The sequence below is a fragment of the Prevotella sp. 20925_1_30 genome, assembly GCF_041433025.1.
Taxonomy (GTDB): domain Bacteria; phylum Bacteroidota; class Bacteroidia; order Bacteroidales; family Bacteroidaceae; genus Prevotella; species Prevotella vespertina.
The window spans coordinates 57,672-114,956 of the sequence record NZ_JAPWAR010000009.1 but is presented as its reverse complement, the minus strand read 5'-3'; the positions used below and the strand labels follow the sequence as shown (position 1 = coordinate 114,956).

The following is a 57,285-nucleotide window of genomic DNA, read 5'->3' as shown; positions in this document are numbered from 1 at the left end:
TAATGAGAAAAAAGCAAGTAAAGAAGAGTTACTCTGCACCAGCGTGCATGATAATTCAAGTCAACGAAGCCACTTATTTGATGGATACGTCTTTCCCTGGTCAACATAAGCCAGCAAATCATGCAACAGGTCCAACAGCTGCAGGAGGTGCAAAACCTGCTCCAGCATGGCAAGGAGAAGAAGCTGGCAGTGATGAAGAGAATACTTCTTGGGAAGACTAAGTAAAGAGAGTTATAAACAAGAATCAGAAAAAACAAAGTAATGATGAGAACAAAACAATTATTTAAGTCACATTTATTCTCCCTTGCGGCACTTTTCAGTATAGCACTGACAGCTGTCTCTTGTGCCAACGAAGACATTGCGCAGAATGGCAAAACTGGAGATAGCGGCAAAGGCTTTGCAACCTTTGTAGCAGGCGAACCAGCACAGACCCGTACCTCAATCGATTACGCAACAGGCGATTTCTATTGGGAAGAGGGCGACAAGATATACGTGAAGGACGACGACGGCACGATGCAAGTTAGTAACGCTGTAGATGCAGCTCACGCACACTCTGCTTCGTTCAAGTTCAAAGTTCCTGGGAAATTCGGAGGAAGCGCAAATTATAAGGTTTACTATCTCGGCAAGAATGGTGGCGGTAATCAAGTAACGATTCCAACAGCCCAGACTCAAACAAAGCCGAATGCAACCGATCATCTTGGCAATTCAGGCGACTACGGTACAGCCACGGCAACAGGTACTTTAGGTGGCAGCGTCTTTAGTTTCCAATTAGAGCATCAAGCAACTTATCTCGTTTTCCAGCCTTACACAAGCAATGCTGTATTGAAGAACTGCTACTTAACAAAAATCGAAGTAAATTCCGACGACGATATTGCGGAAACCTACACTATTAATTCTAGCACAGGAAACTTGAATGGTTCAGCAGGTAGCAAACAAATTTTCTTAACAACAAAAGACCCAGTTGCAGGCAGCACAAACGAGAAAGGTTTCTCTTTCACCAATGCAGCCTCTATCTCTACAGCTGATAAGATCTATATGCTTATCAAGCCAGGTACACATACACTTAAGGTTCGTTATTGGATAAAAGATTATGTAACCAACGTAGAGGGAGCGATTACTAAAACTTTGCCTTCATACAATTATGCAAAGAACACCTACTACGATATGACTGCTAATCTTAATGTACGTGACTACGATGGCGACCATTATTACATGTGGGATGCTCAGGAACAATACTGGTACGGTTACGAATGGACAAAGAACTTGGCATCAGGTGTAGGCCAACCAACACTTCAAGGTCAGCCAGCAGGCAACTACGCCCAGAACAACGCTGACCCTAACCATCGTTATTACCACGAGGGTGGCGGTTCAGTTCGCTTCGATGCCACTCACACATCATGTAAAGATCTTCCAAACGTGAACGAGATGACGTGGTACGCTGCCAAGGGCGATCCCCGTTGGGACAAAGACGAGTTATGGACCACTATGGGTCATTTATATAAAGGTGGTATGTGGTTTAAGAAGAAGCCAGTATTGCAAGGCGAAGGTAATTACAATAGCAACACTGCTGTTGACGGCAGTGATTGGCGAACAGACGAAAAAAGCCAGACCTGGTCTGTATCACATACTCTTCCTTCCGTAGCCGATGCAGGCAACTATTTCTACCTGCCCGCCTTGGGTTTCTACGACGCTGGTCAGCTGTACGTCGTTGGCATCATCGGCCGCTATTGGTCGTCTAGTCTTGGCACGTTTAGCAGCGGCATGGGGTACAACTTGTACTTCAGCAGTAGTAGCGTCTACGTGGGCACTAACCCCCGCTACCTCGGGTACAGAGTCGAGCCGTCGTTTAAGTAGTTCTTGCGATTGTTCGTAGACTGTTTTGTACCCAACGAATGGGTAGAGTTATACCCAGCGAATAAGTACGATCGTACCCAGCGAATGGGTAGAGGTCTACCCAACGGGCAGGGTACGACGCTACCCAGCAGCTGGGTACAAGACGACCCAACCGTTGGGTATAAAAACACATGAAAAAGACATCAAAATGATGTTGATATATTAATCTAATGTTTAATTAAAAACCAAATCAAAATGATTGAATTCAAAGTTGCGCCTCGTAAGGCGACAATGGGAAAAATGAAGGGTAAGACGGTGTATATCGCCGTACCGAAAGGTCAACAGAAGATTTCACCTGAAATGGTGTTGGAACGCATTGTTCGTGAAACTTCATTGACGGAGGGAGATGCACGGAACGTGATTATTACGCTGCGTAACATTATCTCGGACTGTGCACGCATGGGAACAGGCTTAGACCTCGGTGACATCTTCTCTTTGCGTGTGAACGTTCCCTCGAAGATGGAAGAAAACGAGAAAGACGTATGCGCAAAGAGCCTCAAAGCTCCGAAGCTAACATTGACATGGAAAGAGTCGGTGCGCAAGGCGTTAAAGGAGTTACAGGTGGATGTGGATAATCCTGCGAGGAAGAAGAAAAGCCTTACCCCCGCCCCCTCTCCGAATGGAGAGGGGAGTGAAGACCACACTGGACCACAGGTAGGGTAATACCCCCACCCCCAAAAAGAAGCCTCCCCAAGCCCCTCCAAAGGAGGGGATGTCCCTACGGGGGCTAGTTAGGATATGTGCCACGGGAGCATTTAAGATTGATTCAGGGTCTCAAACGTTCTGTAATAAGACAATCGATTATATTAATTGTGAAATTAATGTCTTTCAAAACTAGTGTATTAATTTGGTTCTCTCGCTGCCGTGGTACGGCCTCACCCCAACCTAACGGGGTGGGGCTTTTGTGTAAGACAGAAGAACATGGGAGTTAGAGACACAATGCCATAAAGACATATTTTTTCAATGACATAAGTTTTGAAGACAGAGTAACAGAGGAACATAGGGGGATAGTGACATAGGGTTTAGACAGGAGGACATAAAGACATATTTTTCAATGACATAGGTTTTGAAGATATGGTAACTCTTGTGATACTTTCATTCGAAGTAAGGGAGGGTTATTCTTATTCATAATGCATTGACTTGGCAGGATGTATATGACTGATGAGATAACTTGGAGCTATCAGAACAATAATACAAATTAATAAGGTCGCAAGGTTGAGGGCTATGATAAGTGGAATGTTAATCTCTACAGGAACAACACTCACATAATAAGTTTGTGGGTCAAGTGTTATTAATCCTAACCATTTTTGTAATAAGATGCAACCTAAGCCAATGATGTTTCCAAAGAGTAATCCTCTACCAATGATAAAGGTTGAGAACCATAAGAAGATGTGGCGTATCTGACGATTGCGTGAGCCAAGCGCTTTGAGAATACCAATCATTTGGGTATGCTCAAGAATAATAATCAGCAAGCCAGAAATCATTGTTACACCTGCGACAGCGGTCATAAGCGCTAGGATAATCCAAACGTTCATATCCATTAGATCGAGCCATGAGAAAATCTGTGGGTTCATCTCGGTTATATTCTCGGCAGAATAGGTCTCACCATAATGATCCACAGTGTTTTTCACCTTATTTAATATCCGCATTGTGATGAGATTGAGCTGTGAGAAGTCATTGACTTGCAATTCAGCTCCGCTATATTGATCTGGCTCCCATCCATTGAGCTTGTTGATGGTGTGTAAATCCGTGAAGCAAATCTGTGAATCGAATTGCTTCATGTTAGTAGCATAAATACCTGTAATGGTGAACTTACGGGTTCGAACTCCTTGCTTGTTAATAAAGTAAGCGAAGAGGCGTTGCCCCACTTTAAGATTTAGTTTATCTGCGATGGTCTTTGAGATAACAATCTTTTGGTGGCTTTCAGAATCAGAAAACTTTGGAAGAGTCCCTTCTATCATATTTGAATGAATGAAGGTTGAATCGAACTCAGGACCAACACCTTTTAATAATACGCCCAGGAAATCATCGTTTGTCTTTAAGATTCCCTGTGTGTAGGCATAACGTTGTACATGCTTTATACCAGGTGTACTCTTTAGAGCTCTGATTAAAGAATCATTGATTTGGATGGGGTATTGCTCGGAACCTTGTAAGGTAAGGAAGTCTGCTACAGTTATATCACTTCCGAAGCCGATAACCTTATCACGGATAGAGTGCTTAAAGCCGAGAACGACACTCACAGAGATGATCATCACAGCTAAGCCTATTGCCACTCCAATGGTGGCAATACGGATAGCAGGCTTAGAAACCTTTCTGGTCTTGTCGCCTCCATTATAAATCTTTCGAGCAATAAAAAGTGGATAGTTCATAAGTTCTGTCCATGGTGTTCATGGACTATAATTTTAGAATTATAAACTTGAGTTTTGATTTTATTCTTCCTTTACGCGTCCTGGGTATGCCTCTAATGCCTTTTGTAGGATAAACAAAGCTCGCTGTAAGTCTTCTCGTTTAAGTACGTATGCAATGCGAACTTGATTACGACCAGCACCAGGGGTTGTATAGAAACCACTAGCAGGAGCCATCATGACTGTTTCGCCCTCATAGCTGAACTCTTCCAAGCACCAACGGCAAAATTTATCAGAATCATCAACAGGCAACTTTGCTACAGTATAGAAAGCTCCCATAGGGATAGGGGAGTAAACTCCAGGTATACGATTTAAACCATCAATAAGACATTTACGCCGTTCGACATACTCATCATATACATCACGATAATATGATTGTGGAGCATCAAGACTTGCCTCTGCTACGATCTGACCAATAAGTGGTGGAGACAAACGTGCTTGGCAGAACTTCATAACGGCTTTGCGTATCTCTTCATTTTTTGTTATCAGAGCACCGATACGTATTCCGCATTCGCTGTAACGCTTAGAAACAGAATCTATAAGTATCGTGTTATTCTCTATCCCCTGCAAGTGCATTGCCGAGATATAGGGTGAGCCTGTATAGATGTATTCACGATAGACTTCATCAGAGAAGAGATATAAATCATATTTCTTAACGAGGTCACGTATTTGATTCATCTCTCTGCGTGTGTACAAGTAACCCGTAGGATTATTAGGGTTACAAATCATAATAGCACGTGTACGCTCATTAATCAATTTCTCGAATTGTTCAACCTTGGGAAGGGCAAAACCTTCCTCAATAGATGTCGCAATAGTCTTTATCTTTGCACCTGCAGAAATGGCAAATGCCATATAATTAGCGTATGCAGGTTCTGGGATAATGATTTCATCTCCAGGATTAAGGCAGGACATGAATGAGAATAGAACAGCCTCAGAACCTCCTGATGTGATAATAATATCATCAGGCGTAACATTTATGTTGAACTTCTTGTAAAAGTCACATAGTTTCTTTCGGTAAGACAGATTACCTTGTGATGGAGAATATTCTAGAATCTTTCGATCAATATTCTTTAATGCATCCAGCCCACATTGAGGTGTGGGTAAATCTGGTTGTCCTATATTTAAATGATAAACTCTAGTGCCACGTTCTTTTGCCGCAGCAGCAAGTGGCGCCAATTTTCTAATAGGCGACTCTGGCATTTCAAGCCCACGAACTGATATTTCTGGCATAATTGTTTTGTTTATCCTCCTTTACTGATTACAAATAGGAGGAAGGGCATCCACCCATAGTTCTTTTACTATGCTTGCAAAGTTATATATTTTTTTTTATTTAATGGCACATTTAGGTGATTAACGCAGATTTTTTACTACTTTTGCGCTACATTAAATATGTAGTATCTCATCTTCTCTTTGAGGATGAGAACTTTTCAACTAAATTATTAAAAGATATGAGAAGTAGAACTAGCACATGGTTTGAAACAAGAGTGAGATATGATAAAACCATGGAAGATGGTCAGAATAAAAAGGTGATAGAACAATATGTCGTTGATGCTTTCAGTTTTTCAGAAGCAGAAGAGTTTATTACCGAAGAGATGTCACATTATGTAAGCGGTGAATTTGATGTAAAAGCAATTGCACCAGCAGCATACGGCGAGATATTCTTTAGTGATATTGATACAGATGATAAGTGGTTTAAAGCTCGTCTAGCTTTTATTACTATTGATGAAAAGACAGAGAAAGAGAAACGCTCTTCTGTTACTTATCTTGTTCAAGCACATTCTGTCAATGGAGCTGTTAAGCATGTAGACGAAGTGATGGGAGCTACACTGATTGATTATGAAATTGCAGCTATCACCGAAACAAAGATTATGGATGTCTTTGAACATCGTGCAGGGAAAAAGGAAGAAAAAGAGAGTAAGCCAGAATTTGAACAATAATCAAACGATAAAAACTTATAACTTATGTTTGATGTCGCAAAGAATTTACACGAAGTACTTGATACGCTTCCTGATGGAGTGAAATTGGTTGCTATCAGTAAGTTTCATCCTAAAGAATATATAGAAGCAGCTTATCGTGAAGGACAACGTATATTTGGTGAAAGTCACGAACAAGAGTTGGCTGGTAAGGTTGAGAGTCTTCCCAAAGATATCGAATGGCACTTCATTGGGCATTTACAAACAAATAAGGTGAAGTACATTGCTCCTTATATATCAATGATAGAAGCAGTAGATACTGTCAAGCTTTTGAAGGAGATAAACAAGCAAGCTGCAAAGCATAATAGAGTCATCAATGTTCTCTTAGAGTTGCATATTGCGGAGGAGGAGAGTAAATATGGTTTTACTCCTGATGCTTGTCGCGAGTTCTTGAAGAGTGGTGAATGGAGAGAACTAAAGAATGTGCATATATCTGGATTGATGATGATGGCTTCTAATGTTGAAGATCGAGAGCAAATACGTAAAGAGATGACATTTGCTTCCAATTTATTTGATGAACTAAAAGCAACGTATTTCCCTGATGATCCAGAATTTAAAGAGCGTTCATGGGGTATGAGCCATGATTATCCAATAGCCGTTGAATGCCATTCAACCATGGTGCGTGTCGGTACAGCTATCTTTGGTCCTAGAGTTTATTAATGAGGAATAAGATTACTTTCATGAATGTGTAGTTTACATGATGAAAGTAATCTTATAGTTTTATCTTCTTCTAAATTCAGCACAGACTATAGATGTTGCAATTGCAACATTCAATGACTCAGCGGTGTTACCATCTGAGGAATAGCTTGGGATATATAATTTGCGATTAATCTTTGTACGAAGTATAGGTGAGATACCTTTGCCTTCATTACCCATCACAATCATACCATGGTGTGATAGTTCTTGCTTATAGATATTCTCACCATCTAGTAGAGTGGCATATATAGGATAATTTGCAGGTAAAGATTCAACCATCTTATTTAAATCCACGTAATGTAACTGCACTCTTGCTATACTCCCCATTGTTGCCTGAACTACTTTTGGATTCCAGCAATCAGCAGTATCTAATGAACAAAAGATATCTTTAATACCAAACCAGTCTGCTACACGAATTATCGTACCGAGGTTTCCTGGATCCTGTACACCATCGAGAGCTAAGACCAGTTGCGTAATTGAGAATTCTGTATAATGCTCATTTCTTGGTAACTTGAATACGCCGAGCATTGATTGAGGATGTTGTAGAAAAGAAATCTTCTTAATATCCTCAATATCCTCAAATATGTTTTCAGCAGTGAAACCAGCATATAGTAGGTCATTTACAACCTTCGGTCCTTCAGCCACAAATAACCCTGCTTTTTCTCTTCCTTTCTTTGTCTCGAGAGAGTGGATAAGTTTTATTTTATTCTTAGAAATCACGTTGCAAAAGTACAAAAAAAACAGCACGCGGTGTCTATTACTCTCAACTTTTTATTATCTTTGCCGAAATTTCTAATATTGCTTTCAGTTGTGTTTAGTAGAGTTTTCTATTAATGGTGCAATCAATAAGGAATATTTTCAATAAAAAAGTATCAGGTATTGATACAGAACGAAAGAGAAGAAAATATCTCACATATAAAGATATTTATGGTATAAGATAATAAGTAAAATAGATAGCAATGTTACTTAGAAGATTACATAATTATATCTCTCCACTCATTGTTGTAGTCATCATTATATTAATAATGATTGCCTGCTCTACGGATAAATTTATACCTGATGGAGAGTATTTATTAGATAAGGTTGAACTACATTCTGACAATAAGGATGTAAATCAATCTCTTTTGATGCAATACGTTCGCCAGAAAGGAAACTCTCGTTGGTTCTCTTTATTTAAGATACCGCTTGGAACTTATACTTTGTCTGGTAAAGATTCTACAAGATGGATTAATCGAACTTTACGAAAAATGGGGGAGAAACCTGTTGTCTATGATACATTACAAGCACGATTGTCATGTGAAGACCTAACTTCGGCAATGAAGAATATGGGTTATATGAATGCATCTGTGAAAATAGACAAGAAGGTAAGAGGAAAAAGACTTACTGCTATTTATAATTTACATTTTGGAGAACCTTATGTAATTGATAATTTCAAATATGATATTGAGGATTCTGTCATAGCAAAAGTACTTACTAATCATCTGAAATTAGGCACACAGCATCCTAAACAATTTACTGTTACATCCTTGGATGATGAACGTAAACGTCTTACACATATATTGAATGATTCTGGTTTTTATCGTTTTCATAAGGATTTTATATACTATTCCGCAGATTCTATAAGGGGAAAGCAGCATGTCAGTGTTACACTGCACTTGATGAAATACATAGAAAATAGTAATTCAACACCCACATTACATCCACGTTATATAATCAATAATGTAAACTTCATACCAAAGGATTCCACTGGATTTCATCTCCGCAAAAGTGTATTAGAAGATAACACCGCTATAGAAAAAGGTAAATATTTTTCTACTACAGATTTGCAAAACACTTATAATAATTTCTCTCGTTTAGGAGCAGTACATTACACAAATATAAATTTTCGAGAAGTTCCTCGTTATGATAGTCTAGTTATAGGACATTCTATAACAAAGTCTTCTACACACTATTTGGATGCTGATATTATGGTATCTAATAATAAACCTAATACAATTTCGTTTCAACCAGAAGGTACGAATACAGCGGGAGATTTAGGTGCAGCTGTTGTTTTATCTTATCAGAATCGAAATCTTTTTCGTGGAAGTGAACATTTGAGCTTAGAGTTTCGTTCAGCATTTGAAGCAATCAAAGGATTGGAAGGTTATAAGAATAGCAACTATGAAGAGTATAGTGTACAAGCACGTCTTCAGTTCCCACGTCTTTTATCTCCTTTCCTATCAAAGGAATTTAGGCGTCGTAGTAGTGCCACCACAGAAGTTGCTGTTAGTTGGAATCTACAAAATCGCCCAGAGTTTCATCGTCGAGTTTTCAATGGAGCATGGAAATATCATTGGATGAATGTGCCACATCATCTTACATATGATTTTGATCTTCTAAATCTCAGTTATGTGTATATGCCGTGGATTAGTGAAACATTTAAACATAATTATCTTGATAATGCCACGACTCGCAATGCTATTCTTAGATATAATTATCAAGATTTGTTCATTGTCCGTACAGGTTTTGGTTTTAATTATAGTAGTCGTAGTCATGCTTTTAGAGGAAAAATAGAACTTGCTGGTAATGTTCTCAACGGACTAGGTGGTATCTTTAAATTTAAAGAGAATAGCATGGGCAAACGTACATTATTTAATATAGCTTATGCCCAATATGCAAAGTTTGATTTTGATTATACTCAGATTTTACGATTTGATGATCGTAACACATTAGCATTACATGGAGGAATTGGTATTGCTTATCCATATGGTAATAGTACGATATTACCCTTTGAAAAGCGTTATTTCTCTGGTGGAGCTAACTCTGTTAGAGGTTGGAGTGTTCGAGAGTTAGGACCAGGTAAGTTCAGAGGTGTAGATGGTAGGATAGATTTTATCAATCAAACAGGTGATATGAAACTAGATCTCAATGCTGAATATCGTACACACTTATTTTGGAAGTTTGATGGTGCAGCTTTTATTGATGCAGGTAACATTTGGACGTTGCGTGATTATGCTAACCAACCTGGTGGTCAATTCCACTTCACTGACTTCTATAAGCAGATAGCTGTTGCTTACGGATTAGGATTAAGATTGAATTTTGATTATTTTGTACTACGCCTTGATGGTGGTATGAAAGCTATTAATCCTGCATATACGACCACTGCTGAGCATTATGCCTTATGGCATCCAAATTTCAAGCGTGATTTTACATTCCATTTTGCAGTTGGACTTCCATTCTAATGATAAAGGGAATTACATGGGATAATTAATTAATCATAAATTCAAGGTTAAATAATGGTCAATGGGAATAAAGAATTTTGTACATTTAAATTCTTTTATTACATTTGCGTAAAATAAAAGAAATAATGCTTAGGTTTCTATCTTTTGGTAGTGGTAGTAGTGGTAATTGCTATTTGCTTTATACAGATACAGATTGTCTTATGATTGATTGTGGTGTGGGTATTCGTTCTTTGAAGAAGTCATTCCATAACTACGGACTACAAATGAAAATGGTTCATAACATTCTTATCACGCATGACCATGCTGATCATGTGAAGTCTGTTGGATCTATTAGTGGTGACTTACAATTACCTGTATATACTACCAGTGATGTGCATTTAGGGATTAGTAAGAACTGGTGTGTACGACGTAAGATTGATCATGAGCTTACTCGTGAAGTAATAAAAAATAAAGAAGTACAAATAGGAGAGTTTTATGTAACTCCATTCTCTGTTCCACATGATAGTACTGATTGTGTGGGATATTCCATTAGACATGATGACCTATACTTTACATTGGTGACTGATTGTGGGCACATTACAGATGACATAGCTCACTACATATCTATTTCAAATTACTTAGTAATAGAAGCTAATCACGAACCTGAAAAGTTGGCGAATGGACCATATCCTCGTCACCTGAAAGAGCGTATAAGCGGTTCCAATGGTCACCTGAGTAATGAAGCATGTGCAAATGCTTTAGTTAACAATGCAACTCCTAACTTACATCATGTATGGCTTTGTCATTTAAGTGATGAAAATAATCATCCAGAGCTAGCGAAGAAGACGATTGAATCAATGCTACGTAATAGAGGTATTATTGCTGGTAAGGATTTCTTGCTTGATGTTTTAAAGCGCAAAACTCCTAGTGAAGTATTCAATTTGGTCTAACTTTATGCTTATAAATAGCATATCATAAGATTTTATTCTAAGTAAATATCAGATAATGAGATATATAAGTAGTGTAATATGGATATTTTTTCTGTTACAAACAACTATACTTACTGCACAGATTAACATTCAGACTATCCATGTAGAGAATGGGATAATTAAAGGTTATTACGAATTAGATTCTAACGGATTATGCTATGTGCGTAAGGGGCATACAATAACAATTAAAGGAAAGACTTATCCTTTCTATATGAGGATAGAAGATAACTATACAATTCGTAAATGGGTTAATCCTTTAGATACTTTAAGTCGGAAAGAATTTATTAATATGGATTTTGCTTTAGATGCAGAAAAGGGCAACTATAAGAAAGATTTATTTTTATCCCAATTTGAATATGGATACGATAGAACTATTGTTAATTCTGCTGGTGCTCTATATTATCCATCAAATAGAACTCGGTCGATAATAGCCTGTTACTATTTTTCTGGTGATGTCTTTCTATATAAATTACCACATAGTATAGTTAACAATAAATCTTCCAATATGTCTTTTGTATTAAAAAAGATGATAGAAGAAAAAGAGTTTGTAATCCTTAAAGAAGCTGATACGTTAAAGCATTTATCGAAAAGAGATATTACAAAAATGAATCTCCAACGTACAGGTATTTTCTCTTTCTTCTATTGTTTAGATGAATAACTTAAACCTTTCGGTATTAAATGATTAATTTGGATTTTGCTTTATGTCATTATTTCATTAAATTTAGTTTGGAGCAGTATACATTTAGTAATCAAAGTTCTGAAAGGTTAGCATTAGCATATTCTAAGATTAGTGTTGATAGGTTCAAAGATAAGCGTTAGTGGGGAAAAACATCAAAGATCATAGTTCAAAGATTAAAGCTAGAAATATATTAAATTCATATTGAAGGATAGAAGTGAGACTTTTTCTTTTTCTGCTGCAAAGATAAGTAGATTTTTTCATAATACATACGTTTTTCGTGTTACTGAGGTAACAAGTATTGCAATTACCTTCATAAGTTTCTGTTTTTCAGAAAGATAAGGATAATTAAAAGTATAAAGTTTAAACAATCTCTTTTTAAGTCCAAATCACAAAATCATAAATCACAAAATCACAAAAAGAAATTTTCAATATGTAAAGGAGGATTCTCATATAATATATTACCTTATTAATAAATAATAATATATAATGTTTATTTTACTTATGAGAAAAGCATGATATAAGCTTAATATGATTTTGTGATTTGTGATTTTGTGATTGATGTGATTTTAATTCTTCATTTTATGACTTAATTTATTGTCCTCAAGCAAAATTTGAATTGCAAATACCTCTATCAAAATAACTTTTATATGAGTAACTTCACCTATTTTTTAAACACAAGTTATCTAAATCAATAAACACTTTACGAATAAAAACTATTTGTTAAACAGATGTATTAGATAATTTCAATGGTATCTCTAAAAGAGAAATCCATAGATTTTCTTTAATCTATGGATTTCCTTGTAAATGTGAGTAAGAGAATTAAGCCTCAGCAGGAGTTTCCTCTGTTGTAGTTTCCTCTGCAGCATTTGCTGCTTCAGCCTCAGCTTGTGCTGCAACGGCAGCAGCCTTCTTGTCTGCAACCTTCTTAGCAATAGCCTCATTAACTTTCTTCTCAGCCTCAAGGTTCTGAGCAACAGCAGCCTTCTTCTCGTCAGTAACCTTCTTTGCTACAGCATCAAAAGCTGCAACTTTAGTTTGCTTCCAAGCCTCGAACTTCTGTTGACAAGTTGCCTCGTCAAATGCGCCTTTCTTAACACCACCACGAAGATGCTTCATCATATAAACACCTTCACCTTTAAGGATGTTACGTGCAGTGTCAGTTGGCTGAGCACCTGTCTCAACCCAATAAAGAGCGCGCTCAAAATTCAAATCTACTGTGGCTGGATTGGTGTTAGGGTTATAAGTACCAATCTTTTCAGTAAACTTACCATCACGTGGTGCACGAGCGTCAGCGATTACAATGCTATAAAAAGCATAGTTCTTACGACCACCGCGCTGCAATCTGATTTTTGTTGCCATAATTTAAATAAATAATTTATAAGGTTTGAATTTATTGCTGTCATCTCGTGACAGCGGTGCAAAATTACTTCTTTTTTCTCTAACTACCAAATATTGTGGACATTTATAATCTACAAGTATAGGTAAACATATTTGGGAAGAGCTGTTCTATGTTTGTAGGTTTCCCTCCAAATATACCGAAGATTGTACTTCCACTTCCTGACATTTGCGCATAGAGTGCTCCATTGTCATATAATGTTTGCTTGATAGTTGCAAGCTCTGTGTGATTCGCAAAGATAGGAGCTTCAAAGTCGTTGATAAGTTCGTCACGCCATGTATCAATAGGTTGCTTGACAATATCCCGACAACACTTTGCAGGTTTCTTAGGAGTAATTGAAGAATATGCTTCAGCCGTAGAGACAGCTATATCTGGTTTCACGAGAACGAGATAATAGCCAATAAGATTTCCACTTTCAGAATCAGCAGGAGTTAGAATATTGCCAATACCTGTTGCATAAGCTATCTCGGAAGTTATGAAGAAAGCACAGTCAGCTCCTAGCTTAGAAGCGTAACGTTCCATCTCATTGATTCCCATATTTAAGCGAAAACGTTCGTCTAACAACCTTATCATATAGGCTGCATCAGATGAGCCTCCCCCTAAACCAGCTTGCATAGGTATGCGTTTACACAAGTGTATATGTACACGTGGTAGTTGATAATCCTTTGCAATAAGGTTATAAGCCTTAACAACAAGGTTCTTTGATTCATCACATTCAACAATACTACCAGTAACCTTTAGGTCACAAGCTGTATCTGAAGGGAACTCCTCGTCCATCTTCTTTATTTCAAGTACATCACAGAGAGGGACAGGATAAAAAACGGTTTCTAAGTTGTGGTAACCATCTTCACGTTTACTCACAACATTCAAACCAAGATTGATTTTACAACAGGGGAAACAAATCATAGCTTTTCTTTTATAAACTGCTTACAAAGATAATAAAACGTTGTTATAATGATGTAGGGAACGGAATATTTTTTGTAATTTTGCCGCTGTATGCCAGAAAGAAAAGTTAGCAAAACTAGTAGAAAGGGGCAACAAGCTCCTATTGATACTTCCTTTGGTCATTTACAGCCACAGGCGATTGATATTGAGAAAGTAGTGTTAGGTGCCCTTATGATTGATAAGGATGCCTTCACTGTTGTGTCTGAAATAATTAAGCCAGAGACTTTCTATGAAGCTAGACATCAGAAGATCTATGAGGCGGTACAGTCGTTAAATCTTCAAGAGAAGCCTGTAGATATTATGACGGTTACGGAAGAGTTACGTCATAAAGGAACACTTGAGGACGTAGGTGGTCCTGCTTATGTTGTAGAATTGAGTTCTCAAGTTGCCTCGTCTGCTCATATTGAGTATCATGCACATATTCTAGCGCAGAAGTTTCTCGCACGACAGCTCATCCAATTTGCCTCAATGATAGAGACCGATGCCTTTGATGAGACGGTAGATGTAGACGATTTGATGCAGAAAGCAGAAGGAGCATTATTTGAGATTTCTCAAAAGAATATGCTTCAAGATTATGTACAGATTGATACCATCGTAGATCAAGCTCACCAACTTTTGCTTCAAGCCTCTAATCGTGAAGGTGGTTTAACTGGTGTTCCTAGTGGTTTCCGTAAGTTGGATGATATTACAGCAGGTTGGCAACCTTCCGATCTTGTTATCATAGCTGGTCGTCCAGCCATGGGTAAAACATCATTCGCCTTGAGTATTGCAAAGAATGTTGCTATTGATTATCGTAAGCCGATAGCCTTCTTTTCTCTTGAGATGAATAATGTTCAGTTGGTCAATCGATTGATTTCAAACGTTTGTTCTATACCTGGTAACAAGATTCTTAATGGTCAGTTAACACCAGATGAATGGGAACGTTTCGACTCTAATATTCGTAAGATGCAAGGCGCACCTATTTATGTTGATGATACTCCAGGCTTATCTATATTTGAATTACGAACTAAAGCTCGTCGATTGGTGAGAGAACATGGTATTGAGCTCTTAATGATTGACTATTTGCAGTTGATGAATGCGAATGGAATGCGCTTCAATAGCCGACAAGAAGAGGTCTCAACGATAAGTCGTTCGTTGAAAGGTCTTGCAAAAGAGTTAAACATTCCCGTGTTAGCATTGTCACAATTAAGTCGTGCCGTAGAACAACGTGATGGACCTGAAGGCAAGCGTCCACAGTTAAGTGACTTGCGTGAATCAGGTGCTATTGAGCAGGATGCGGATATGGTACTATTCGTGCATCGTCCAGAGTATTATCATATTCTACAAGATGAAAAGGGAAACGACTTACATGGTATGGCGCAAATCATTATTGCCAAGCACCGTAAGGGTGCAACGGGTGATGTTCTCTTGAATTTCCGTGGTGAATATACTCGTTTCTCCAATCCTGAAGATATCGACTTCAATGCTCCTTTGCCTGATGATTCTATAGGAGGAGAGATTATGGGAAGTAAGATGAACGATGGTCCATTGCCTCCACCACCCGATGACATGATGAAGCCTCCATTCTAATCATTTACTGAAACTAACTTTTCGATTAGAGGGAACGCTTTAAACAACATATCGAAAGAGGAAATTAATGCAAACGTCCTCACCTAGTTCAGCAATAAAGTTAATTTATTTCAGACGGGTGAGGACGTTTTTCTTACCGAAGATTTCCACTTCTATATCTTTGTTTTAAAGGAGATAGATTGTAGAAAGATGTTGATATATTCTTTACATTTGATTTTCTCATTCTAGGAAGTATCTGAACGTAATAATTAGGTTTTTTACTAGGAATAACTGATTTCTGGAAGTCTGCCCTATGTTTTTTATAAAACGTACCTACGTTTTGAGTGAAACGTACCTCCGTTTTGAGTAAAATGTACTATCGTTTTTGGTGAAAGATAGCTCAATTTTAGCGAAAAACAAGCTGTTTTTTACCCAAATAAATGAGAGTAATTAGTTGAAAATAATACTTTAATTTATAAGTCTTTATATATCAGAACTTTATAAGCAAGCTAGTGATTACTTCAAAACTATCGTATTTAAGGTAGAATGAAGGTTCGCTGGATAAAAACGCAAATACAGCTATCTAAATTAGCAATATTATATTACAAAACTTTGCTGTCTATCTTTTGAAAAATTATAGATTGATTTGCTTTAAATATTCCTCTGCATTGACTAAATCTTGGGGTGTGTCAATACTAATTGTTTCAATGTCTGTGATACAAACCTTTATGCGATAACCATTTTGTAACCATCGGAGCTGCTCTAATCTTTCTGCAAATTCTAAGGAAGATAAGGGTAATTTACTAATTTCGCGTAACGTTTCTGTTCGATAAGCATAAAGTCCAACGTGCTTTAAGAAAGGATAATGACGCAACCAGTCCGCTTGATTTATCCCTCGCACAAATGGAATTACAGAGCGAGAGAAGTAGAGAGCATTGTTATGATTATCAATAACGATCTTCGGTGTATTGCTTTTACTTACATCGTCCATCGACTTCAAAGGAACTCCTAAGGTTGCAATCTGAGTTTGTTCGTCAGCAAAACTAGACATCAGCATTTTGATTTGCTCACTTTGAATAAAAGGCTCGTCACCTTGTATATTGATAACGACATCAAACTTACCTTCAATCTTATCTAAGGCTTCGCTTGCACGCTCTGTTCCACTCTCATGTTCCTCACGAGTCATAATAGCTTTCCCCCCAAAGTCAGTTACCACCTTATATATATGTGCATTATCAGTAGCCACATATACATCCGTAAGAACACTCTTTACTCTTTCATAAACATGCTGTATCACTGGCTTTCCGCCCAACATAGCCAATGGCTTTCCAGGGAAACGGGAAGAAGAATAACGTGCGGGTATGATTCCTAAGAACTTCATTTGCTCTATAACTCCTTGTTTTATTACTGCGAAAATAGCAATTCTTTTTTAAAAAGACTATCTCTCACAACAACATTTTCCTAGAAAATGATTAATTTTGTTGTCATGAAGCATATTACATTGATAGGTGCAGGCAATCTTGCAACACAATTAGGGCAGGCTCTTGTTAAAGCTGGCTTTAAGATTGATCAGGTCTTTAGTAGGACAGAGAAGTCTGCCTGTGAATTGGCAAAGAAGCTAGGTGCAGAACCATTGACTTGTCTTAATAGCTTGCGTGATGATGCTGATGTATATATTTTTTCAGTAAAGGATAGTGTGCTTTGTCAGTTAATTATGCAGGTATGCAAGGGTAGGGAAGACAAACTCTTCCTTCATACTGCTGGTTCCATGTCGATTGATTGCTTTAAGGATTCAGCTCAACGTTATGGTGTGTTCTATCCGATGCAAACTTTTTCAAAGACTAAAAACGTGAGTTTCGAGAATATTCCAATCTTTATTGAGGGAAACTCTGAAGCTGTGGAAGAAGACATTAGAACTTTAGCCGAGAGCATTGCGAAACGTGTCATATCATTAAGCAGTGAGAAGCGCAAATATTTACATCTAGCTGCTGTATGGGCTTGTAACTTTACGAACCATTGTTATAGTATAGCCTCAGACATCCTAAGTGAACAAGGTATTCCATTCGATGTCATGTTACCACTGATAGATGAAACGACCAATAAGATTCACACGATGTCACCACTACAAGCACAAACAGGACCAGCTGTTAGATGGGATCAGAATGTTATTGACAAGCAAATGGCATTGATGGAATCACATCCTAGTTTGCAAGCTATCTATGAGAGGCTTTCTAATGATATACATTCACACAATAAATAAGAATGATAAACTACGATTTAAAGAAAATAAAAGCAGTTGTCTTTGACGTGGATGGCGTCCTTTCTGCTAGTACTGTTCTCATGGACGAGAAGGGTGATCCTATTCGCACAATCAATATCAAGGATGGTTATGCCATACAATTAGCTGTCAAGCATGGACTACAATTAGCAATTATGACGGGCGGACATAACGAGAATGTTCGTTCACGTTACGAGTACCTTGGTGTTAAGGATGTTTACATTAACTGCTCTATGAAGATCAAGACTTGGAATGATTTTTTAAGGAAGTATGATCTGAAAGAAGAGGAGATTATCTACGTAGGGGATGATATTCCCGATTATGAAGTCATGACGTTGGCAGGCTGTCCATGTTGCCCTAAAGATGCTTGCACGGAAATCAAGCAAATAGCTACTTACATCAGTGACTACAAAGGGGGCTATGGAGTTGCACGTGACATCTTAGAGCAGGTGATGAAAGCACAAGGAAAGTGGGTGATGAACGCAAAAGCATTTGGTTGGTAATGAAGAAACATATTATATTAGCTAGTAATTCTCCACGTAGAAGGGAACTACTAGCAGGATTAGATCTTGATTTTGAGGTAAAGGTGTTACCTGATGTTGCTGAAGACTATCCTCACGACCTACCAGCTGTTGATGTGGCAGGATATATAGCGCGTGAGAAGGCTGAGGTTTATAAATCAATGATAACAGAAGAGGACTTGGTTATTACTGCTGATACTGTTGTTGTGGTGGATAATGAAGTTCTTGGAAAGCCTGTAGATGCTAATGATGCTCGTAGAATGCTTCATCTTATCAGTGGACGTAAACATCAGGTTGTTACAGGTGTATGTCTACTTACCTCTACTGATTACCATTCCTTTTCAGTCACAACAGATGTAACCTTCAAGCAACTGAGTGATGAAGAAATCAATTATTACATAGAACACTTCAAACCCTTTGATAAGGCTGGTGCCTATGGAATACAAGAATGGATAGGCTATGTTGGTGTAACTTCTATCAATGGCAGTTACTTTAATGTCATGGGCTTACCAGTACAGCGTATTTGGGAGGAAGTGCATAAACTATAATCATTCGCAAAGAAGTATGAAGACAATATTACTCTTAGTTGGTAAGACACAAAGTAAGATATTTAGAGAGGGAATAGATGATTATACAAGTCGGATAAAGCATTATATGCCTTTCTCAATCACAACTATACCTGAGCTAAAGAATACAAAGAATCTATCGGAGGAGCAACAGAAACAAAAGGAAGGAGAACTCATTATGAAGGAGATTCAGCCAACTGATACTGTAGTCCTCTTGGACGAACATGGCTCAGAACTTACTTCTCTTCAGTATGCCGATTGGTTAACACGAAAGCAAAACACAGCCCGCCGTTTAGTTTTCGTTATTGGCGGGCCTTATGGTTTCTCACAAGAGGTATACACTAGAGCGAATGATAAGATTTCACTTTCACGTATGACCTTCTCTCATCAAATGGTTCGTCTCATTTTTACCGAGCAACTCTATCGAGCTTGCACTATAATAAAAGGTGAGCCTTACCACCATGAATAAGTCTTAATGATTATCTTTTTCTTTGCAGACAGGGCATAGACTCTCATCTTTCTTAATATGCTCGTAATGCTCCTTGCGCTTGGGATTCATAGGGAACCAACCCTTTGCCACTCGTTTCTCTTGTGCTAGTAATTCACCAATACCCCAAAGTAATGATGCTCCTAAGACTCCTAAGAGAGCCGACCAAAAGATACTTTCAACAAACAAAGCACCTACACAACAAGCAATACCCGATACTAACCATATCCACCATGGCTTTGTACCAAAATAATACTCTGTCTTTATAACTAAAGGATGGCACAGACCTATAATTAAAAACGTGCATATTGCAAGAAGGATTCCTTCAAAATTCAAATTCATGTAAGGATGTCTAATTAAATGAATACTTCGTTATCTCTAAACGATCAAAAGGGCATGAATGCAACTAATATGAATCGTTAAGTTTAACTGGTGCAAAAATACAAAAAATAATTAACCCCCAAACGTTTTCTCGGAATAAATGCTTATATTTGCAAATAATAAATTGTAAATACGAAAGACTTAAATTATGGAAAATAACCAGACACTCATCGCTGAATGCGAGAGTAAAGCCAAGCAGTGGTTGTCTCCTGCTTTTGACTTAGAGACAAGAACAGCCGTTGAGTCAATGATTAAGAACGAGGATAAGACTGATCTTATCGAGAGCTTCTACAAAGACTTAGAATTTGGTACAGGTGGACTTCGAGGCATTATGGGAGCTGGTTCTAACCGAATGAACATCTATACAGTGGGTATGGCAACACAGGGCTTTGCTAACTACTTGAAACGTAATTTCAAGAACAAAGAGAAAATCAGTGTAGTTGTTTGTCACGACTGCCGTAACAATTCCCGTCTCTTTGCTGAAACTGTAGCTAACATCTTCTCTGCAAATGGTATTAAGGCATATCTATTTGATGACTTGAGACCAACTCCTGAATGTTCGTTTGCTATTCGTTACCTGAAAGCACAAGCTGGTGTAAACATCACAGCGAGCCACAACCCACGTGAGTATAATGGCTACAAGGCTTATTGGGAGGACGGTGCACAAGTGCTTGCTCCTCATGACAAGGGCATTATCGATGAAGTAAACAATGTTAAGGTTGAAGATATTAAGTTTGATGGAAACAAAGAGTTGATTCAAATTATCGGCGAAGACATTGACAAACCTTACTTGGATCAGGTTAAGACTATCTGCATTGACCCAGAGGTTATCAAACATCAGCACGACTTAAAGATTGTGTACACTCCATTACATGGTGCTGGTCGTGTCATGATTCCACGTTCCCTAGCTTTATGGGGCTTTGATAACGTTCATTGTGTGAAAGAGCAGATGATCAAAGATGGTAACTTCCCAACTGTTGATCGTCCTAACCCAGAGTTCGCTGAGGCTTTAACCTTAGGTTTGCGTGACGCTAAGGAACTAGATGCCGACATCCTCATGGCTTCCGACCCTGATGCTGACCGTGTAGGTATGGCTTGTAAGGATTCTAATGGTGAGTGGGTACTTATTAATGGAAACCAAACCTGCCTTCTCTTCTTGTGGTATATTATCACAAATAGACAAGCTGTAGGCAAGATGAAACCAACTGACTTCATCGTTAAGACTATCGTTACAACAGAGGTAATTCACAAGATTGCCGAGAAGCAACATGTAGAGATGCGTGATTGTTATACTGGTTTCAAGTGGATTGCACGTGAGATTGCATTGTCTGAAGGTAAGCAGCAGTATATTGGTGGTGGTGAAGAGAGCTACGGCTTCCTAGCTGAAGACTTTGTTCGCGATAAGGATGCTGTCAGCGCATGCTCACTTTTAGCTGAGATTTGTGCTTACGCTAAGGATCATGGTAAGACACTTTATGATATTCTCATGGATATTTATCTTGAATATGGATATAGTAAAGAGTTTACCATCAATGTTGAACGTCCGGGCAAGAGTGGTGCTGATGAGATTCAACAGATGATGAAAGACTTCCGTTCTAATCCTCCTAAGGATCTCGGTGGTAGTGTTATTGAGATAACAAAGGACTATCAGAGCCTTGAACTAACAAAGGCTGATGGTTCTAAGGAGAAACTTGATATGCCTGAAACGAGCAACGTTCTGCAATGGTTCTGCACAGATGGCACAAAGGTTAGTGTGCGTCCTTCAGGAACTGAACCTAAGATTAAGTTCTATCTTGAGGTGAAGGATGTTATGAATACAGCTGCCGAGTACAAGTTATGTGAAGAGCGTGCAGAGAAGAAGATTGAGGCTATCAAAAAGAGCCTTAGATTATAATTCTCGCTGAAATAGAACAACGCTTTTTATAAAGTTATATCACTATAGAAGTCCTCATTAATTACTATGAGGACTTCTATTTTTTTTACGATAAGATTTTGAGTTAACCTATACTCGTACTTTAAGTTAACCTACACTCGCACTTTAAGTTAACCTACAATCGTACTATAAGTTAACCTATACTTGTACTTTAAGTTAACCTATACTCATACTTTCAATTAAACGAAAATCCTCCTTTATGTTCCGATTATTTCCTTCTATAATAACAGACGGAATATAGTTCCTTACATATTAGTCATCGTTCCCAACGTTAAATATAAATCAACGAAAAACCTCAAAAGCTAGATGTCTAACTTTTGAGGTTCATTGTTATCTAAAGTCTAAAAACTTCTATTCCATTTAATCTTCTGCTTCCTTGTCCGTGTTAGGCGTGGATGGTTTTGTAACAAAGTTGAGCTTGTCACTTTCTTTCTCCTTAGAAACGCAGATAACATCACCAGACTTTATCTCATTAGAAAGGATTAACTCGCTTAATCCATCTTCAATGTAATTCTGGATAGCACGTTTCAATGGTCGAGCACCGAATTGAACATCATAGCCCTTTGTTGCTACAAACGTCTTGGCTTCATCACTTATCTCCATGTCATAGCCTAACGCCTTAACACGCTTGAACAGACCTTTAAGTTCTATGTCGATAATCTTGAGAATAGCATTCAAATCAAGTTGATCGAATGTGATTATCTCATCTAAACGATTTAAGAACTCTGGGGCAAACTGCTTACTCAAGCTCTTTTGGATAATGCTTCTAGCTCTTTCCTTATCGCTCTCGCTATGTGAAAGCCCATTAAGATTGACAGCCCTAAAGCCTACGCCTTGACCAAATTCCTTTAGTTGGCGTGTACCTGCATTTGAAGTCATAATGATGACAGTATTACGGAAGTCTATTAGTCTACCATTACCATCGGTCAATCTTCCTTCATCAAGAACTTGCAGGAGCATGTTATATACATTTCCATGTGCTTTCTCAATCTCGTCCAACAAGACAATAGAGTAGGGATGACGGCGAACCTTTTCGGTTAGTTGTCCTCCTTCTTCATACCCAACGTATCCTGGAGGTGCACCAACAAGGCGTGAGGTGTTGAAGCTCTCTGTATATTCACTCATATCAATGCGAATAAGTGCATCAGAAGAACCAAACATCAATTCGGCTAAGCGTTTAGCAAGATAAGTTTTACCAACACCAGTCGGACCTAAGAACATGAAAGCACCAATAGGGTGGTTAGGGTCTTTCAGTCCAACACGATTACGTTGAATCGCCTTAACCATCTTGTCAATAGCTGTATCTTGAGCAATGACCAATTTCTTTAAATCACTACCCATGTTCCGTAATCGTATGCCTTCTGCTTCTTGCATTCGCTGTACGGGTACACCTGTCATTAGGGAGACGACATCAGCTATAGTATCCTCTGATATCTCGACCTTATCAGTGGTGTCTCCTTTCTGCCATTTCTCTTGCTCGTCCTTTAACCTTTGTTCTAGTTCGGTCTGCTTATCTCGGAACCCTGCAGCTAATTCAAAGTTCTGGTTCTTCACTGCATCTTGCTTCTTTTGCAGTGCTTCCTCTATCTGTCCTTGTATGTCAAGGATAACTTGCGGAACCTTCACATGCTGAAGATGAGTGCGCGAACCGGCTTCGTCAATAATATCAATAGCCTTATCGGGAAAGAAGCGGTCACTTATATAACGATCGGCATACTTTACACACGCCTTTAAAGCCTCTGTTGTATATTTCACGTGATGGTGAGCTTCATAACGATCCTTTATATTCTCAAGGATTTGTAAGGTCTCTTCTATAGTTGTTGGTTCAACTTGAACTTTCTGGAAACGACGCTCTAAGGCTCCGTCCTTTTCTATAGAATTGCGATACTCGTCCATGGTTGTAGCACCAATACATTGGATGGTACCCCTAGCCAAGGCTGGCTTTAATATGTTGGCGGCATCCATTGAACCGGGTGAGGAACCAGCTCCGATTAGGGTATGGATCTCATCAATGAAGACTATAATGTCTGGGTTCTGCTCAATCTCTTTAATCAAAGCGCGTATACGTTCCTCAAATTGTCCTCTATACTTAGTACCAGCGACAACTGCGGTTAGATCGAGTGTCATCACACGTTTATCAAAGAGGATAGGAGAGGTGAGACGCTTAACGATGAGTTGGGCTAAGCCTTCAACAATGGCACTCTTACCAACTCCTGGTTCGCCAATAAGAATTGGATTGTTCTTCTTCCTGCGACCAAGTATCTCACTAACACGCATAATTTCACGCTCACGACCAACGACCGGATCAAGTTTACCTTCTAAGGCAGCTTGAGTTAAGTCTGTACCGAAACTATCAAGTACAGGAGTTTTCGACTTCGTGCGAGTTGTTTGCGTTGTTTTAGTATTCTTTGCACTCGATGAAGGTGACATTTCCTCATCATCCAACTCTTCTTCTTCTGCCATACCAATGCCATTCCTTGTTGGGTTTGCATGTGGTTTTAACATTGCGGTTACATTGTTATAACTAAGTCCTCTCTCTTCCAATAATGTCTTTGCAGCATTGTTAGACGAGTCGTGAAGAATCGCTAGAAAGAGATGAATTATGTCCACAGTCTGTGCGTGCTGTAAACGTGCTTCTAGAACTGACAGCTTCAATACATTATTAGCTTGTTCATTCAATAGTAAGTCAGAGACAGCTTCACCCGCTCCAACGTTCTCCTCCTTTATCTTATTTTCTATTTCTTTCTTTAGGTAGTCGGTATCAACCTCCCAGCGGTTGAATAGATCCCAAACAGGCCCTGACTTCTCTCGCAGGATAGCTAACATGATATGTTCTGGAGCAACTGACTTACTTGTCAATCGCTTAGCTTCCTCTCTACTGAATGAAAGAATTTCCGAGACTTTCGGGGAAAATTGATTCATCATATCCTTAAACCTTTCTTATTAATTAACTCACTTATTTAAGGACAATAAAGCCCTATAATAGTGATGTATCATAAACAAATGCTATGCCAAAACAAACAATAATCGGATATACCTGTAAATGATATATCCGATACTATTAATATTTAACGTTTATCTTGCGTCATCGTTGGCTTTTCTGAACTTTTCTTATGTATTAATCCCAATTTCTTTTTCTTAAGCCAAGCAGCCTTACGACGTTCGTAATCCTCTCGATGACGTTCTAAGAAGTTATCTGCCATTGAACTTGCTATATATAACTGAAATCTTTATGTTATTTGCTCCTGTGGTGTTACCTAGCAACTTTGTACTTGACAACCCCATGTCATGAGAGACCTTTATAATTTTAGTTACTGCACTTTCACCCGTACCTTGCTGTACAGTCTGAACTTCAACCGGAACCAAGGTTACTTTACCCCAATTAGCACTTCCATTCTGATGGTGTGCAAACAAGTTTACTATCCCTGCTATATTATTAAAGGTATAAGCATTTTCCTTTGAATTGTATGTTGCCAAGAACGACGTCTTACTATCAGGAAGGCGATTGTTAGCAAAGAACGATTGAACACTATCTGAAGGAACCATCACAATGTTCTTTGGTATGCCAAATTGATAATTACTTTTTGACGTATTATTTTGGCGTAGCAGAACAATCTTCGCTGAATTTATAGAGTCATTGCTGTGAGCCGACAAAATGTCAGACATTGGTAGTGAAAGTTCCGTGAACAATCCAGCAGGAGACTTTAGGTATGTATAACCTGTCTCTGCAGCCAACTGCTGTAAGCGGGTGTTATCATTAGCAAAGTTAGTCATCTGTAGCACTTCTTCCGTACCTATAAGATTCGTTGAAGTTTCATTTACCTTTCCTTTCTCTTTATGCTTGAAATAGATATTAAGTTGGGCTGTGAGAATATGTGCCATAGAACCAGAGCCGCCATCTATTTTAAAGTAGAATCCAGGACAAATATCATGTAAGAACTTATATGGATTACGGAAAGCAGCAGGGTCTTGTTGATACTTGCGCATCAAGTAAGTTCCATAGTTATTGTATGTCTGCCCATTCTTATCCGTATAAGGTTTATTGAGTCTGATGATAATATTACGTTTATACCCCTTTGTATTACGAATACTATCCTCTTCTGTATAATCTAATAAGGTGTAAGAACGTCGTACTGCAATTCCATTTGTACGTATATAACCTTGTGCCTCTGGATCAAAGTCAGAGTAATATACCTGTCCTTCCTCTATTGGCTTTTGTAGTTCATACGCAGTGAGCTTCATCTGACTAAGAGAATCACCATAGTAAGAAGAATAGTACAAACGTATATCACATGAGTCAGCTATGATTCCATTAGCATCACGACTCATGATAGAGTCTGCCTTTGGTAATTGGTAATCATTTAATACATGAAATTGTGCCATGAAGTTACCTGTAACCATTGTTCTAGTTTCAGGATCTTCCATTCGCCCCAAGTATCCAGTTGATGTACGCCCAATAACTCTATCAGCCAATACCGTTTTCGATGTTACATTGAAAGTATCAGCTTTCACGGAGAGTTTATCAATGTTGTCTATTAATGAACCTCCAATTGTATTAGTCGTATCGTCACATGATACCATGCCGAAACAGGCTGCCAGTAAACATGCTACAATAAAGTTTCTTTTCATTAAATCAAGTTGTTATAAAAGTCTGAATACTTACCCTTTAGTTCCGTATCATTAGCTATATGCTCAAGAAGTTGTTTTTCGTTATTCTTTGCATAATCAATTAGTGCTGCATTAACGCCCTCACTAGTGCTAATAACACCATCAGAGTAGTCGATTGCCAACTTACCAAGTTCCATAAAGTCAAAGTTATCCCCATACTTCTTTAGGCTCTCAGCCTTTGCTTCACGGAACTCTAAACTCTTCTTGAAATTGACCCCAAGACTATCCTGTGGTTGTTCCGAGAAAAGAGATGTGACTACTTTTGAGTTAGCAAATTGAGGCTCATCACGGTAAGCCGTCTTAACATAGAATGGTATAACAGATGCCATCCAACCTTGACAATGAATAATGTCTGGTGCCCAACGGAGCTTCTTTACTGTTTCTAGAACTCCTCTTGCAAAGAAGATTGCACGTTCACCATTATCTGGATAATCATTGCCTAATTCATCCTTTGTCATCGCAGAACGCTTCTGAAAATAGTCTTCATTATCTATAAAGTAGACTTGAATGCGAGTCTGCGGGATACTTGCCACCTTGATAATCAATGGATGGTCTGTATCGTCTATAATCAAGTTCATCCCCGAGAGACGTATCACTTCATGTAACTGTCCCCGACGCTCATTAACACTTCCCCACTTAGGCATGAAAGTACGAATTTCATATCCTGCTTCTTGCATAAGGTGTGGCATCTCAGAACCATAATGAGACATTTCAGTCTCAGGTACGTATGGTATGATTTCTTGATTAACAAATAATACTTTCTTTCCCATTCTTTATGTTAGAAATTTAATATTGCTTACAAAGGTACGAATAAAAACTGAGATTCAGCTTGTTTTCAATTAGAAAGGGTGGAAATGTATTACTTATTCTCATTATTTCATGTTATTTCTCGTCTTTTTAATAATTTTGTTGTTACTTTGCAGCGTTTAAATTATAGTGACTAATGAAAGTTTTTAAAAAGATTGTTGATGTCCAAAATGAGCTTTTCTCTTTGCGAAAAGATAACAAGACTATCGGATTAGTTCCGACAATGGGGGCTTTACACGAAGGACATGCTTCACTCGTTAAGCGTAGTGTGGAAGAGAATGATGTAACGATTGTCTCTGTCTTCTTAAATCCAACACAATTCAACGATAAGGGAGACTTGGAGCGTTATCCACGTACACTGGAGGCTGATTGTAAACTTCTCGAACAATGTGGTGCCAACTATGTCTTTGCTCCATCTGCTGATGAAATATATCCACAACCTGATACTCGACAGTTCAACTTCCCACCACAATCAACTGTTATGGAGGGAGCTAAGCGACCAGGACATTTTAATGGTGTTTGTCAGGTGGTTAGTAGATTGTTTTATATCACACGCCCTAACCGTGCGTACTTTGGTGAGAAAGATTGGCAGCAGATTGCTGTTATTAAACGTCTCGTAGAATATCTTGGTTTACAGAAGGATATAGAAATAGTTGAATGTCCTATCATTCGTGACAAAGACGGATTAGCAAAGAGTTCTCGTAACACATTGCTTACGAATGACGAGCGTGCTATTGCTCCTAACATTTACAGAGCCTTGAAGGAAAGTATAGAGTTCTCTCAAAGGCATAGTGTAAAGGAAACTCATGATAAGGTTATAGCTGACATCAATGCTATATCTGGACTAGAAGTTGAGTACTTCGCAATCGTAGATGGTAACACACTTCTAGATGTTACTGACTGGAACGAATCAACAAATATCGTTGGATGTATAACCGTCTATTGCGGTAAAACTCCAATAAGATTGATTGACCATATTAAATATAGAGGATAGAAAAGAAATGCAAATAGAAGTATTAAAGAGTAAGATACATTGTGCAACAATCACAGAGGCAAACCTTCACTATATGGGAAGTATAACCATTGATGAAGACCTCATGGATGCAGCTAATATGATAGCTGGCGAGAAAGTGCAAATTGTCAACAATAACAATGGTGAACGTCTTGAGACTTATATTATAAAGGGGGAGCGTGGAAGCGGTTGCGTTTGTCTCAATGGTGCTGCCGCCCGTAAAGCCGTTGTAGGTGATACCGTAATTATCATCTCTTATGCAATGATGGATTTTGAGGAGGCTAAGAAGTTTAAGCCTTCTGTTATATTCCCAAAAGAGGGGAACACTCTTTAATAGTAAGCAAAAGACTTAAGATTAAAGTCCAATAATTCTTATTAGTAGGGCTTGATACACTACTAATAATGAACTTAATTCTTCACCCGTTAACTTATTCGAACACATTGACTTAAACAGCTTTCTATGTTTAAGTCAATGTTTTGTTAACATCCTACTTGAGGTAAGATTAATCTCTCACTTAGAGTACGAAAGCATTTTAAGTTAGAGTACGATATTATACACGTTTGTATAACTGATTATACACGTTTGTATAATTCACTATACAAACGAGTAGAAAGTAGTTCGCTAAGTATAAATCAGAAAAGATGTTTAAGTTAAAGTACGATTGGACTCTAACTTAAAGTACAATCAACCGCTAACTTAAAGTACATTTGTCGTTTAACTTAAAGGTTCTCATCATACAAGAGCGTGTGTCTGATGGAGTTGTTCCTAATGTGGAATCCGTATTTTTCTATACATTAGATGGGGCTAAACATTAAAGTGCCACCTTATTATATAGTAATCCCCGAAAGTGATGTAAATCGACTTCCGGGGCTTACCTTATTTATATACACTAATTACATGTATATAGAGAACAATATTGTCTTACTCAATAACAACCAATGGGTCATCCTCAAGTACAGCTTGACCAACTTTAACAGCAATAGCGGTTACCTTACCATCCTTTTCAGCCTCAATGCTATTTTGCATCTTCATAGCCTCAAGAACAACAACGGTGTCGCCAGCCTTTACTTCCTGTCCTACAGTTACTTCAACAGAAGTGATCGTACCAGGTAGTGGAGCCTTGATAGCAGCAGATGCGTTGATTGCAGCTGCTGGTGCAGCGTCTTCGTTAGCTTCAGTTGCAGCAGGTTTGCCGAGCTCAACCTTCTTCTTCTCTGGCTCAGTTGGCTTATCCATCTGAACACTGTATTTGTCACCATTTACAGTAACTTCAGCAACATTCTCTGCGCTAATCTCACCAATCTCGACTTTATACTCTTTGCCGTCGATTGTATATTTAAATTCTTTCATTTGACTTTCTATTATGGTTTCTTTGTCATTATTTCGAACTTAGCATCCCACATTGTTTGCTTTGGCTTAATGGTTATAATGCTTGGTTCGATGTCGTGAACATTGTTTCCGGCAAACTCGTAGAGTGCCATCGCTATTACAGCATATACGTTCTTATCCATATTCTAGCCTCCTGCAATTACATTGGCATACAACCATGCTTCTTAGCTGGGAGATCCTGCTTCTTGTGAGCAAGTTGTGCTAAGCCGCGGCAGATGCGGAAACGAGTGTTGCGTGGTTCGATAACATCATCGATATAACCAAATTGAGCTGCTTGATATGGATTAGCAAACTTCTCTGAGTATTCCTCTTCTTTCTCTGCGAGGAACTGCTTTACATCACCACCTTGCTCTTTAACTTGCTTAGCCTCTTTGCCACAGAGTACTGCAACTGCACCAGAAGCACCCATTACAGCAATCTCTGAGCTTGGCCATGCGAAGTTAAGATCTGAACGAAGCTGCTTGCAACCCATTACGATGTGAGAACCACCATAGCTCTTACGCAATGTGATTGTAATCTTTGGTACTGTAGCTTCGCCGTAAGCGTAGAGCAACTGAGCACCATGAAGAATAACGGCATTGTACTCCTGACCTGTACCTGGGAGGAAGCCCGGTACATCAACGAGTGAAACGATTGGAATATTGAAAGCGTCACAGAAACGAACGAAACGAGCACCCTTACGGCTAGCGTTCGTATCCAATACACCTGCGTATGCTGATGGCTGGTTAGCAACGATACCAACACTCTGACCATTGAAACGAGCGAAACCTGTAATGATATTCTTAGCAAACTTAGGTTGTACCTCGAAGAACTCTCCGTTATCGGTTACAGCCTGGATTACCTTATACATATCGTATGCTTGGTTTGGATCGTCTGGGATAATCTCATTCAAGAGGTCTTCCTTACGATCAATAGGGTCGGTACACTCTACGCGTGGAGCTTCCTCACGATTGTTAGAAGGAATATAAGAAAGCAACTTCTTAATCAAGTCCATTGCCTCTTCTTCTGTCTTAGCCGTGAAACTAGTTACACCACTCTTAGACGCATGAACGCTGGCACCTCCAAGATGTTCTGCATCAATGTCCTCACCTGTAACAGTCTTAACAACCTTAGGACCAGTAAGGAACATATAACTTGTTTGTTCCTTCATGATGATGAAGTCAGTTAAGGCTGGAGAGTAAACAGCACCACCTGCACAAGGACCAAGAATGCTAGAGATCTGTGGAATCACACCTGAAGCAAGAATGTTGCGCTCAAATATCTCGCCATAACCTGCCAATGCAGAGATACCCTCTTGGATACGTGCACCACCAGAGTCGTTCATACAGATAACAGGTGCGCCGTTAGTCATAGCCATGTCCATTACCTTACAGATCTTCTGTGCCATGGTTTCTGAAAGAGAACCACCATTTACAGTAAAGTCTTGGGCATAGAGATAAACGAGGCGACCATCAATTGTTGCTGAACCAGCAACAACACCATCACCTAGATATTGTTTCTTCTCCATACCGAAGTTGTGGCAACGATGGAGTTTGAACATATCATACTCCTCAAAACTACCTTTATCAACCAGCATTTCAATGCGCTCACGTGCTGTGTACTTGCCGCGCTCATGCTGCTTATCAATGGCTTTCTGACCACCGCCTAAGCGAGCCAACTCACGCTTCTCTACGAGAGCCTTGATCTTTTCTGTTTGCTTACTCATAATTTGTTTTTATTTTCTTATTTATAGCTTCACTATATGTTCGATGTTACTTTCCCTTAGAAAAGGATCTTACGTCTATTTATTGTAAACGTCATTTCCTTTTTATAAAATTATATGCAAAAGTAATAAAAAAGGTGGAGATACTAATCTTCACCTCTTTAAATATTGTTAAGTCTTACCTTTGCTTATGTCGTCTATTGCTTCTAAAGTTTGGATTATAACTCTTGGGTTTATTGCTACTTTGTGTAGAAGAACTATTACGACTTGTAAACTGTTGCCCTCGTTTTTGTTTTCGTGGGCGACTACTACTTTGATGTTGATCCACTTCTGGGGAACTTCCAATTGCCTTTGGATCATAAACCGTGCGAGGATGTCGCTTAGGCATATTGTCGTAAAGTTTCCCTATAAGATCACTACGTCCAATTCGTTGTAATTCCCTTTCTATATCACGACGTGCCTCTGGCTTGTACCAAAAGAAGAACTGTCGTTGGGCTAGTTTCTCCTTTGGGGTCTTTGCAGAGAAGATTGGCTCTAAAGTATATGGATCATAGCCTGTGTACCATGCCTCTGTTGATACTGTCATTGGAGTTGGAGTGAAGTCCTGTATTTGCTCCAAATGAAAGTCTAAGTCCTTTGTAAGTACTGCTAATTCTGCCATATCTTCTTCCTGACATCCAGGATGTGAAGAGATGAAATAAGGAATAATCTGTTGTCGTAAACCTTCTTCACGATTAATTCTATCGAATATTCTCTTAAAGATATAGAACTGTTGGAAGGAAGGCTTTCGCATTAACTTTAGAACACGATCAGAAGTGTGTTCCGGAGCAACCTTTAATCGTCCACTGACATGACGTGTAATCAGTTCATGTGTGTATTGTCTTGCTGCTTCATTACTCTTCTCATCTTTACTCTTGTGCAATAGTAAATCGTATCGAACACCGGAGCCAATGAAACTCTTCTTTATTCCAGAAAGTTCATCAACAGAATGATAAATATCGAGCAGTCTTGAATGATCAGTATTGAGGTTAGGACAAATCTCTGGATTTACACAGCTTGGACGTTTACAATGTTCACATGCCTTTTGATTCTTACCAGCCATACCATACATATTAGCCGAAGGACCACCAAGATCGGATAGGTAGCCTTTGAAATCAGGCATCTCTATAACTTGTTTTACCTCTTTCAGAATACTTTCCTTGGAACGACAACTAACAAACTTACCTTGGTGAGCGGAGATTGTACAGAAAGCACAACCACCGAAGCAACCACGATGAATGTTAACACTATGTTTAATCATTTCGTAGGCAGGGATTGTTTTACCACGATACTTGGGATGAGGTTCTCGAGTGTATGGCAAATCGTATGCAGCATCAACCTCTGCTGTTGTCATAGTAGGGTAGGGAGGGTTTACAACAGCATAAAGATTATCTACTGCTTGTAGGATACGTTGAGCATGCTTCTTGTTGGACTCCTCTTCTATGTACTTAAAGTTCTCTGCTTGAAACTTTTTATTATGAAGACACGCTTCATGTGAATGGAGAACTATATCATCCTCATTAATTCCACCAGGTATTTCTTCTTCTTTACATAGATAGACTGTTTGAGGGATATTCTTAAGATCCTTTATGCTAATCCCTGTTTCTAGTTCCTTTGCAATCTCAACGACTTGCTTTTCCCCCATTCCATAGATAATCATGTCAGCATGTGCATCACAAAGAATACACTTGCGCAAGCAATCTTTCCAATAGTCATAATGAGTCAAGCGGCGTAAAGAGGCTTCGATACCTCCCAACACTACAGGAACATCAGGATAAAGTTGTTTTAGAATATTAGCATAAACAATACTAGGATACTCTGGACGTAAGTCGTGACGACCATCAGGAGAATAAGCATCTTCCGAACGTAAGCGACGATTGGCAGTGTACTTATTTACCATTGAGTCCATGGCTCCTGGTGCAATACCAAAGTAGAGACGAGGACGACCGAGTTTCTTAAAGTCTCTAAGGTCACCATGCCAATCAGGTTGTGGTACAATTGCGACTTTATAACCAGCAGCTTCTAATGTACGACCTATAACAGCAACCCCGAAAGCAGGATGATCAATATAGGCATCACCTGAAAATAGGATGATATCCAACTGATCCCATCCTCTCAATTCAACTTCTTTCTTTGTTGTCGGCAAAAAGTCGGTTAGTTGAAACCGACTATAACTTTTTGTTTGCTCTTTGGAAGCAGTTACTTTTTGCTCTCTTCTTTGTGGAGTAGAAGTTGTGTTCTTTCTATTCTGCTTAGCAGATTCTTGTTTTTTCTTTTGTGAACTCAAACGATTACTTCTTTAGTTTATTCTTCTATTGTCTCTTCTCCAAGATTCACCTCAACCTGATGTTCTGCTACCCAGGTCTTGTAAAGCTTAATGAGATTGTTAAGTCCAATAGCTTTCATATTTTGGTTGTAAATAACATCTAAACATAAATCCAAAAGTTCTTTATCCTTTCCAGGTTCAGACTCTAATAGACCACGTATATTAAACTTTAACTTATCAAGAATGTTTTCATCAACAATTCCATTAGAATCTACAAGACCAGTGAGAAGGGCATACTTCTGAATAGTCTTTAGATGTTTATCACTAATTTCGATACTTCTCGTGCCTGTGGCATTTGCTTGAATTTTGTACATAGCTTTAACTTTTAAGATTATTATTTACTCATCAAGTAAGTGATGATTCCTTTCATTATGTTGTTACGTATAGATGAACTCTTTATACATTCAAGAGGGAAAGATGTGGTAAACACGCTATAATCATTACCTTTGTATGCTACAGCTGCACCATGCCCATCTGCATAAGTAAGAGCACAGAAAGCATTATCTGTTGGTGAAATATTATCAGGTGTATAAGCACCATAATGCTGCTCATTTATTGTGCGATAGATATCAAATGACGTTCCCATTCCACTAACTGTAGAATTGTAATTATCGGCATTAGAACCATCATAAGTAACTTTAAGATAGTTCTTCAACCAAAGTTGTTCTTCTGCACCTTGCATATCTGAAGCAAGATAGGAACCACTAACAAGCAACTTACCATGCTTCTGGAGATACGTCGAAAGTTTTTGACGAAGAGATGGTTTAAAACTCTTATAATAAATGAGACTATGCCCATCATCCTTCTCATTTCCAAGTACTAAATCAACAAGGGTATATTTGGAAAGATCAATCTCGCCATTTTCTACGGCTTTACTACTACAACTAACAATATTATAATTACCAGCATGTGATAAAGCTTCCGCATGTTCACGTGTATAACTAAAATTATTACCTGCTATAACTTTACCAACAAGTTCTTCGCCACCATAACCAAGAGCATTTACACCTTCTTTTCCCATCATAGAAACATCGAAGTTGCTCTGCCTACCACTCCAGCCTGCATTATTAATGTAGCTCAACCCAGGGTCGGCTTCTATATCAAATCCTTGCTCTAAGTTGTTATTGATAACAGCTGGAGAAGAAAGACGATGAAAACCATTGATAATTAAAATGGTCTGTTTAGCACCGTTACGTTGGAAAGCAGATAATGTCTCTGTTGGGAAACTTTCTCCACCACGATTACAAGCTGTAATCTTAAAATTATAGACCATCCCTGGTTCTAATTCTATGTCGTAATAAGAATCACGCACATTCACACCATTATCAAATCCACTGTTTCCGATAGATGTATAGACATTATATGAAGTAGGTATAGCTGTTGGCTCACTTACATCCGATGTAGCTTTCCACTGCAAACGTATCTTCTTGGCAGAAATATATTCTATTTTAAAGCTATTAGGAGCAAGTGGTTGAACCACATATCTTGTATGATGCATATCTGCTTCATACTTCAGAATAGTCTTATATATAGAACGTGCTAGTGTAAACTTAAAATTAGGATCTTGTCCCAACTTGATATCAGGGAAGTTTTGATGTGATAAAGTCTCTAATATTGCAGAAGGAACAGCTGGTAATCTAGTTTCACTATAATTACGATCCCATACAGAACGTGTTTGCCAAGAGATATTAAGGCTCTTTTCTATATCTTTCTTTGCATTTACAACAAGCTGTTGAGCCAATGTCTTAGATGCTTGACGAGAAAGACCATCGCCCAATGTACTATTACCTTGTTGTGTAGTACATATTCCTAATGTTCCAACAAGACTGCCATCTGACTTTATCCCCGCATCACTATGTACAGCTAAAGAAAGTTCTATAGGAACCATCTTACCATCTTTCACATGAGGAAGATAAGAAGATCCACCAGCTAGCCAATTTGTCATTAGTGAACGAGAATTAATGTCGTCATTATAATCATTAGAACCATTACTTGTACTTACAACATTCCTTGGAGCACCAGCCCATTGAGTATAATATCGAGCACCTTCTAGGAAACGTGGTAATCCACTAACAGAAGTTCCACGAACAATATTGCCCATACCACCACCAAAGCGAACAGCATCAGCAGTGACAATCCCCTTGTGAGCACTACGATTGGTGAGTACTACAGAGTTATTTATACTATTTCCTTTATCAAATTCGAAAGTACCAAGATATACCCATGTTCCTCCGCCCATTCTTTGATTAACATGGAAATGTGTTTCCTGCCCTTTATGAAATACAATATATTCTGCATCATCGACACTCTTCTTCTGTGTTTGATAGCTTACATATACAGCATAACGTCCAGACTCAGGAATTGTCGGTTGATAAACGACTGAACTTAATTTACTTTTACGCTTACGGGATTTTACTTGGCGGGCAGTACCTGCTATGAAGGGATTCTCACCATCGCTATAACTACCATAATGCTGTGCAAAGCCTGGTACAGATGTATTCTCCCACTTCTTTTTCAGACTTTCTTCTTTATAGCCGTTATACTTACTATCATTATCAACAATTACTTCATTCTTTTGCCAATCTCTTTCACGAGGAGTAAAGACTATTGCACCAGCATTCTCTAGTATTGGAATGAGATAGGGGAGTACTATTGTTTGAGTATATAGATCTTCCGTTGTACCAAACAGAATTGGACGTTGCCATTTCCATGTACCTTTCTTTGAATCGTAATATCTCCCGTGAGATGCCCATATGGAAAGGTGTCTATTCTGCAATCCTTCAGAAATCTCATTTGGACGAGACACATTCTTTACCCATGGCTTCCCCTGATAATCGGTCTTATCCCATGTTATTTTGCCCGTTTGTGCATGTAAATTTAGAGTAGATACAGCAATAAACGCTGTACACAACCATTTAATCTTCATTATTTATCTCTCCAATTGTGAATAGCTCTGGATGTCTACCTTTAAAATCTTTGAAATATAATTTTATCTCTCTCAATTCTTTCTCTATATCTCCTGTCGGAGTTATCACTTTAGAGCATACTATCATTTTCTGTTCAAAATCGACACCATAGAGGAAGATTGGCAATTTTGCTTTCATTGCTATATAATAAAAGCCTTTCTTCCATTCTGCATTTAAACTTCTAGTTCCCTCTGGAGTAACACAAAGTTGGAAAGAGTCAGCCCTCATAGCATATTCTGCTAATCGATCTGTCATACTCGTGTGCTTATCACGCCAAACAGGTATTCCTCCAAGTTTACGAAACATCCAACCTAAAGGCCAAATAAACCATTCCTTTTTCATCAAGAAATTGCTATGAAGCCCTTCTGCTCGTGCATACAACTGCCCTATAATAAAATCCCAATTACTTGTATGAGGCGCAAGACAGATAATAGCTTTATTGGGTAAAGTGAAACGAACATCTTTCTTCCACCCCATACGTTTATATAAAAGCCACTTTGAAAGAGATTGCAACATTACTACGCAAGGTTATTAAGTTGGTCAATAACTTCATTGACTTCCTTACTGAATTTATCTTTGAGGTCTTTAAAATATACCTTAGCAGGCATACCAGGCTCAACATGTGAGACGCGTCTAATATAATTATTGTGCATAGACAAAATAGAAGTGAGGAGAGCCTCTATATTGTCTGACTCACGACTCTCACCATAGAGAGAAGCTGCAATACCCTCTACAAACAAGTCACCACAAATATAATTAATGGTGCGCTTAAGATCTCTTTTGTTGCTCATATTAATCCTAAATAATCTATTATTTAACTTTTAAATGCTCAAAGATAGATAAAATAATTAGAAATACAAATATATCTCCTAATAAAATAGAGTTAAAAGAATAAATTAATGCCATTTCTTTTTATTTATCAGATAAAAAAAGTAATTTTGCATCATAGATAAATTATTAATAATTCATACATTTAAATCATTTTATTTACACGATGGAAATTAGCGCATTGCAGAAGGAAAGAGCAGGTTACCAACCAAAGTTACCAAAAGCTCTTCAGGGTGCAGTAAAGGTAAAAGAAGGTGCTCCTACACAGAGTGTTGATAATCAGGAGGACATCAAGAAGTTGTTTCCTAATACATACGGAATGCCTCTCGTAGAATTCGAACCAGCTGACTCTGCTAATAATGCAAAGATGAATGTTGGTGTAATCTTATCAGGTGGTCAGGCACCTGGTGGTCACAACGTTATCTCTGGCTTATTTGATGAAGTTAAGAAGTTGAATCCAGACAACCGCCTCTATGGTTTCCTTATGGGACCTGGTGGTCTTGTTGATCACAATTATATTGAGATTACAGCTGAGAACCTTCAGGCTTATCGCAACACTGGTGGTTTCGATATGATTGGTTCAGGAAGAACTAAACTTGAGAAGGAAGATCAGTTTGAGAAGGGACTTGAGATCATTAAGAAACTAGACATCAAGGCTGTTGTTATCATCGGTGGTGACGATTCTAACACAAACGCTTGTGTTTTGGCTGAATATTATGCAGCAAAACAATATGGCGTACAGGTTATTGGTTGCCCAAAGACAATTGACGGCGACTTAAAGAATGATCAGATTGAAACCTCTTTCGGTTTCGATACAGCTACTAAAACTTACTCTGAGCTTATCGGTAACATCGAGCGTGATTGCAACTCTGCTCGTAAATACTGGCACTTTGTTAAGTTGATGGGGCGTTCTGCTTCTCACATTGCACTTGAGTGCGCATTACAGACACAGCCAAATATCTGTCTTATCTCTGAGGAAATCCAGGCAAAGGATCAGACTTTGAATGACATCGTTGAGTACATTGCAGGCGTTGTTGCATATCGTGCAGCACAAGGCAATAACTTCGGTGTTGTTTTAATCCCAGAAGGTCTCATCGAATTTATCCCAGCTATCGGTCGTCTTATTCAGGAATTGAATGATTTGTTGGCTGCTCATGGTGCTGATTATATGAACCTTGACAAGGATGCACAGCGTAAGTATATCCTCGAACACCTATCTGCTGAAAACAAAGCTACATTCGAAACTCTTCCTGAAGGCGTTGCTCGCCAGCTTTCTCTCGATCGTGATCCACATGGAAACGTACAGGTTTCTCTCATCGAGACCGAGAAACTTATCTCAGAGATGGTTGCTGCTAAGCTTGATCAATGGAAGAAAGAAGGCAAATATGAAGGTAAATTTGCTGCACAGCACCACTTCTTCGGTTACGAAGGTCGTTGCGCTGCTCCTTCTAACTTCGACGCTGACTACTGTTATGCACTAGGTTCTTCAGCTGCTCAACTAATCGCTAATGGCAAAACTGGCTACATGGCTATCGTTAAGAATACGACTGCTGGTACAGACCAATGGAAGGCTGGAGGTGTGCCTATCACGATGATGATGAACATGGAGAAGCGTAATGGTGAAATGAAACCAGTTATCCGTAAAGCTCTTGTAGAACTTGATGGAACTCCATTCAAGACTTTCGCTGCACAGCGTGATAAGTGGGCTAAGGAAACATGCTACGTTTACCCAGGTCCTATCCAGTATTGGGGACCTTCTTCAGTTTGCGATCAAACAACTAAGACTCTTGTCTTAGAGCAAACTAAGTAAGCATACCCATAATAAGAAAGGTGTGTCAAATAAAAACTAATAAGGTTAAATATTTGGCACACCTACTTTTATAATCTAGCGAAACCTCATTTTACCTTCAGGCATAATGCAATTCTCAAAGCTACCTCAACATTTATTTCATCTTTGGATTATCATTCCACGTTGGGCGAAAGTATTGGGTGCACTATGTTTAGCTTGTATTTATAGTATTTCATTCTATCTCTTATTCGTAGCCCCCACAGGTTTCAGATGGCGCGGTATATATGGCGACCCAAATTATCCTACAGGTTACACAATCCATGGTATTGACGTAAGCCGATATCAAGGTACAATCAATTGGAATCGACTAAGAAATGCGATGATTGAGCGGTCACCAATTCGATTTGTCTTCATTAAGTCTACAGAAGGAGATAGCCACTTAGACGCAACTTTCAGGGATAATTTCTATAATGCGAAAGAATCGGGATTCATCCGAGGTGTGTACCATTTTTGGAGCAATAACTCATCGCCCAACCGACAAGCTTATTTCTTCCTGGCAATGGTAAAGTTAGAATCGGGCGACCTCCCCCCTGTTTTAGATGTAGAATCAAAACCAAACAATATCAGCACTAAGGAGTTTCAACAAAATATCCTTACATGGTTGCGTATTGTAGAACAGAAATATCATGTAAAACCAATTATCTATACCTATTATAAGTTTAAAGATCAATACCTATCCGATTCTCGCTTCGACGAATATCCTTATTGGATTGCACATTATTACGTAGATCAAATGGGCTATCAAGGTGCGTGGAAATTCTGGCAACATACTGATGCGGGCAAATTACCGGGCATTAAAGGCTATGTAGACTTAGATATATATAATGGAAGTTTCTATAGTCTTCAGCGTATGTTAATACCATAATCAACATAGAACTATCGTATTATTTTATAAGAAATATATTTACATTTATTTCCCTCAATATAGACTCTTTGCGTAAATATTATACGCAAAAATGACTTGTAATCTTGCTTTTTTCCAAATCGTATATACGTTTTTAGCAAAATGTACCTCCGTTTTCTTCAAAACCGACCTCCGTTTTGATAAAAACCAACCTCCATTTTAGTAAAAACCTACCTCCATTTTACCTAAAACGATAGTACTTTTTGTCCAAAACGATAGTACTTTTCACCTAAAACGATAGTTCTTTTAAATTAAAACCTCCTATCAATTCGAGAGGAACTTCTATTGAATTTTATAATTACCTATAATTCAAATATTTAAAACGAAACTAAAATTTCACTTTCATAAATACGATATTTGAGAAAAATAAGCCCCCATTTCAGAATAACGTAATTATAAGCCACTAAAATGGCAATATTTTATTACAAAGAATACTTTATTGATTAATATTTAACTTACGTATTTTTATGCTGTAACAAGTATACTATTTTGTTGATATACTATAATAGCATTCAAGTTTGAAATATCAATCCAATATTTCTTAACTATCAAAAATTTTATCATTATACTCTATTTTTGCTAATTTCTAATTAACAAAATTAGAATATTTAATGTAGTTTAACAAAATGGGGGGGTAAATAATAATTTTTAAATAACTTTGCACGCAAATTAAAGAGAGAACTAACAGAACTACCAAATATAAAAAAATATATCTTCATTATCTTATTCCTTTAAGGATAGATAGATAGAAGTGTTACGTAAACTAAATAATAAAATTTATTGTATGAAACGAAAAAAAGAGTACATGACTCCAGAGTTAAAAGTGATTATGTGCGAGTATGTGAGTATGATATGTGGGAGTAAGCCCACAGAACTAGATTCCGCAAATTCAGAAGAATCTGACTGGGATAATAATAGGGATATTGATAATAATGAATATGGTTTTGAATAAAATTAAGAACAAATTAGACACGAAGAAATGATGATAAGAAAGAATATGAAATGGGGATTGTTAGTAGCAATCTTTACGTTTTCGGCTTGTAACAATACTGAAGAGATTGAAAACGGAGGAACAAATAGTAAAAGTAAGGTGACTATTGAGATTACTGAAAGTAATTATGAAGATATTAGTACCCATACACGTGCTCATGTTGACGAGACAAACTTAGAGAATCTTCCAGAGCTTACACAAATTTCGGATTGTAGTGTTGCTACAGATGTAGAAAGTGATACAGCAAAAGACGAGAAAGCTGCTACAAGAGCAATCACAACACCAACACATTATAAAGTACGTGTTTATCAAGGTTCTACTAAGGTTGGTGAGTTGAGTGGTGTGTTAGCTGGAAATAACTTTACTCCAGACGCAGGTACAAGTAACCAATTAGACTTAAAACGTAATACGACTTATACATTTGTATGTTTTAATGATGACGTTGTTTCTAATGGCGACAATTTAGAAGTAGTATTAGCTAAGGCTGCTACAGCTCGTATTGGACGAAGTACATTCACAACAAGTGGTGATGGAAGTACTGCAATGATAAAGATTGTTGCTAAACATGCTGGCGCAAGAGTAAGGACAAAGATAATGGCTTATAAGCATATTGTAAAACCATTTAAGGCAACGTTCTCTTCTAACACACCTGATATTCCAACAAAGGTTTCCTTTAACCCTCTTACCAATAGTTATACCACATTATCTTCCGCAGCATTTGTATCAGAAGAAAATAACTCTCCGCTAAGTAATGAAACTAAATTCTCAGGATCAGGTTATGGTGGTTTTCCTGGTTTTACTTCTTGCGGACCTTGGCATTACGTGTTGCCAGGCACAAATGTAAATCATTTCCAAATGGATATTACTGAAGGACAGGTTTATTGGAAGAACATTGCTGGTAATATTCCCAAATTAACTATTAGTGATTATATAGTAGCAGCAAATGGAACTTACTCAGCAAGAGTACCGATGAAACCTGTTTATACTTATCTTTTTAGTGACGGAACAACAGGCTCATTGGCTGCAAACCCTAATAAGCATGCTGTGGCTGTTGTTGTTGATGCTGACCAACGTCTTGCGGCTGCTATAGAAGAAGCAGGGAATGGAGCAAAATATGTTTGGCAAGCCGCAAAGTATGGGTATAATCATACAGCTGCAAAGATTGTTGCTGATAATTGGATGCCCTATTTAGATTACACTTTCACAAATGGTGAGAGTGGTTATGACAACACATGGGATGCCTCTACCAGTAGTAGCATTGTTGAGGGAAACAAAGTGAGAGGTGAAAACCCTGATTTCCCAGCTTTTTATGCTGCTGCTCACTTCACCCCATCTGTAGGTGTAACAGGTTCATTAGTGGGGAAGAAATGGTTCTTGCCATCTGAATTAGATTACTTTTATACTGTTGTAACCCTTGGATTCACAGAGAAAGCCGAATTGAAAGGCTTATACAAGGCTTATTCTATGTATGGACTACTGTTTGAGCGTGCATTTAAGGAAGCTGGTGGTAAGCCTTTCTTAAATGATGAAGATACTAAGCACTTCTGGACAAGTACTGCCTTTAATGGTGGAGGAAGAGTTGAATTCCAAGGAATTGCAACAATCTTTGGTTCTGAATATCCTAATTATGAATATAAAGTTCGTGCTTTCATAAAGTATTAAACTTCAACTATCAATATTGATTACTATTAATCAATACAAAGAAATGGACTAACTCTTGTTTGAACTTTAAAGATCTATATCTTTAAGTCCTACATAAGTTAGTCCATTTTTATATAACGCAATTAATAAGATTGTAATTTAATATTTAAATCTTCTCAAGCAATAGGCAGCACCAGTCATGATTCATAATTCGTTTGCACTCTTCTAAACCTAAGTTTTGCGCTTCCTTTAAAATAATTTCAGCGTCTTGCTCATAGAATCCGCTTAAAATAATCCTAGAATTAGTTGTCATCACACTCACAAAAGCTGATAAATCCTCAAGAATTATATTTCGATTGATATTAGCCAAAACGAAATCGAATACTCCACTTATGTGAGATAGTACACGCTTATCGCCTTCCAGAACATCTAATTCAACCTCATTTAATTCTGCATTATGTTGCGCATTATTAACGCTCCATTCATCAATATCATAGGCGACAACCTCTTTTGCTCCATATTTTGCAGCCACAATAGCTAGGATTCCTGTTCCGCAGCCACAATCTAAAACTCTTTTTCCCGTTAGATTTTGGTTCAAAAGAAGCGAAACAATCATCTGAGTTGTCTCATGCGTTCCCGTTCCAAAGGCTTGTTTTGCATCAATAACTATCTTCGTTGGAATCGATTCGATATTTTGCAGATGATTCACATCCTCTAGTTTATTGCCACAAACAATAGCACATTGATTGTCAATAATTATCGGATCGAAGCCCGCTTTCTCCCATTCTTCATTCCAATTCCTATCTTCAACGTTACTAGCAGTAAACGTTATTTCGACATTTGGTATCGGAAAGTTCTGAAGTGTGTTTTCCAAACTCTCCGCATGAAAGAGTTCTTCTTGACAATAACCAATCAATTTCCCATTTTCATCCGAAAAAGATTCAAAACCGATCTCACCAGTAAGAGCAGCAATAATGTCTCTTATATCCTGATTATCAGGCTTTGCAGTAAATTCTACTTGTATATATCTCATAATGGTGTTAAATTTCTATTGCAAATTTATAAAAATTAGGGAAAAACCTACCATGGATTAGGGAAATTCTGTATATTTGCAGAGAAAGTTATTCTATTTTTGCACTATCGAAAGTGTATATTAAGTGCATTGGAGAATAAATTGGTGTTAAACAAGTTACAAATTAAAAAATAAAAGGCATATGAAACGAGTAGTATTACTTTCGGTTTTATTTGGAGCCATGCCATTATTATCAATGGCGCAGGATGACCTTTATTTCACACCTTCAAAGGCGGAACAAACAAAATATCTAAAGGATAGGGTAGAAGAGGATCGCCCAGTTTACTATAGCGGTATTGGTAAATCAAATGATGAGTATAATCGTCGGGGACAATATAGCTATAAGAAAGTTGGAGTAGACTCTTTGGGTAATGATATTTTTATGTCACGCATCTCAACTTTGCATGGCGATTCAGTTGTCTTGGATACTATTTACGGTGGATTAACACGTAGATATGATAGTAATAATGATGACTTTGCTTATAGTCGTCGCATGAGTCGCTTCGATGGTTATTGGGGCGGATATTATGATCCATGGTTTGCTGGTCGTTCTTCAATATATGTAGGTTGGGGCTTTGGTTCTCCTTTCTATGGTGGCTGGTATGACACTTGGAACGATCCATGGTATTACGGCTATTATGGTGGTTATCCTTATTATAGTTATTATGGCGGATATCCATACTACAGCTATTACGGCGGTTATCCTTATTATGGTTATGCTGGTTATGGATGGTATAATCCTTGGAGAGGATACTATGGTTATGGTTGGGGCTATCCATATTATGGCTATAGAGGAGCTTACGTAACTTATCGCAATGGGCATACTGGTACGGCTAACCATTGGGGAACTACTGCAGGAGATTATAACTATAATCGAAATCGCACATATTCAAACTATCCTCGTACCTATTCTGGTCAGAACAGAAATACCACGAATACTCAGCCTAATGATCTGAGAAGTTACCAGGATAGATTTGGCGGTCAACGTCAAAGTGACTTCCAGAATCAGACTCGCCAGGTTTATTCAATGCCAGAGAATAATTCCTTTGGTGGAGCTAGTAGAGGTTCCTTTGGTGGTGGCTTCGGTGGTTCACAAGGCGGAGGAGCAAGCTTTGGTGGCGCACGTGGCGGTAGCGGTTCTGTATTTGGAGGACACAGATAATTTTAAGTAGTTAGAAGTTAAAGGAAATAATGTTTATCATTATGAAGAATAGATATTTTTTATTTGCGACAGCATTAATGATTGCAATGTCAGCAAATGCTCAGGAAACTTATGAGAATGCAAAGTTAGTAGGGGAGGATCTCAATGGAACAGCTCGCTATGTAGGTATGGCTGGTGCTATGGAAGCATTGGGTGCTGACATATCAACAATAGGAACCAACCCTGCTGGCCTTGGTTTGTTCAGACATAGTAATCTCAGTGTTAGTGGTGGTCTACTCATGCAATCAAATGGTAAGGAGTTTACTAATAGTAATAAGACTAATGCTAGCTTTGATCAAATAGGTGGAGTATATTCAACTCGCACTGGAGCAAAGTCCTTCCTTAACTTTGGTTTCAACTATCATAAAGGTAAGAACTTTGATTATATCCTGAATGCAGCAAATTCATTGAATGGTAGTTCACAAAATAAGCAATCATTTATTAAGGGATTAGTTGGCAGTGAAGGCAATGGTGGCTTTTATGTAGATAGAGATCCTAAGACAAATGCGAATGTTGGATATTCTGACTTAAATAAGAAAAGCAATGCTTATACATTTAGTCAGATAGATTATCTCTATTGGAACACTTTAATTCCAACTAATAATCCTACGAAACCTTATGACTATGATGGAGGAAATGATTATACTTTTAATCGTGCTCACAATGGTTATATAGGTAACTACGATTTCAGTATTAGTGGGAACCTAAACGATAGGGTATATCTCGGTGTTACTTTCGGTATAAAGGATGTACACTATAACGCATATAGTGAATATTCTGAGAATTTAGTTAGTGGTGCGCGTGCTTCGGTAGCAGATAATAGAAGTATCACTGGTAGTGGTTTTGATGTTACAGCAGGTGTAATTGTACGTCCAATTGAATCTTCACCATTTAGAATTGGTGCGTATGTAAAGACTCCAACATGGTATGATTTGACCACATCTAACACAACTAGTCTTATAGATTATAGAAACTATGGTGCTGCAAATAATAGCAAGTACGTAAACAACTCTTATGACTTTAAGATATGGACTCCTTGGAAGTTTGGTTTCTCATTAGGTCATACTATCGGAAGTTCTCTTGCTTTAGGTGCAACTTATGAGTATGAAGATTATAGTCGCATCAATACGAGAATCAATGATGGTGGTTACATTGATTATTGGACTGGTAGTTATTATGATTCATCTATCGCTGATACTCAAATGAATAATCACACACGAGAAGTTCTAAAAGCTGTTAGCACTTTAAAATTAGGTGTTGAGTATAAGCCAACAACAAACCTCGCATTACGTGCTGGTTATAATTATGTAAGTCCAATGTATTTTAGCGATGGACAGAAAGACCCAGGTCTATCTTCATTAGGAACATCTTATGCTTCAGCAACTGATTATACCGACTGGAAGGCAACGAATCGTTTTACCTTAGGTGTTGGTTACCAGATTGATAAGTTTAATATAGACTTAGCTTATCAATATAGTAGTCAGTCTGGTGATTTCTATCCATTCTCAAATGTAAAGAATATAAATATCAACTCAACTACATATAATAATATAGCAACAGGAACTAAAGTTAAGAACGATAAGAGTCAATTACTATTGACCTTAGGTTACCGCTTTTAACCTGACACATATTCTTAAATAGTAAACAATAGATAGGATAAAACTCTTACTTTAAATATTAGGATATTCAAGTCTGGATTAATAATCTTATCAAAAAGGATCAAGAATAATCTTTTCCAAAGTAAGAATATAACTATAAAGAGGATAATCCCGAAAGTTCTTTTATTAGGCTTTCGGGATTTCTATTTTCATATAACAACTATTCTTTTAAATAGAACACCTTTTCTTTTTCACATAACAGCCTTTTCTCATCAACAATGACAACCTTAAAGCATTAAAGGAGAGTCTTTCTTTAATTTATTTATCATAATCCTCATTACTATTAATGTTATACTTATATTTCAATGGTACTTATAGTCTAAAAAACATTAAAAGGTAAATTGATTGAAATATATTCATTAAATTTGTAGGATAAGAGTAAACAACTAAAAGCAATAAGAGTACCCAGTTAAAGGCAATAAGAGTAAACAACTAAAAACAAAAAGAGTTCTCATTATATACTCAAGAATTAAGCTATTCAAACATGGAAAAAGCACTAACAATTTATAAGGCATCAGCAGGCTCTGGCAAAACATTCACATTAGCTTCAGAATACATTACACTTGTCGTTAAGAATCCCCAGGATTATAGCCGTATACTAGCTGTTACCTTTACCAATAAAGCTACACAAGAAATGAAGATGCGTATTCTTACACAGCTTTATGGTATTGCCCATTCTCTAAAGGAATCACAGCCTTACTTTGAACAAGTTCAAACAAAGACAGATTTACCAGAGATTACTATTCGTGAAAATGCAGCCGAAGCATTATCATTACTTACGCATCATTATAACTACTTCCGTGTATTAACAATTGATGCTTTTTTTCAAGCGATTTTACGTAATCTTGCACGTGAACTTAATCTTACAGCTAACCTGCGCATTGATCTCAATGATACTCAAGTAGAAGCTCAAGCTGTTGATAATCTTGTTAATGACCTTGAGGAAGGAAAAGATGTACTTATATGGATTAGTGACTATATTGATAGAAACATTGAAGATAATCAAGGATGGAACGTAATTGATCAAATTAAAGACTTTGGTAGAAATATATTTCAAGACTTCTATAAGGAAAATAAGGAAGCTCTGGACAAATGCTTTAATAACGAAGGGTTCTTTGATAACTTCATAAAAGATCTTAGAAAAAGACGTAATACCATCGCTAATAAACTGACTAGCATGGCAAAAGAGTTGATGTCAGTAATTAGTAAGGCTAATCTCGATAATCCAACTTTATTTAATCGTGGTACAAAAGGTATCTATAACTATATCAGCAAATTAACTCAAAATAAACCAACAGGAGATTTAGCCCCGCAGTATGTCCAAACTTGTATTGAAAATGCCGACAAATGGCCTGCCGGCAAGTGCCCTAAGGATATTAAAACAATTATTATAGATTTAGCTTCAAAGTCCTTATGCAATGATCTTAAACTATTGGAAGAGTATCGTCTGAACAACTGGAAAGAATATCAATCATGCAACCTTACACTGAGACATCTTTCTCAATTACGTTTACTTCATTCTATTTCTGAAGCTGTAGACGAACTAAATAAAGACATGAATAGATTTATGCTAAGTAATACACAATCCTTACTTAGTAATTTAATGAAAGATAGTGATACTCCTTTTGTCTTTGAAAAGATTGGAGCTTATTTAAAACATATCATGATAGATGAGTTTCAAGATACAAGTACAATACAATGGAACAACTTTAAGAAACTTCTTATTAACTGTATGTCTCAAGGCGATTCTCATAACCTAATTGTAGGTGATGTCAAACAAAGTATTTATCGTTGGAGGCAAGGAGATTGGAGACTCTTAAACAATATAGAAAAAGAGTTCTCTACAGAACAATTAGCGATTAAACCTTTAAATACCAATTATCGTTCCGAAGAAAATATTATCCTATTCAATAATGCTTTCTTTACTCTAGCTATCGAGCAATCTATCAAGGAATTACAACAAGATAATATTGGTAATTTTGAACAACTTACAGAGGCATATAAAGAGATTATTCAGCAACCTAAAAAGAGTAATCATAAGGGTTATGTCAGTGTAAAGTTATTTCCCTCTGACAATTACGAAGAAGATGTCTTAAACGAACTCACAAATAACGTACAACAACTACTTGATTTAGGATATAGACAAAAGAGTATCACCATTCTTGTGCGTACTAAAGGGGTGATTCAAGATATAGTTGATACCTTTCAACATCATTTCGGTAGTGCTATCAGTATTGTTTCAGATGAAGCATTCCGCTTAGATGCGTCTCTCGCTGTAAATGTAATTATTCTTGCCCTCCGACTACTAGTACATCCTGATGATAAACTTACAGCAAGTAAGTTGTTAAAGTTGTACCACCAGCAGGTTCTAAAAGATAGTACCAATAGTAATGAGATATTAGTTCATCCAGGAGACAACATATTTGAGAACTTGCCAAGCAGTTATATTGAACAATTCAAGCAATTACCAAATTTATCATTGATAGATTTAGTAGACCAACTCTATGAAATGTTCGGTTTAAAAGAACTTGAAGGACAAAGTGCGTATGTATGTGCTTTCTATGATACGTTGAATGAATATCTACGTGACAATCCTGCAGATATTGACGATTTCATCGAAGAATGGGAAAAGTCTTTGTCACAGAATACTATACAAAGTGATGAAGTTGATGGTATACGTATAATTACCATACACAAAAGTAAGGGCTTGGAATATGATAATGTTCTAATCCCCTTCTGTGATTGGGAATTAGAGAAGACCACTGGTAATACTATTTGGTGTAATGGTAAGGATAAAGAAGAACCGTTCAATCAATTACCTTTAATCCCTATTGACTTCTCTAAGAAAAGTATGATGGGAACTGTCTTTGAGGATGACTATAAAGAGGAGCATTTGCAAAATATAGTTGATAACATGAATCTTTTATATGTTGCTTTCACTCGAGCGAGTAAGAATCTCTTTATCTCAGGCAAAAGAATGAAGGATAAAAAACTGAAAGAACTTGAAAGCGACCCCACTAATAGTAATCGCTCACAAATAATACAACTAATAACAGAGGCGCTTAGCTCTAAGTTGGATGGTGCAACACTTTGCGATAGTAAGGAGTCGGAGCCATTAGAATTTGAGTTTGGTACTTTAAGTAAAGAAGCTAACAATAGTACAAAACCAGTTGATAATCAATTATTAAATAAAAATCCTTTCAGTGAAACTATAGAGTCGAAGCTAATTAAAATAGAGACCTTCCCCCACCCTGCCAATTTCAGACAAAGTAATAAGAGTGAAGACTTTATTAAAGGTGAAGATGTTGACCCTTCTGACGCTAATCGATATATCAAGGTTGGTAACATCCTCCATCAACTATTTTCTACCATTTTAACGGAGGAAGATATAGAGCCACGTTTAAAGGATTTAGAACAGCAAGGTGTTGTTTACAATGATGAAGTAACCTCGACAGAACTTAGGAATAAAATAGCTAATGCTTTAAGAAATGAGAAAGTTAAATCGTGGTTCTCTAATCGATGGGAGTTATTCAATGAATGTACGATAATTGAATATGACAAACAGGAAGGCGTTGTTCGAGAACATAGACCTGACCGTGTTATGACCGATGGAAACGAAATAATTATCGTTGATTTCAAATTTGGTAAACCACGCACAGAATATCATGAGCAAGTAAAACAATATATTGAATTACTTAAACGAATGGGGCATAAGAACATATCTGCTTATTTGTGGTATGTCATGCGTAATGAAGTTGAAGAAGTCAATCTTACTCAATAGTGGTATTATTCAGCATTAAAAGTATCGTAACAAAATCGCATTTACATCATTCAATCCTTCAAAACAAATGAAATCATTTCTCGAACATATAGCAAAAGATTTACTCGATAAATACGGAACTGATTTGGCACATATTGCCGTTGTCTTTCCTAACAAACGTGCGTCTTTATTTCTCAATCAAGAACTCGCCCGTCTGGCTGGTAAGCCAATATGGAGTCCCGCTTATATTACAATATCAGATTTCTTCCGTCAACATTCGGAACTAACTGTAGCCGATCCTATCAAAAGTGTTTGCGATTTATATAAGAGCTACATAGAGGTAACAGCTCATGTTGAAGAAACTTTAGATCAATTCTATGGATGGGGACAACTACTATTAGCCGACTTCGATGACATCGATAAAAACATGGCTGATACAAAGATGGTCTTTGCAAATATCAGAGACTTGCATGAGTTAGATGATGTCAGTTATCTTACAAATGAGCAGAAGACTGAATTACGCCGTTTCTTCGCTAATTTCGATGATAACCCAGAGGGTATTCGTGAAAGGTTTATCACACTTTGGGCTAGACTAAAGGACATATATGACAACTTTAAGCAAAGACTTCGTTCACAAGGGCTTGCTTATGAAGGTATGCTATATAGAGATGTAGCCGAGCAAAATTCTATTGAAACAAAGTATGAACATTATATTTTCATCGGTTTCAACGTTCTACAGAAAGTTGAACAGCACTTATTCAAGCATTTAAAGAAAGATAATAAGGCAAGTTTCTATTGGGATTATGATCGATATTACATGAACTCAAATAACGAGGCTGGCACATATATCTATCAATGGTTGGATAAATTTCCGAACAGTTTGCCTAATGATAACGATGAGATATACGATAACCTTGGAAATGATAAACAGATAAATTTTATATCAGCTCCTACAGAAAATCTGCAAGCACGATACATTACAGAATGGTTAAAAGAAAACAATCGTTATAAGGATGGCAAGCGAACAGTTATTGTTTTATGTGATGAACACTTATTACAAACTGTTATCCATTGTATCCCTGACGAAGTAAAGACATTGAATATAACAACTGGTTTTCCTTTAAAGCAAACTACTATTGCTTCTATGGTAATGCAACTCTTAGCACTACAATTAGAAGGTTATTCTCAATCGGAGCAGGGGTATAGGCTACGTTATCTTAGTAGGGTGTTACGACATCCGTATGGTAAATATCTAATTCCAGAGGCAGAGAGATTGATAGAAAAGATAAAGGAGGAAAAAGAGTTTTATGTAAACGTGAATGAAATTTCACAACTAACTTATCATCAAAGTGATAAGCAACATTTACCAGAACTTGTCCATTGGCTATCTGATACTATCCGTAGCATTGGAATGAATGGTGCAGCAGTAAATAAAGATCCTCTTTTCCAGGAGTCAGTGTTTAGAATGTACACCTTACTCACACGCCTATACGACTTAATGTCAAGTGGGGATCTTGAGGCTGATAAGATAATTTTCCGAAGATTATTAAATCAACTCATTACCACAACAAGTATTCCTTTTCATGGGGAACCAGCTCAAGGCGTACAAGTCATGGGTGTTCTAGAAACTCGTAATCTCGACTTTGACCATGTCCTTGTTCTCTCATGCAATGAAGGTAATATGCCTAAGGGAGTTGATGATGCCTCGTTTATTCCTCACTTGATTCGCAAGGCTTATGGACTAACGACCATTGATAACAAGGTGTCTATCTATAGTTATTATTTCCATGGTTTGATTCAAAGAGCAAAAGATGTAACCTTCTTGTATAATAATTCCACACAAGGTAGTCAAACTGGAGAGATGAGTCGCTTTATGTTACAACTAATGGTGGAGTGGAATCATCCAATGCATCGACTTGCATTAAAGGCTGGTCAAGAACCGATGAGGATTGATACAGAGATTGTATATAAGGATGATGCTGTCATGAATAAGTTGGATGAGATTGGTCGTTTCTCCCCTACTGCCATTAACACTTATATTCGTTGTTCTTTAAAGTTCTACTTTAAATATATTGTAGGAATAAGTGAATTAGAAGATGTTGAAGAGGATGACATTGATGGGCGTTTATTTGGTAACATCTTCCATTATGCAGCTCAGTTGATGTATGAAAAGTTACTACCAAGAGACATCATTACAGCTAAGAACATTGATAATCTATTAAAGACAGGTAAGAGTTCACAGTCAATTACATCAGGTAACTCACAATTAACTTTGGAGGATATTGTTGATGAAGCCTTTGCCACGACACTCTTTAATAAAGAAGCGGGAACAAGAACCTATCCCAAGCTAAATGGTTTACAGCTCATAAACCGCGAAGTCATCGTAAAATATTTACGTCAGTTATTACGAATCGACCAACGCTCTGCACCTTTAAGAGTACTTGCACATGAGTTTGATGTGAATAGAAGTATAAATATCAAGGTGGGTGATATAGAAAAGGAGTTAAGAGTTGGCGGGCGTGTTGATCGACTAGATGAGGTCTTTTCAGATAGTGACAAGGCTCAATTACGTGTCGTAGATTATAAAACTGGTGGTAGAGTTGCAGCACCACTGAAATCTATTGACGAGGTATTTGATCCAAAGAATGTAGCGTTTAAGAAGAGTGACTATACAATGCAAGCTATGTTTTATAGCTTAATTGAAGCAGAGCATGATGATAAGCTTAATCCTTTGCATCATGCGGTTAGCCCTGCATTACTCTTTATCCAACACGCTGGTGGTGATGATTATTCACCAATATTGTCGATGGAAGGGAAAGAAATAACAGATATTACGGAATATAAGGAACCTTTCTTTGAACATCTCATTCAACAATTGGAGGATCTCTTTAATCGCAATATTGCTTTTAGCCCTACTGAAGATCTTAATGCTTGTTCCTATTGCCCCTATAAACAAATGTGTGGTAGATAATGGTTTAATTATAAGTATAATTCAATTCTTATTATTTTGATTTGATTTTACATGAACAAACATCTTCAGCTTTTCAACTATTCTACAAATATGTTGAATAAATGAGGATGTTTGTTTCTCTTTTTAATGTAAGATTTATAGTTTAGGTTGATGTTCTTTCTTGTACTTATTACCCTTATTAACAGGGTGTAAGCCTCGTTGATTGAATTAAATAGTTACTTCAGTAATTTATATCAATTTTATAAGAAAAAAGTTTCTAATTATTTGGACGTTTCAAACTAAATTTATACCTTTGTCACAGATACAACTTAATATACAAATAATATTTGTTATAGTCTTTTATAGACAAAGCGTTCTTTTACAACTGAGTTTAAATAAACGAATCTACAATTAAGTAATTGCAATAATATAAGTAATGTCATTGTTGTAATCTCCCTTTATAAGAAAGAGAGGTTAGCATGATAAAGTATAATGACTTTGGAGAACATAATGAGTCTCCATGCTGTAGAATAACAAACCTGACGAACTTCTATAATTTTAGTTCCCAGCAAGTTTAAGTTAAAGTACGATTAGCGTTTAAGTTAATGTACGATTGACGTTTAAGTTAATGTACAACTCACGCTAAGGTTAAAGTACAATAACGTTTAAGTCAAAGTACTAAATTCTTCTGAACAAGAGCCTTTTACAGCTCAGAAGTGAAGAAGGATTTATGATAAGATTTTTGTAGTATTAACGGGGTGTGTACCTATGTGTTATACCTCATATATTAATTTTTAAAAATCGTACTTATGATTTACTTAAAAGTTAAAAGATCAGTCCATCGGGTTGGTCCTAACAAAGGTCAGAAAGCCTTTAGTGCAGTACCTAAGGCTCCTAACAAGTTCTCTTCAACATGGCTTATTGAGCGTATCGTTAGAGAGACTTCTTTGAGCGAAGGCGATGTGCATAACGTGTTAATAACGTTACGAAACATTGTCAAAGAGGTTGTACAACTAGGCGGATCACTTGATTTAGGGGACATCTTCTCCCTTCGAACGGTTATTCACTCCAAGATGGAAAACAATGAGAAAGACGTAAGCGTCGCCTCATTGAAAAAGCCTCGCATTGTTGTGACATGGAAACACTCTGTGAGTAAGGCTTTAAAGAATCTACAAGTGGAAGTGGATAATCCTCTACGAAAGAAGGAGAAGCCGACTAAACCTAAGTCTGACAAGAAAGAAGAGGAAAACGGCCCGGTAGCTAATTCCTAAGCCATTCATGATGTGAATGTTGCTTTACTCTAATCGAATGGGAGGTAAACACTACGTGTAGTTGTTTACCTCCTGTTTTTATTTATAATATATGTAGAATCAATATCTTGGGCACAGCATAATCGGCAAGATATAATAGCATGAGACGGGAATCCCGTTGTGCTTTCCTGGATTCCATTTAGGCATCTTCTTCATTACACGAAGTACTTTCGTATCAAGCTCATGGTTAGTGCTTCTGTAAATACTAAAATCAGACAATCTGCCATCTGACTTTACAATAAACTTTACCATCACTCTTCCATATACTCCTTCTCTAATTGTCCGTTTGGAAAAACGAAGGTGAGATATTAACCAAGTATTAACGTTACCTTTAAAGCTTGGCATCTCTTCAACAACCGTGTAGACCTTCTTTTCATTTTCTACGAAATCATTTTGAAAGCTACTGAATGCTTGAGTTATAGTCGTATCCGTCACTAAAAACAGAAATAATATGAATATAAATCTCTTCATTTGGCTTCTTCTTTATTAGGTTTGGATGATATGTTATTTGAGAATCGGTAAGAACTCTATCAGTATAACCTACTACGAAAGTAAAGATTTCTAAGAGAATAAGAAGTTATAATCGCTTTAATTCTTCAAGATTCTTTTCTTCTTTTTCAAACTTTTGTTTACCAATACTATAAGTGAAACGCAACATGATCTTCCGACTTTCTCCATATCCCCAAGACGATAGATTCAAGCTATCTTTTATTCCATAGCTATCCCAACGCTCTGTATGTAACAGGTCTGTCACCAATAGTGAGAGGCGGAAACGATTATTATTCCATGATTTATTTAAGTCTAAATCAATACCACCTGTTGACTTATTCACTTCATAACTTCCTCCTTGACGTTTTGAATAGTATCGTCCTGAAAGCTCTAGGTCGATACCTAAAGGTAAATGAAAATTATTGTTTGCGGATAAGAAACATGATGGACGTTTATATTCTTGTTTATAGTTCTCGTAATTCAACTTATTATCAAAATAGTAAAATCCAATGTTGGAGTTAATATCCCACCATGAAGTAAGACGCTTAGAATAGACCGCTTCTAGTCCTATTTGCTGTTGTGTGCCTATATTTTTAGTTGTCATTATCGTCTTATTATGCTCAAACACATCAGTAAGTGACGTAAAGTAATCATCTAGCTTATTATAATATAAGCTTAAAGATAAACTATTCCATGTATAATTCAGTATAATCTTATTGCTTATCTGAGGCTTAAGAAAAGGATTGCCTTTCCAATAAGATAACTCATCTAATAAATATTCAAAAGGATTTAGATCTTCATACCGAGGTTTATCTTGTCGCCTACTGTATAAAAGAGCTACTTTGTTCTTATCATTGAAAGCATAAGATACTGACATGTTGGGGAATAGATTCAACTTCCTTCGATTATTTTCTTCTATCAACTGGTTAGCATAAGAGTGTAGCTTATTATTGGTATACATATACTCCATACGTAGACCAGTACTTAACTCTAGTTTATTCAAAGAGAGTGTGTATTGCGCATAAGTCTCAATATTGTCTTCGTTGTACTTAAATCTGTTTGAACGTTGTGAGTCTATTAGCCCATTCTTTTTAAAAAGAAAGATATTATTACTCTTTATCAATGAAGTCTTAGCACCTATTAGCCATTCATTCTGTGCATTAGGTTTATATTTATAGTCAGCTAATAAGGCATAAATATCAATATCTTTGTCAGGTTGAGAATAGAATAAATCAGAACGAATAAGTATGTTATTAGATGAAAAATAATCATTGGGTTGTTTGCAACGAGCTTTACCATCAAAGTGTGTCCAATCAACAGAAAAAGATAACTGATGACTCTCTGATGGTTGGTATAGATAGTTTATACTGTTATTGTATTGAATTGTCTTCTGCTTTACATAGTCATTGCGTGCCTTTAGGATTCCATCTAACGTAGAGGTACCATTATATACCTGTGTTGTTGTCTCTGTCAGACCAGGTCCAACAAGCAGATTCATCGTACTATTAAAATACAATTTATTCTTTTGATTAGGTTGCCAAGAGAAATCAACACCTACAGAGTAAGTGTTTCGCTTATCTGTATCAGATGTTTCTGATATACTTTTATTGCCATCTTGAACTTTCTCAAAGCCATACTCCATTGCATAATGTCCTAAGCTATGGCTATAGTTCAAACCTAATTGCCATTTGCTTTTATTGAAGGAGAAAGAAATATCAGAGTTCTGTCTCATATTCTTCCAGTAAGATAAACTATGTGAAGTTGTAAGGAAGGTACCAGTTCTTTCATTGCTTTTCAAGATAATATTAATAACTCCTCCTGCTCCATCAGTA

At 37.4% G+C, this 57,285-nt stretch carries 48 protein-coding genes (1 of these 48 cut by a window edge); 26 read left to right on the top strand and 22 right to left on the bottom strand.

Annotated elements, in window-relative coordinates; genetic code table 11:
• The 4 genes from O3603_RS05975 to O3603_RS05960 all read left to right on the top strand — a co-directional run.
• The coding region (locus O3603_RS05975; protein ID WP_371521469.1) for a hypothetical protein at nt 1-221 on the top strand (221 nt) is incomplete at its 5' end.
• Between the two features lie 40 nt (nt 222-261).
• The gene (locus O3603_RS05970; RefSeq protein ID WP_371521467.1) at nt 262-1,854 is read left to right on the top strand and encodes a hypothetical protein; all 1,593 of its coding nucleotides are present in this window, start codon (nt 262-264) and stop codon (nt 1,852-1,854) included.
• A 9-nt stretch (nt 1,855-1,863) separates the two neighbouring features.
• Nucleotides 1,864-2,028: a hypothetical protein gene (locus tag O3603_RS05965; protein WP_371521465.1), complete on the top strand. Its 165-nt coding sequence runs from the start codon at nt 1,864-1,866 to the stop codon at nt 2,026-2,028.
• 60 nt (nt 2,029-2,088) lie between these two features.
• The gene (locus tag O3603_RS05960) at nt 2,089-2,556 is read left to right on the top strand and encodes a DNA-binding protein (RefSeq protein WP_371521463.1); all 468 of its coding nucleotides are present in this window, start codon (nt 2,089-2,091) and stop codon (nt 2,554-2,556) included.
• 458 nt (nt 2,557-3,014) lie between these two features.
• Here O3603_RS05960 and O3603_RS05955 read toward each other — a convergent pair whose 3' ends face one another.
• Complete coding sequence (locus O3603_RS05955) at nt 3,015-4,262, bottom strand: ABC transporter permease (RefSeq protein WP_371521461.1); 1,248 nt, start codon at nt 4,260-4,262, stop codon at nt 3,015-3,017.
• 60 nt (nt 4,263-4,322) lie between these two features.
• Nucleotides 4,323-5,528, bottom strand: a complete 1,206-nt coding sequence (locus tag O3603_RS05950; RefSeq protein WP_314572299.1) for a pyridoxal phosphate-dependent aminotransferase — start codon at nt 5,526-5,528, stop codon at nt 4,323-4,325.
• 218 nt (nt 5,529-5,746) lie between these two features.
• On the opposite strand from O3603_RS05950, the gene O3603_RS05945 reads away from it, so the two are divergent.
• Nucleotides 5,747-6,235 carry a DUF4494 domain-containing protein gene (locus O3603_RS05945; RefSeq protein ID WP_314520165.1) on the top strand — a complete coding sequence of 163 codons (489 nt, stop codon included), beginning with the start codon at nt 5,747-5,749 and terminating at the stop codon, nt 6,233-6,235.
• Nucleotides 6,236-6,259: 24 nt separating this feature from the next.
• On the top strand, nt 6,260-6,931 hold the full coding sequence (locus O3603_RS05940) for a YggS family pyridoxal phosphate-dependent enzyme (protein WP_371521459.1): 672 nt from the start codon (nt 6,260-6,262) through the stop codon (nt 6,929-6,931).
• A 60-nt stretch (nt 6,932-6,991) separates the two neighbouring features.
• On the opposite strand, the gene O3603_RS05935 is transcribed toward O3603_RS05940, so the two are convergent.
• Nucleotides 6,992-7,687, bottom strand: a complete 696-nt coding sequence (locus O3603_RS05935) for an RNA methyltransferase (RefSeq protein ID WP_371521457.1) — start codon at nt 7,685-7,687, stop codon at nt 6,992-6,994.
• A gap of 239 nt (nt 7,688-7,926) precedes the next feature.
• Between O3603_RS05935 and O3603_RS05930 the strand changes: the two genes are divergently transcribed.
• The 3 genes from O3603_RS05930 (at nt 7,927) to O3603_RS05920 (ending at nt 11,814) form a co-directional block, all read left to right on the top strand.
• Nucleotides 7,927-10,188 (top strand): BamA/TamA family outer membrane protein, encoded by a 2,262-nt coding sequence (locus O3603_RS05930; RefSeq protein WP_371521455.1) that lies wholly within the window; start codon nt 7,927-7,929, stop codon nt 10,186-10,188.
• Between the two features lie 125 nt (nt 10,189-10,313).
• Complete coding sequence (locus tag O3603_RS05925) at nt 10,314-11,117, top strand: MBL fold metallo-hydrolase (protein ID WP_371521453.1); 804 nt, start codon at nt 10,314-10,316, stop codon at nt 11,115-11,117.
• Nucleotides 11,118-11,367: 250 nt separating this feature from the next.
• On the top strand, nt 11,368-11,814 hold the full coding sequence (locus O3603_RS05920) for a hypothetical protein (protein ID WP_371521451.1): 447 nt from the start codon (nt 11,368-11,370) through the stop codon (nt 11,812-11,814).
• Nucleotides 11,815-12,654: 840 nt separating this feature from the next.
• Here the strand turns inward: O3603_RS05920 and O3603_RS05915 are convergent.
• Together O3603_RS05915 and ispE are read right to left on the bottom strand one after the other, a co-directional pair.
• Nucleotides 12,655-13,194, bottom strand: a complete 540-nt coding sequence (locus tag O3603_RS05915) for a 30S ribosomal protein S16 (RefSeq protein ID WP_009434228.1) — start codon at nt 13,192-13,194, stop codon at nt 12,655-12,657.
• A 103-nt stretch (nt 13,195-13,297) separates the two neighbouring features.
• Nucleotides 13,298-14,137 carry a 4-(cytidine 5'-diphospho)-2-C-methyl-D-erythritol kinase gene (ispE, locus tag O3603_RS05910; protein ID WP_371521449.1) on the bottom strand — a complete coding sequence of 280 codons (840 nt, stop codon included), beginning with the start codon at nt 14,135-14,137 and terminating at the stop codon, nt 13,298-13,300.
• A gap of 90 nt (nt 14,138-14,227) precedes the next feature.
• Between ispE and dnaB the strand changes: the two genes are divergently transcribed.
• Nucleotides 14,228-15,745 (top strand): replicative DNA helicase, encoded by a 1,518-nt coding sequence (gene dnaB / locus O3603_RS05905; protein ID WP_009434218.1) that lies wholly within the window; start codon nt 14,228-14,230, stop codon nt 15,743-15,745.
• Nucleotides 15,746-16,358: 613 nt separating this feature from the next.
• On the opposite strand, the gene kdsB is transcribed toward dnaB, so the two are convergent.
• Nucleotides 16,359-17,105 carry a 3-deoxy-manno-octulosonate cytidylyltransferase gene (gene kdsB / locus O3603_RS05900; protein ID WP_371521446.1) on the bottom strand — a complete coding sequence of 249 codons (747 nt, stop codon included), beginning with the start codon at nt 17,103-17,105 and terminating at the stop codon, nt 16,359-16,361.
• A 105-nt stretch (nt 17,106-17,210) separates the two neighbouring features.
• Between kdsB and O3603_RS05895 the strand changes: the two genes are divergently transcribed.
• From O3603_RS05895 to rlmH, 4 genes are read left to right on the top strand one after another with little or no spacing between them, the layout of a single operon-like run.
• Nucleotides 17,211-17,984 carry a Rossmann-like and DUF2520 domain-containing protein gene (locus O3603_RS05895; protein WP_371521475.1) on the top strand — a complete coding sequence of 258 codons (774 nt, stop codon included), beginning with the start codon at nt 17,211-17,213 and terminating at the stop codon, nt 17,982-17,984.
• Between the two features lie 2 nt (nt 17,985-17,986).
• Nucleotides 17,987-18,505 (top strand): HAD family hydrolase, encoded by a 519-nt coding sequence (locus O3603_RS05890; RefSeq protein WP_009434053.1) that lies wholly within the window; start codon nt 17,987-17,989, stop codon nt 18,503-18,505.
• On the top strand, nt 18,505-19,071 hold the full coding sequence (locus O3603_RS05885; protein WP_315440754.1) for a Maf-like protein: 567 nt from the start codon (nt 18,505-18,507) through the stop codon (nt 19,069-19,071). The genes O3603_RS05890 and O3603_RS05885 overlap by 1 nt, the downstream gene beginning before the upstream one ends.
• 16 nt (nt 19,072-19,087) lie before the next feature.
• Nucleotides 19,088-19,558: a 23S rRNA (pseudouridine(1915)-N(3))-methyltransferase RlmH gene (gene rlmH, locus O3603_RS05880; protein ID WP_371521443.1), complete on the top strand. Its 471-nt coding sequence runs from the start codon at nt 19,088-19,090 to the stop codon at nt 19,556-19,558.
• A 3-nt stretch (nt 19,559-19,561) separates the two neighbouring features.
• On the opposite strand, the gene O3603_RS05875 is transcribed toward rlmH, so the two are convergent.
• Nucleotides 19,562-19,918: a DUF4491 family protein gene (locus O3603_RS05875; protein ID WP_155716520.1), complete on the bottom strand. Its 357-nt coding sequence runs from the start codon at nt 19,916-19,918 to the stop codon at nt 19,562-19,564.
• A 187-nt stretch (nt 19,919-20,105) separates the two neighbouring features.
• Here O3603_RS05875 and O3603_RS05870 point away from each other — a divergent pair, with 187 nt between their 5' ends.
• Nucleotides 20,106-21,851, top strand: coding sequence for a phospho-sugar mutase (locus tag O3603_RS05870; RefSeq protein ID WP_371521441.1), 1,746 nt, complete (start codon nt 20,106-20,108; stop codon nt 21,849-21,851).
• A gap of 399 nt (nt 21,852-22,250) precedes the next feature.
• On the opposite strand, the gene O3603_RS05865 is transcribed toward O3603_RS05870, so the two are convergent.
• From O3603_RS05865 to O3603_RS05850, 4 genes are all read right to left on the bottom strand, one after another.
• Entirely contained in the window at nt 22,251-24,815 is a 2,565-nt protein-coding gene (locus O3603_RS05865; protein WP_371521439.1) for an ATP-dependent Clp protease ATP-binding subunit, read from the bottom strand.
• Nucleotides 24,816-24,958: 143 nt separating this feature from the next.
• Nucleotides 24,959-25,093 (bottom strand): hypothetical protein, encoded by a 135-nt coding sequence (locus tag O3603_RS05860; RefSeq protein ID WP_036894625.1) that lies wholly within the window; start codon nt 25,091-25,093, stop codon nt 24,959-24,961.
• Nucleotides 25,083-26,519, bottom strand: coding sequence for a DUF4270 domain-containing protein (locus tag O3603_RS05855; protein ID WP_371521437.1), 1,437 nt, complete (start codon nt 26,517-26,519; stop codon nt 25,083-25,085). Before O3603_RS05855 ends, O3603_RS05860 begins: the two co-directional genes overlap by 11 nt.
• Nucleotides 26,519-27,328 (bottom strand): glycogen/starch synthase, encoded by an 810-nt coding sequence (locus tag O3603_RS05850; RefSeq protein ID WP_009434181.1) that lies wholly within the window; start codon nt 27,326-27,328, stop codon nt 26,519-26,521. The genes O3603_RS05855 and O3603_RS05850 overlap by 1 nt, the downstream gene beginning before the upstream one ends.
• A 173-nt stretch (nt 27,329-27,501) precedes the next feature.
• On the opposite strand from O3603_RS05850, the gene panC reads away from it, so the two are divergent.
• Together panC and panD are read left to right on the top strand one after the other, a co-directional pair.
• A complete protein-coding gene (gene panC, locus O3603_RS05845) occupies nt 27,502-28,359 on the top strand; it encodes a pantoate--beta-alanine ligase (protein WP_371521435.1) in 858 nt (285 codons plus the stop codon).
• A 7-nt stretch (nt 28,360-28,366) separates the two neighbouring features.
• Nucleotides 28,367-28,711, top strand: a complete 345-nt coding sequence (gene panD / locus O3603_RS05840; protein WP_288953224.1) for an aspartate 1-decarboxylase — start codon at nt 28,367-28,369, stop codon at nt 28,709-28,711.
• Between the two features lie 588 nt (nt 28,712-29,299).
• Here panD and O3603_RS05835 read toward each other — a convergent pair.
• The 8 genes from O3603_RS05835 to O3603_RS05800 all read right to left on the bottom strand — a co-directional run bounded on the left by O3603_RS05835 (nt 29,300) and on the right by O3603_RS05800 (nt 37,591).
• Nucleotides 29,300-29,728 (bottom strand): biotin/lipoyl-containing protein, encoded by a 429-nt coding sequence (locus O3603_RS05835; protein ID WP_004383626.1) that lies wholly within the window; start codon nt 29,726-29,728, stop codon nt 29,300-29,302.
• A gap of 11 nt (nt 29,729-29,739) precedes the next feature.
• Complete coding sequence (locus tag O3603_RS05830) at nt 29,740-29,889, bottom strand: hypothetical protein (RefSeq protein ID WP_009434108.1); 150 nt, start codon at nt 29,887-29,889, stop codon at nt 29,740-29,742.
• 17 nt (nt 29,890-29,906) lie between these two features.
• Nucleotides 29,907-31,472 carry an acyl-CoA carboxylase subunit beta gene (locus tag O3603_RS05825; protein ID WP_371521433.1) on the bottom strand — a complete coding sequence of 522 codons (1,566 nt, stop codon included), beginning with the start codon at nt 31,470-31,472 and terminating at the stop codon, nt 29,907-29,909.
• A gap of 175 nt (nt 31,473-31,647) precedes the next feature.
• Entirely contained in the window at nt 31,648-33,795 is a 2,148-nt protein-coding gene (locus O3603_RS05820; protein ID WP_371521431.1) for a YgiQ family radical SAM protein, read from the bottom strand.
• Between the two features lie 17 nt (nt 33,796-33,812).
• Entirely contained in the window at nt 33,813-34,148 is a 336-nt protein-coding gene (locus O3603_RS05815; protein WP_371521429.1) for a hypothetical protein, read from the bottom strand.
• Between the two features lie 20 nt (nt 34,149-34,168).
• Entirely contained in the window at nt 34,169-36,760 is a 2,592-nt protein-coding gene (locus tag O3603_RS05810; RefSeq protein ID WP_371521427.1) for a fibronectin type III domain-containing protein, read from the bottom strand.
• A complete protein-coding gene (locus tag O3603_RS05805) occupies nt 36,750-37,316 on the bottom strand; it encodes a 1-acyl-sn-glycerol-3-phosphate acyltransferase (RefSeq protein WP_315440748.1) in 567 nt (188 codons plus the stop codon). The genes O3603_RS05810 and O3603_RS05805 overlap by 11 nt, the downstream gene beginning before the upstream one ends.
• A gap of 2 nt (nt 37,317-37,318) precedes the next feature.
• The gene (locus O3603_RS05800) at nt 37,319-37,591 is read right to left on the bottom strand and encodes a hypothetical protein (protein WP_004383637.1); all 273 of its coding nucleotides are present in this window, start codon (nt 37,589-37,591) and stop codon (nt 37,319-37,321) included.
• A 203-nt stretch (nt 37,592-37,794) separates the two neighbouring features.
• Here O3603_RS05800 and O3603_RS05795 point away from each other — a divergent pair, with 203 nt between their 5' ends.
• The 4 genes from O3603_RS05795 to O3603_RS05780 all read left to right on the top strand — a co-directional run bounded on the left by O3603_RS05795 (nt 37,795) and on the right by O3603_RS05780 (nt 43,034).
• Nucleotides 37,795-39,438 carry a diphosphate--fructose-6-phosphate 1-phosphotransferase gene (locus O3603_RS05795; protein WP_004383638.1) on the top strand — a complete coding sequence of 548 codons (1,644 nt, stop codon included), beginning with the start codon at nt 37,795-37,797 and terminating at the stop codon, nt 39,436-39,438.
• 106 nt (nt 39,439-39,544) lie between these two features.
• Entirely contained in the window at nt 39,545-40,342 is a 798-nt protein-coding gene (locus O3603_RS05790; protein ID WP_155716511.1) for a glycoside hydrolase family 25 protein, read from the top strand.
• An 823-nt stretch (nt 40,343-41,165) separates the two neighbouring features.
• On the top strand, nt 41,166-41,333 hold the full coding sequence (locus O3603_RS05785; protein WP_155716510.1) for a hypothetical protein: 168 nt from the start codon (nt 41,166-41,168) through the stop codon (nt 41,331-41,333).
• Nucleotides 41,334-41,360: 27 nt separating this feature from the next.
• Entirely contained in the window at nt 41,361-43,034 is a 1,674-nt protein-coding gene (locus O3603_RS05780; protein WP_371521424.1) for a hypothetical protein, read from the top strand.
• Between the two features lie 145 nt (nt 43,035-43,179).
• Here the strand turns inward: O3603_RS05780 and prmA are convergent, their stop codons facing one another.
• Complete coding sequence (gene prmA, locus O3603_RS05775; RefSeq protein ID WP_371521422.1) at nt 43,180-44,046, bottom strand: 50S ribosomal protein L11 methyltransferase; 867 nt, start codon at nt 44,044-44,046, stop codon at nt 43,180-43,182.
• Between the two features lie 181 nt (nt 44,047-44,227).
• Here prmA and O3603_RS05770 point away from each other — a divergent pair, with 181 nt between their 5' ends.
• The 5 genes from O3603_RS05770 to O3603_RS05750 all read left to right on the top strand — a co-directional run bounded on the left by O3603_RS05770 (nt 44,228) and on the right by O3603_RS05750 (nt 54,925).
• The gene (locus O3603_RS05770) at nt 44,228-45,247 is read left to right on the top strand and encodes a hypothetical protein (RefSeq protein WP_371521420.1); all 1,020 of its coding nucleotides are present in this window, start codon (nt 44,228-44,230) and stop codon (nt 45,245-45,247) included.
• 41 nt (nt 45,248-45,288) lie between these two features.
• Nucleotides 45,289-46,905: an OmpP1/FadL family transporter gene (locus O3603_RS05765; RefSeq protein ID WP_371521418.1), complete on the top strand. Its 1,617-nt coding sequence runs from the start codon at nt 45,289-45,291 to the stop codon at nt 46,903-46,905.
• A gap of 523 nt (nt 46,906-47,428) precedes the next feature.
• Complete coding sequence (locus O3603_RS05760) at nt 47,429-50,725, top strand: UvrD-helicase domain-containing protein (protein WP_371521416.1); 3,297 nt, start codon at nt 47,429-47,431, stop codon at nt 50,723-50,725.
• Between the two features lie 67 nt (nt 50,726-50,792).
• A complete protein-coding gene (locus tag O3603_RS05755) occupies nt 50,793-53,675 on the top strand; it encodes a PD-(D/E)XK nuclease family protein (protein ID WP_371521414.1) in 2,883 nt (960 codons plus the stop codon).
• A gap of 788 nt (nt 53,676-54,463) precedes the next feature.
• Nucleotides 54,464-54,925 (top strand): DNA-binding protein, encoded by a 462-nt coding sequence (locus O3603_RS05750; RefSeq protein WP_371521412.1) that lies wholly within the window; start codon nt 54,464-54,466, stop codon nt 54,923-54,925.
• A gap of 99 nt (nt 54,926-55,024) precedes the next feature.
• Here the strand turns inward: O3603_RS05750 and O3603_RS05745 are convergent, their stop codons facing one another.
• The gene (locus tag O3603_RS05745) at nt 55,025-55,309 is read right to left on the bottom strand and encodes an energy transducer TonB (RefSeq protein ID WP_371521473.1); all 285 of its coding nucleotides are present in this window, start codon (nt 55,307-55,309) and stop codon (nt 55,025-55,027) included.
• Nucleotides 55,310-55,541: 232 nt separating this feature from the next.
• Nucleotides 55,542-57,285: the 3' portion of a TonB-dependent receptor domain-containing protein gene (locus O3603_RS05740; protein ID WP_371521410.1), read on the bottom strand. It continues 641 nt past the right edge of the window; the window shows 1,744 of its 2,385 coding nt (coding positions 642-2,385); its start codon lies beyond the right edge, outside the window; it ends in the stop codon at nt 55,542-55,544.

Excerpts from the sequence above, each read along its gene's own strand:
- O3603_RS05930 (WP_371521455.1), top strand. The coding sequence starts at position 7,927 with ATGTTACTTAGAAGATTACATAATTATATCTCTCCACTCATTGTTGTA.
- O3603_RS05885 (WP_315440754.1), top strand. The coding sequence starts at position 18,505 with ATGAAGAAACATATTATATTAGCTAGTAATTCTCCACGTAGAAGGGAA.
- O3603_RS05800 (WP_004383637.1), bottom strand. The coding sequence starts at position 37,591 with ATGAGCAACAAAAGAGATCTTAAGCGCACCATTAATTATATTTGTGGT.
- O3603_RS05970 (WP_371521467.1), top strand. The coding sequence starts at position 262 with ATGATGAGAACAAAACAATTATTTAAGTCACATTTATTCTCCCTTGCG.
- O3603_RS05960 (WP_371521463.1), top strand. The coding sequence starts at position 2,089 with ATGATTGAATTCAAAGTTGCGCCTCGTAAGGCGACAATGGGAAAAATG.
- O3603_RS05785 (WP_155716510.1), top strand. The coding sequence starts at position 41,166 with ATGAAACGAAAAAAAGAGTACATGACTCCAGAGTTAAAAGTGATTATG.
- rlmH (WP_371521443.1), top strand. The coding sequence starts at position 19,088 with ATGAAGACAATATTACTCTTAGTTGGTAAGACACAAAGTAAGATATTT.
- kdsB (WP_371521446.1), bottom strand. The coding sequence starts at position 17,105 with ATGAAGTTCTTAGGAATCATACCCGCACGTTATTCTTCTTCCCGTTTC.
- O3603_RS05860 (WP_036894625.1), bottom strand. The coding sequence starts at position 25,093 with ATGGCAGATAACTTCTTAGAACGTCATCGAGAGGATTACGAACGTCGT.
- O3603_RS05790 (WP_155716511.1), top strand. The coding sequence starts at position 39,545 with ATGCAATTCTCAAAGCTACCTCAACATTTATTTCATCTTTGGATTATC.
- O3603_RS05850 (WP_009434181.1), bottom strand. The coding sequence starts at position 27,328 with ATGGGAAAGAAAGTATTATTTGTTAATCAAGAAATCATACCATACGTA.
- O3603_RS05780 (WP_371521424.1), top strand. The coding sequence starts at position 41,361 with ATGATGATAAGAAAGAATATGAAATGGGGATTGTTAGTAGCAATCTTT.
- O3603_RS05945 (WP_314520165.1), top strand. The coding sequence starts at position 5,747 with ATGAGAAGTAGAACTAGCACATGGTTTGAAACAAGAGTGAGATATGAT.
- O3603_RS05765 (WP_371521418.1), top strand. The coding sequence starts at position 45,289 with ATGAAGAATAGATATTTTTTATTTGCGACAGCATTAATGATTGCAATG.
- prmA (WP_371521422.1), bottom strand. The coding sequence starts at position 44,046 with ATGAGATATATACAAGTAGAATTTACTGCAAAGCCTGATAATCAGGAT.
- O3603_RS05770 (WP_371521420.1), top strand. The coding sequence starts at position 44,228 with ATGAAACGAGTAGTATTACTTTCGGTTTTATTTGGAGCCATGCCATTA.
- O3603_RS05825 (WP_371521433.1), bottom strand. The coding sequence starts at position 31,472 with ATGAGTAAGCAAACAGAAAAGATCAAGGCTCTCGTAGAGAAGCGTGAG.
- O3603_RS05955 (WP_371521461.1), bottom strand. The coding sequence starts at position 4,262 with ATGAACTATCCACTTTTTATTGCTCGAAAGATTTATAATGGAGGCGAC.
- O3603_RS05890 (WP_009434053.1), top strand. The coding sequence starts at position 17,987 with ATGATAAACTACGATTTAAAGAAAATAAAAGCAGTTGTCTTTGACGTG.
- O3603_RS05940 (WP_371521459.1), top strand. The coding sequence starts at position 6,260 with ATGTTTGATGTCGCAAAGAATTTACACGAAGTACTTGATACGCTTCCT.
- O3603_RS05745 (WP_371521473.1), bottom strand. The coding sequence starts at position 55,309 with ATGCCAAGCTTTAAAGGTAACGTTAATACTTGGTTAATATCTCACCTT.
- O3603_RS05750 (WP_371521412.1), top strand. The coding sequence starts at position 54,464 with ATGATTTACTTAAAAGTTAAAAGATCAGTCCATCGGGTTGGTCCTAAC.
- O3603_RS05920 (WP_371521451.1), top strand. The coding sequence starts at position 11,368 with ATGAGGATAGAAGATAACTATACAATTCGTAAATGGGTTAATCCTTTA.
- ispE (WP_371521449.1), bottom strand. The coding sequence starts at position 14,137 with ATGATTTGTTTCCCCTGTTGTAAAATCAATCTTGGTTTGAATGTTGTG.
- O3603_RS05895 (WP_371521475.1), top strand. The coding sequence starts at position 17,211 with ATGAAGCATATTACATTGATAGGTGCAGGCAATCTTGCAACACAATTA.
- O3603_RS05830 (WP_009434108.1), bottom strand. The coding sequence starts at position 29,889 with ATGGATAAGAACGTATATGCTGTAATAGCGATGGCACTCTACGAGTTT.
- O3603_RS05915 (WP_009434228.1), bottom strand. The coding sequence starts at position 13,194 with ATGGCAACAAAAATCAGATTGCAGCGCGGTGGTCGTAAGAACTATGCT.
- O3603_RS05755 (WP_371521414.1), top strand. The coding sequence starts at position 50,793 with ATGAAATCATTTCTCGAACATATAGCAAAAGATTTACTCGATAAATAC.
- O3603_RS05870 (WP_371521441.1), top strand. The coding sequence starts at position 20,106 with ATGGAAAATAACCAGACACTCATCGCTGAATGCGAGAGTAAAGCCAAG.
- O3603_RS05925 (WP_371521453.1), top strand. The coding sequence starts at position 10,314 with ATGCTTAGGTTTCTATCTTTTGGTAGTGGTAGTAGTGGTAATTGCTAT.
- panC (WP_371521435.1), top strand. The coding sequence starts at position 27,502 with ATGAAAGTTTTTAAAAAGATTGTTGATGTCCAAAATGAGCTTTTCTCT.
- O3603_RS05815 (WP_371521429.1), bottom strand. The coding sequence starts at position 34,148 with ATGTACAAAATTCAAGCAAATGCCACAGGCACGAGAAGTATCGAAATT.
- O3603_RS05865 (WP_371521439.1), bottom strand. The coding sequence starts at position 24,815 with ATGATGAATCAATTTTCCCCGAAAGTCTCGGAAATTCTTTCATTCAGT.
- O3603_RS05810 (WP_371521427.1), bottom strand. The coding sequence starts at position 36,760 with ATGAAGATTAAATGGTTGTGTACAGCGTTTATTGCTGTATCTACTCTA.
- O3603_RS05795 (WP_004383638.1), top strand. The coding sequence starts at position 37,795 with ATGGAAATTAGCGCATTGCAGAAGGAAAGAGCAGGTTACCAACCAAAG.
- panD (WP_288953224.1), top strand. The coding sequence starts at position 28,367 with ATGCAAATAGAAGTATTAAAGAGTAAGATACATTGTGCAACAATCACA.
- O3603_RS05805 (WP_315440748.1), bottom strand. The coding sequence starts at position 37,316 with ATGTTGCAATCTCTTTCAAAGTGGCTTTTATATAAACGTATGGGGTGG.
- O3603_RS05950 (WP_314572299.1), bottom strand. The coding sequence starts at position 5,528 with ATGCCAGAAATATCAGTTCGTGGGCTTGAAATGCCAGAGTCGCCTATT.
- dnaB (WP_009434218.1), top strand. The coding sequence starts at position 14,228 with ATGCCAGAAAGAAAAGTTAGCAAAACTAGTAGAAAGGGGCAACAAGCT.
- O3603_RS05855 (WP_371521437.1), bottom strand. The coding sequence starts at position 26,519 with ATGAAAAGAAACTTTATTGTAGCATGTTTACTGGCAGCCTGTTTCGGC.
- O3603_RS05760 (WP_371521416.1), top strand. The coding sequence starts at position 47,429 with ATGGAAAAAGCACTAACAATTTATAAGGCATCAGCAGGCTCTGGCAAA.
- O3603_RS05835 (WP_004383626.1), bottom strand. The coding sequence starts at position 29,728 with ATGAAAGAATTTAAATATACAATCGACGGCAAAGAGTATAAAGTCGAG.
- O3603_RS05875 (WP_155716520.1), bottom strand. The coding sequence starts at position 19,918 with ATGAATTTGAATTTTGAAGGAATCCTTCTTGCAATATGCACGTTTTTA.